Below are 57,671 nucleotides of genomic sequence, written 5' to 3' on the forward strand. Positions count from 1 at the left end.
TCGCTTTCGCTTACCTTCAATTCGCTCTGCGGTGATGTTCAGGCCAGAAACGGTTACCTCATCTTTGAATTTAGGCAATCTGCCCAAGGCCTTGGCCAGAAGTCCGCCGATGCTATCAACGTCCTCATCTTCGAGTTCAAGCTCAAGATTCTCGCCCAGATCGCTGAGCGGAAAGCGCGCATTCACTCGGTAGCGGCCGTCACCAAGATCTACAAAGTCCAAGTCGTCGCGGTCGTATTCATCGCTGATTTCGCCGACGATTTCCTCGATCACATCCTCCATGGTTGCCAGACCGGCAACTCCCCCGTACTCGTCAATTACAACGGCGATGTGGGTTGAGGAGAGTTGCATTTCGCGCAGTAGATCATCTACCTGTTTTGATTCAGGTACAAAGATGACTGGCCGGGCAACGGTGCTTGCCTTTCGTTTGGCCATCACGCTCGGGCTTTCATGCAGCAGTCGAGCCACATCTTTCATGTACAAAATGCCGCTAATGTCATCGATGTTCTTGCCAACTACAGGCAACCGCGAGTAACCGCGTTTTAGAAAAACACCCATTGCATCTCGAAGCTCAACGTCGGCGGCTACCGTTGCCATGTCGACTCGCGGAACCATAATCTCGCGAACGATGGTCTCGCTGAACTCTTCCACTGAATCTAGGAGTTCCTGCTCAAACTCTTCTGGCTCTTCACTCTTCGGCAAAGAAATCGGGGTGAAGACCAGGTGAATCGAACGAATTAGTGGCGCGGCAGACTGAGCAAGCGATTTGATTATCTCTGCCTGACCAAGGCGCTTGGCAGCAAACTGACTGCCGATTAGCAGTGCAAACATCCAGAAGCTGGCAATTAGGGCACCCTGCCACCAACTCCAACCCAACGGGCTAACGCTTTGGCCAACCACCACACCAAATATTCCGGTGAGGCTCAGTCGCACAAAACCTAGTGATTCAGCTTGCGGGTCTTCATTGGCTTCTAAAGCCGCCTTGAGAACGGCCGTCACAGTCGTCAAGACGGCCAGAATGACCGCTATCCAGATTGCGAGAATGATCAACGACTAGCACCTTCAGACGCATAGAAACTTTCGAGAATTTCACGCTGAAGTCCAAACATTTCTTTTTCTTCATCTGGTTCGGCGTGGTCATACCCAAGCAGGTGGAGTATTCCGTGGGTGGTCAGAAGCAAGACCTCGTTTATTGTCTCGTGCCCGGCAGCAAGGGCTTGCTTGGCTGCCACCTGCGGGCAAATGACGATGTCGCCGAGGAGCCCGGCTGGAGTTGGCTCGAGTTCCGTCCCAGGTCGAAGCTCATCCATCGGGAAACTGAGGACATCAGTTGGGCCTGGCTCATCCATCCACTCAATGTGGAGTGTCTCCATAGCGGGCTCATCAACAAACACAATTGCTAGGTCAGCTTTGGGATGAATGTAGAGAACGTCAAGTGCATGGGTTGCCAGGCTTAGTACTCGAGCCTCATCGACCTCAATCTCAGTCTCGTTATTGATTTCGATACTCATTATTTCTTGGCTCCAGGCTTCAGTTTGGACTCGTCATACTTCGAATAGGCATCGACAATTTTTGAAACGAGGGTGTGACGAACCACATCCTCAGAGGTTAGGGTTGCAAAGTACATGTCCTCGAGATCGCTTAAAACCTCCACGGCTGTCCGCAGACCAGAGGCTCCGGTTGGCAGGTCAATCTGGGTGATGTCACCGGTCACGACCATTTTGGAATTGAATCCCAATCGGGTCAGGAACATCTTCATTTGCTCTGGTGTGGTGTTTTGCGCTTCATCGAGGATGATGAACGAATCGTTTAGAGTACGGCCACGCATGTAGGCCAACGGCGCAACTTCGATGGTTCCTGCTGCCATTAGCTTTGGAACAGCTTCTGAATCAAGCATCTCGTGAAGTGCATCGAAAAGTGGCCTTAGATAAGGATCAATCTTGTCGTTGAGGGTTCCAGGCAGAAATCCAAGTCGCTCACCGGCTTCAACCGCCGGCCTAGTCAAAATAATGCGACTGACTTCTTTGCGTTGCAGCGCCTGAACCGCTTTGGCCATGGCCAGGTAGGTCTTTCCAGTTCCAGCCGGACCAATTCCAAAAACCACTGTGTGATCATCAATGGCGTCCACATAGTTCTTTTGCCCAAGAGTTTTTGGCCTAATGCTCTTACCCCGCGAGCTCAGAATGCTCTGGCTCAGAACATCGGCGGGTTTGATGTCGGTACTCAGCATCTTGGCAGAACGGGTCAGGTCTTGAGGAACCAATTCTTTACCCGCGATGATCATGGCAATCATTTCCTCAATGAGGCTCTTCGCTGCGGCAACTTGGCTGGCTGGACCATTGATGGCTATCGAATTTCCGCGGGCGTGCACATCAACATCTGGATAGGTTAGCTCCAGCGTCTTTAGGAGCCTGTCCTCGGTTCCAAAAAGCGCCACCATCGGCACTCCCTGTACCTCAAGGATCTCGGTGCGTGATTTATCGGCCGAAGAATTAGGCAACCTGCTCCTTAGGTGTTGTGCTGGTTATGTGACCGTGTGCGTGGAATACCGTTTGACCGGCCTCGACTCCGGTGTTGAAAGTGAGGCGGAACGAGCCGGTGGATACATCTGAGGCGATGCGAGACCCCAACTGCACCAAATCAACCAGGTAGTCTGTGGCCTCGGCGGCCAACTCGGCAACATTTTCATGATGCTGCTTTGGGATCACCAAGATGTGAATTGGCTGCTTGGGAGCAATGTCCCAAAAGGCCAAAGAGAGCTCGGTTTCAGCAACAATCTTTGCTGGAATCTCTTTTGCGGCAATTTTGCAAAAAATGCAGTCAATCATGGTGTCAGTCTACTTCTGCGGTCAGGACCAGAGCCCAAGCTTGGCTTGGATAACGGCTATCGCAGCAACACCCGCCGTTGAGGTGCGCAAAATGGGCGCACCGAGGTTCACTCGCGTTGCGCCGGCCTCTTCAAAAAGTGCCAATTCAGAATCACTGATGCCACCCTCTGGGCCAACCACAATTGCCACGTTCTCCCCGGATAAATCAACATTGCCAAGGCCCACTTTGGCCGTTGGATCTAGAACTAACACGAGATCGAAGGAACCTATCATTGTCGCCAGTTGCTTTGATGACACTGGCTGAGCAACCACCGGTTCAAATACCCGCAGGGATTGTTTGGCCGCTTCGGCAACAATCGTCTGCCAGCGCTCTACGCCTTTGGATACTTTTGCACCTTCCCACCGCGAGATAGAACGCTCTGATTGCCAAGGAACGATGCCCCAGGCGCCCAATTCGGTGGCTGCCTGGATTGCAAGTTCATCGCGGTCACCTTTGGCAAGTGCCTGAATCAGGGTCAACTTTGCTTCCGGTTCAGACTCAAGAATCACCTCTGAGATTCGAACGGTCAGGCTATTTTGAGCCAATGAGTCCACCAAACCGCGAACTCGAGTTCCTCGCCCATCAGTCAGCTGAATTCCCTCGCCAACTCGCATCCTGCGGACCGAAACGGCGTGCTTTCCCTCTGAACCTGAAAGAGTAATGATGCCATCAACAACCGGGCTACCCAAGGTTGTTTTAAACAGCGGTTCAACCATGATTAGTTCTTCCGTCGTCCGGCAAAGAAACCGTGAGTCTGTTCGACCAACTTGATCGAATCAGACTTGCGCATGGCCGCAAGCTTTCGAATCAGTTCCTTCTGTTTGGAGTCAAGCTTGGTTGGTGTCGAAACTTGAACCCGAATTTTCAAATCACCGCGTCCAGAAGCCCGAAGTCGCTGAACACCCTTGCCCTTGACGGTAATAATGTCGCCAGTCTGCTGCCCCGGCTCAATCTCGATTGATTGAGGACCATCAAAAGTCTCAATTTTGGTCAATGCACCCAAGATGGCATCCTGCATCGGCACCACCAGGACACAGGTGAGGTCATCACCCTGTCGACCGAAAATGTCGTGCTCACGAACCGAGATGTCAACGTACAGGTCTCCGTTTGGACCGCCTGCGAAACCCACCTCGCCCTGGCTAGCAAGTTGAAGACGCAAACCGTCCTCAACTCCAGCGGGAATGTTTAGGTCAAGCGAACGGCGGGCTCTAACTCTTCCTTGTCCGCGACAGTCAAGACAAGGCTCCGGGATTACCTGACCGTACCCGCGGCATGTTCCACAGGGCTGAGAGGTAACAACATTGCCAAGAAGTGATCGAACCTGTCGCTGGATTTGTCCGGTTCCTCGACAAATATCACAAACCGCCATAGAGGTACCTGGTCGGCAGCAACTTCCTGAGCAGGTTTCACAAATTACGGCGGTGTCAACCTCGATTTCTTTGGCCACACCAAAAGTGACCTCTTCAAGAGTTAGCTCCACTCGGATAAGCGCATCCTGCCCACGCTCGGCACGCGACTTTGGCCCGCGTTGGCTTGAACCGCCGAAGAAGGTGTCAAAAATGTCGCCAAATCCGAATCCACCCGAACCACCGAATGGATCCTGTCCGCCCATGTCGTATTGACGTCGAGAATTGGCATCGCTCAACACCTCATAGGCGTGGGTCACCGACTTAAATCGCTCCTGCGCCTCAGGTGCCGGGTTGACATCCGGGTGCAGTTCACGAGCTAACTTTCGGTAAGCCTTCTTGATTTGGTCCTCGGATGCATCGCGTGCGACACCCAAAACCTCGTAGTGATCAGCCAAAAGTTCCTCAGTTTCCTAGTGCTTTGGTCAAGTAACGTGCCACGGCTCGCACTGACGCAATGTTTGATGAATAGTCCATTCGAGTCGGCCCAATGACGCCCAACTTGGCAATCTCACTGCCCTGATTTTCATATCCGCTGACAACAACCGAGGCACCAGCAAGTCCCTCGAAGGAGTTTTCTCGGCCAATTCGCACGCTCACTCCATGCTGCTCTGCCTGCATTTCCGAAATCAACTTGAGCAGAACCACCTGCTCCTCAATAGCTTCAAGTACCGGAGAAATACTTCCCGGGAAGTCCTGCTCGCGCCTAGCAAGATTTGCGGCCCCGGCCAAAATAATCTTCTCTTGACGGTTTGCATCGACTTGTTCAATCAGGCTGGCGCAAATTGAACCAACTTGCTGGGCAAAGCGTGGCTCAAAAAACTTGTCCAAACCACTGAGCTTCTCGGCTACAGCGCTCAGAGCTAAACCGGTCAAAAGGGTGTTGAGTCTTGCCCTCAGTTCACCCACGAATCCTTCATCGATGGTTTGCCCCAATTCAACAACGTGCTGTTGAATACGGCCGCTGTCAGTGATCAGCACCATAAGAATGCGGGTGTCAGAGGCGGGAATGAGCTCGATGTGCCGAACGGTTGCCTTGCCAAGTGTTGGGTACTGAACCATAGCGACCTGATTGGTCAGCTGTGAGAGCAACCGGACAGTCCTACCGAGAGTTTCATCCAAGTCTGCACTGCCGGTCATGAAACTTTTGATAGCCAGGCGCTCAGCAGTGTTGAGCGGTTTTACCTCGTTAAGGCGATCAACAAAGACTCGATAGCCTTTATCGGTTGGAACACGACCGGCCGAAGTGTGCGGCGCATGAATCAGGTTCTCTTCTTCTAGAAACGCCATATCATTGCGAATCGTGGCTGCCGAGACGCCAAATGAGTGCCGCTCAACAAGAGATTTTGAACCCACCGGCTCCTTGGTTGCGATGTAGTCCTGAACAATCGCTCGCAAAACCTCGAGGCTTCTATCCGGTATCAAGATGGCCTCTCTTTCGCTAGCACTCGATGTCCTTGAGTGCCAATATTAGCCTGTGGTGGGCCGATTCCATAGACTGAAACGGCTAGGTAAAGGGGTAGAAATCATGTCAGACACAAACGAGTACAAATCTGCGGGTAATCAATTCTCTAAAGAGGAAGAGAAACTTTGGTCGGTCCTGGTACATGCTGTTGCAATTGTGTTTGAGTTCTTTGCCCCAGTACTTGGATTTCTGCTTTTCAGAGACAAGGGGCCTTTCATTCGTCACCACGTGACCGAGTCACTCAACTTTGGCCTAACGATGGTGGTCTTTGCTATCGGCCTAGCGATTTCAGTTATCGGTTGGTTGGTAATTTGGGCGTTGCCAATCTACTGGACAATTTTTAGGATTGTCGCTTCCTATCGAGCCAGCCAGGGAGACTTCTATCGCTACCCGCTGACTATCCGATTCGTCAAGAACTAGTCCAGTAGTTTTCTAACCAGAGAATCGGCTAATAATCGTCCCTTGAGCGTCAGCCGGATTTGACCATTAATCGCCGCTCCCGGCTCGATTAAGCCGTCGGCAATGAATCCAGCGATCAACTCCACTGCGTGCTTGCTAACTGTTTTGGCCAGGTCGACAGAAAGACCTTCGTAAATTCTGACCTCGAGGAGAATTCTCTCCTCAAGGCGTGTCCTCTCCGACAAGACTTCCCGACCAGCAGCCGGCGAGTTTCCGGACGTCAGAGATGCCGAATAGGCACTCGGATGCTTCTGATTCCACCAACGCACCCCCCCGAAATGACTGTGAGCACCGGGGCCGTAACCCCACCAGTCCTGCCCCTGCCAGTAGGCCAGATTATGCCTCGAGGCGTTTTCGACGCCAGCTGCTTCCTTTGCCCAATTACTAACCTCGTACCACTTGAATCCAGCATCTTTTAGCAACTGATCGGCCAGCTCGTACTTATCTGCCTGCAAATCTTCATCGGGCTCATCGAGCTCACCGCTTCGAATCTGCCGCGCCAATTTAGTGCCCGGTTCTACGATCAGGGCGTATGCAGAAACGTGATCGGGTTCCATGCTCAGTGCGGCCATGATGCTTTCGCGCCACTGCTCTAGGGTCTCGCCCGGTGCTCCGTAAATTAGGTCTACAGAGGTCGCCAGCCCAGCAGCTTTAGCGGCCTCGATGGCGGCCGGGACGTTTGCCGGATTATGTGTGCGCTCCAAAGTGGCCAGGACCGATGGAACAGCCGACTGCATGCCGAAGGATACTCGGGTGAATCCGCCCGCCTTGAGAGCCTGAAGGTATTCGAGGTCAACGGTATCGGGGTTGGCCTCAGTGGTTATTTCTGCGGCGTCGGAAATACCGAACGCAGAGTCGAGTGAACCGAGAATCTTGACTAGATCTGAGGCCGGCAATTGCGTAGGAGTTCCGCCACCAAAAAATACCGTGGAAAGTACTCGTTTCTGGATGCCGGTTCGAGCTAGAACACCCTGGCTAAAAGTAATCTCAGAAATTAAGACGTCTGCATACTCAGATTGGCTCGCGCCATCGAGCTCGGAAGCTGTATAGGTATTGAAATCGCAGTAACCGCAACGGACACGACAAAAGGGAATGTGCACATAGGCATGGAGACTTCTGTGTTCAGCACCCTCGCCTGCTTGTGCCGGCAAACTGCCGTCACTTGGGGCGGGTTCGCCAATTGGCAGTGGTCCGGCCACTACTTCTTCTTCTCGCCCTTTTTCTCGCCATCGGTCGATAGCGCGGCAATGAATGCCTCTTGCGGCACTTCAACGCGACCAATGGTCTTCATGCGCTTCTTACCCTCTTTTTGCTTCTCAAGAAGTTTGCGCTTACGGCTGATGTCACCGCCGTAACACTTGGCAAGAACATCTTTACGCATAGCCCTGATTGACTCGCGGGCAATAATTCTGGCACCGATGGCAGCCTGAATTGGGACTTCGAACTGCTGGCGCGGGATCAACTCGCGTAGCTTGCCGGTGATCATGACACCGTAGGCATAAGCCTTTTCTCGGTGCACGATTGCGCTAAAGGCATCAACCTGTTCACCCTGAAGAAGCAGGTCAACCTTGACTAGATCTCCTTCTTCAAGACCGATTTCCTCGTAGTCGAGAGATCCGTAACCGGCGGTCTTGCTCTTCAGCTGGTCAAAGAAGTCAAAAACAATCTCGGCCAGCGGAAGGGTGTATCGAAGTTGAACGCGGTCTTCACCCAGATACTGCATGTCGATCATGGTGCCACGGCGACTCTGGCAGAGCTCCATGATGGTACCGACGTAGTCTTTCGGGCTCAGAATTGTGGCACGCACAATCGGCTCGAGGATCTTCTTAATTTTTCCGCCAGGGAATTCACTCGGGTTGGTGACGGTAATCTCGTCGCCGTTCTCAAGGGTTACCTCGTAGACCACCGATGGAGCCGTGGCAATCAGGTCCAGCCCAAACTCGCGCTCAAGACGTTCGGTGACGATCTCTAGGTGCAATAGGCCCAGGAATCCAATTCGGAATCCGAAACCGAGAGCTACCGAGGTTTCTGGCTCGTAGACCAGTGCGGCGTCTGAAAGCTTGAGCTTGTCCAACGCTTCGCGCAAGACTGGGTAGTCGGATCCATCAATCGGATACACGCCCGAGAAAACCATTGGCTTTGGGTCCGCATAACCCTTTAGCGGCTCAGTTGCCGGGTTTAGCTTGGTGGTAACCGTGTCACCGACCTTGGACTGACGAACGTCCTTCACACCGGTGATCAAGTAACCGACCTCACCGACTCCAAGGCCCTTGGTAGGTTCTGGTTCTGGTGAAGAAACACCGATCTCCAGCGCTTCGTGGACCGCTTTAGTAGACATCATGGTGATTTGCTCACGTGGCTTGAGCTGCCCGTCAATCATGCGGATGTAAGTAACTACGCCACGATAACTGTCATAAACCGAGTCAAAGATCATCGCGCGAGCCGGCGCATTCGGGTCACCAACTGGCGCAGGCACCTCGTTGACAATCAGGTCAAGCAGCGAGTCAACACCCATACCGGTTTTTCCTGAGACGCGAAGGCAATCTTCAGGATTTCCACCGATTAGGTTGGCCAGCTCCTCCGCATACTTTTCTGGCTGTGCAGCTGGGAGGTCAATTTTGTTTAGGACTGGAATGATCTTGAGGTCATTTTCCATCGCCAAGTAAAGGTTGGCCAGGGTCTGGGCCTCGATACCCTGAGCAGCATCAACCAGAAGAACAGCTCCCTCACAGGCGGCCAATGAACGAGACACCTCGTAGGTGAAGTCAACGTGCCCAGGTGTGTCAATCATGTTGAGCGCGTAGGTTTTGCCATCCATCTCCCAAGGCATGCGAACAGCCTGGGACTTGATCGTGATTCCGCGCTCACGTTCGATGTCCATGCGGTCCAAGTACTGGGCACGCATAGAACGGTCGTCGACGACACCGGTTAGCTGAAGCATTCGGTCAGCCAAAGTTGACTTACCGTGATCAATGTGGGCGATGATGCAGAAATTGCGAATCATCGCTGGATCGGTCTTTGCCGGTTCTAGACGGGTGGTTGCGCGTGGCGACAAAAGAAACCTCTAATTAGATTGAAGAAAGGGACCGCTCAGCGGTTTCTCTATTCTCTCACATGCTCGACGGCACTCCGAGGGATTTACTTGCCGATTACCGCATACTGCTGGTAGCATTAGAGGTCGAGACGGATGAAGTAATCATCCAAATCCCACAAGTTTTGAATTTGTTCAGCATGCCTGCGACTGCAGGGTGCAAACCAAGAAAGTGAAACATGGCAAACATCAAGTCACAGATTAAGCGAATTGGCACCAACCTAAAGGCTGCTGAGCGCAACAAGGCTGTTCGCAGCGAGGTCAAGACCGCTGTTCGCGCATCTCGCGAAGCGACTGCAAGCGGCGACAAGGTAGCAGCAGCAGCAGCTCTTGCACTAGCTGGCAAGAAGCTAGACAAGGCAGTTTCAAAGGGTGTTCTACACAAGAACAACGCTGCAAACCGCAAGTCAGCACTTGCCAAGAAGGTTGCAGCTCTCTAAACCGAAGCTTTAGAAAAACCCCGGGTCATTTGACTCGGGGTTTTTTATTGTCCTGAACCACACCTGGCTTACCTGCAATGTAGCCGCAGACCATCTGCAACACAGTCAGAACTGTTAGCAGCCAAAGGCTGACCGCCCAAGAGCCAGTTGCGGTGGCCAGAACACCAACTACGAAGGTGCCCAAGGCAGAGATTAAATAGCCAATCCCCTGGGTCATCGCTGACAACTGAGTCGTTGCAGCGCTGCTCGATGCGCGAATGCTCACTAGCGAGAGGGAAATAGGAAAGGTGGAGGCCTGCCCAATTCCAATCAAGATTGAGCTGAGCAGAAGAATCACTTCATCGGCGTTACTTGAGGCCAGCGATGTGGCCAACCCAGCAAACCCTGCAGCTGAAACCGCACTCGAGCCGGAAGCCCACCAGGCGAGTGATTTAAACCTGCCCAGGATCGACGACATTGCTAGCCCGAACGGGATTCCAATCGATGTTGCGATACCCAAATAAAAACTAACGTCGCCGTCGGTAAACCCTTTCGACAGCAGTGCCGTCGGAAGCCAACCAAGGATTGCGTAGAAACCAAGTGACTGAATTCCGAAAAACAGCACCAGGAGCCAAGCTAAGCCCGAATGGAGTGGAAGGGAACTTACCTGACCTAAGTGGGCAATCGGCGCAATCGAGTCGTTACGACCGCGAGTAAATTTTGGTGCCCAAAGCACAATTGCCAGCAATCCAGGTGCAGCCCAAATAGCTGATGCCGCTTGCCAACCACCTAGTGCGCCACTTACGGATACAGCCGAAGAGGCAGCAAAGCTGGCCGAAATTGCTAGCACCGTGGTGTACATGCCGGTGACCAGCGGAACCGACTTTGGAAAGTCTCGGCGCACCACCGAAGGCAACAGGACGTTGGCTGCAGCAATCGACAGCCCAGCCGCGACAGTGCCGACTAGAAGACCTGGGAACCCCAGGAACCCTCGAAGCGCCATCGCGATTGCAAGGACTAAGAGAACCAGCATCATGGCTCGGTCGACACCGAATCGGGATACCAACCAGGGACTAAAAAAAGCACCTAGGCCAAAACATAGAACTGGCGCTGCGGTCAACACGCTCGCATCGGTTGGAGAGAGCGCTAGCGAATCGGTTATTTCGGCTAGCAGAGGGCCAATAACCGCCACTGCGGGTCTGAGGACAAGGGAAATAGCAATTAGAGCTAGAAGCCCGAGAACCTTAGTTCGACGATTCACTTAGTCCCTTATTCGAGATGAGGTGAATGACCCTTTCAAGTGCATAGATAGGGTCTCGCTCCGCACCTTTGGCGGCGGCATCCGCAATCGCCATAGCTGAAACGGCGTTTGCCAGACCGTCGTCGGTCCAGCCAACGAGGTCTTTACGCGCTCGGTCAACCTGCCAAGGCGCCATGCCTAACGACTGCGGTGACGCCGAGCGGTTGCCGAAGATTTTGGCCAGCTGGCGAATCTTCATAGAGATGGCGGCAACTAGCGGTACTGGATCCGCGCCGGTAGCAATTGCATGACGGAGAAGCGACAGGGCCTCCCCCGACTTTCCGGCAAGAGCAGCATCTGCAACTTTGAATGCATTTGTTTCGACTCTGCCGCCGTAATAGCGATCGACAACACTTTCGGAGATGGTCTCAGAACTATCCATCAGCAATTGATTACAAGCCGAAGCCAGCTCTGCAATGTCATCAGCAAATGCGTCAAGCAAAGCTCTAACGGCTGCTGGAGCGATTTTCCTATCGGCGTGGGCAAATTCTGCTTGAACAAAAGACACGCGATCAGCATCTTTTTTTATCTCAGCGCAATTGATTTCTGTTGCGTGGCTGCTGACACGAATGGCATCAACGAGTTTCTTGCCTCGAACGCTCGAACCGTTGTGCCGGAGAACTACGGTGGTGTCTGCAGTGGGGTGTTCGAGGTACGCAATGCCATCGGCAATTAGGTCATCAGAGCACCGCTCGAGCCCACGAATGATCAACAATCGAGGTTCGGCAAATAGCGACGGACTGGTCAGGTTTAGGAGAGTTCCGGCTGAGTAGTGCGATGCCTCGATTTCGTGAATCTCAAGCGCATCATCTTGCCCCTTTAGGGTTTCACGAATCATACGAATTGCTCGACCGGCCAAAAATTCTTCTGGACCTGAGACAAAAACCACGGAATCCGGTGCCGCATGGCGCCAGTCAATGATCTTTGCTTTACTCACCCCATAAGCCTAACCGCGACCGCTGACTCCAAGCTTCAAGTCATTCTGGTTGATCTGGAGCGAGATCGACCCCAGATTGTCTGTTCTCAGCGTTTCACAATTCAAGCTTTCCAAAAGATCCAGCGTTCTTCTGGTCGGATGCCCGTAACTGTTGCCCTCTCCAGAGGAAATCAGACACACATCTGGGCGAACTGCCTCATACAGTTCGGAGAATTGGTCCCGTGATCCGTGATGGGCAACTTTGAGAATCATGGGTACGTTGTCGAGGCCTTGCCCAAGCCAGGTTGAAGATGCCGCGCCAAGACGCATCTGGCCCCTTTCACCTAGATCTGCGAATGCGAGGAAATTAAGCTCGGCGCCCTTCCAAAGCATCGCAAGACTAGCGTCATTTGAGTCCTCAACCAGGTTTAGGTTCCTTGGTGGATTCAGCACCGTCCAGGTGAACGCCCCTAGCTTCCCGCTATCGCCCTCAAATGGCCGATAGATGCGTGACCCCGTCGCCTGCAGTGTCTCTTGAACATTGCTAGCAGCCCAACGTTCATCCGGAAACGGAGAAAGTAATACCTCGCCGATGCGACGACCAGCAAGCGCACCACCGAGCCCACCCACATGGTCTAGGTCGTAGTGGGTAAGCACCAGCAGGTCGATGGTCTGCACCCCAAGTCGATCCAAGCATTCTTTTGTGGGCGCATTCTCGCGACCAACATCGATTACAGCAGTTAGCCCCTCAGAACGAAGGACAAACGCATCCCCTTGTCCAACATCGCAGGCAACTACCTGCCATGCCTGGTTAGGCCAGGTTCCGTATCTCTTTGCAGCCGAACCAGCTGACCCGATGGTCACGCCCAAAATTATTAGCAGAGCAAAAGCCGCCCAGTTCTTTGATTTCTGAGCAGATGCCAGCAGAAAAACTACCAGCGCGATAATTACGGCCACGGCCGAAATCGCACCAAGAAATCCGTTTGGCCATGGAATTACTCCGCCAGCCAGACTGCTCAACAATTGGGTGGTCACGACTATCCACTGCGCTGCGACGGATGCGAGCCAACTTAGAGCGGCAGCCAGCCCAGGTAGCGGAAGGGCAACCAAGCAACTAAGAATACCCAGGACAGTAATTGGGGCGACCATTGGTTCGACCAGAAGATTGGCCAGCAATGAATAAGTGGCTAAACCCTCTTGGAGCTGCAAAAGAACGGGCAAACACATAACCTGAGCACCCGCCGAAACAGCGAGTGGCAGCGCAATCCATGCAGGCATAAGGGACTTGAACTTCTCATACAGTGGCCTGGTGAGCAGAAGTATCCCTGCGGTTGCGGCCACCGACAGCATGAAACCGTAATCTGTTGCCAACCATGGGTCGATGCAAAGCAGCACCAACACGGCAAGCGCAAGAGCTGGCGAACCAGCAGCGGGCCGACCTAGAGAGGCAGCGACTAAAACTACACCAGCCATAAAGGCAGATCTGATTACGCTTGGCTCGGGACCGACCAGCCCGACATAAAGCACCAGTGCTACAACACCAATAACTGTGCGAACAATCCTGCGCCGCGAGATGCGCATCGAAACTAAATACACCAGCCCGACCACGATTGCACAGTTTGCCCCAGAGACCGCAGTCAGGTGCGTCAAACCAACCGCCTTCATCTGAACGGAAAACTCATCACTAAGTAGCCGCTTCTCTCCGATGGCCAATCCAGCCACCAGCCCCTTAGCCTCAGCCGAAATACCGGCCAGATTAACCAGGAAAGAATCTCTGAACCGCTTTGAGGCATTTGCTCCTGGGTGAGCTGGCATTAACAATTCGAAGCCAGAAATGCAGCTCGCGCGAAAGATTTGTCGATTGACCGATTGAATGGGCGCAAAATTCATAAAACACCGATACTTTGCTCCAACCGCAAGCGACTCACTCGGATCTTTTCCGTTCAAAACCCCAAATGCGCGAACTTTGGCAACTTCGTTATCAATGTGAATCGACTCAAGCAAAATCTCGAAACGCGATCCGGAGAAGGCTGAATTGGTCGCAGGCAGTTCTCGAATAACTGAGAATTCAGCTTGGCCGCCTTCATAGTTTTCGATTACTTTTACTAAATTTGTCGGCTTTGAGTTGCCGAGTTGAATCCCATAGGAGGTCAATCCCACAGTTAGAGCTAAGAAAGTTGGCACCAGCCAGCGCAGAAGTTGCCTCATGTCCCCAAGCCTTGAATTAGGGCCACCAATGAAATCCAAAGAACTCCGGCAGCAATCCAAATTCTCAAATGGTCACCTCGTTCATCAGGCCCGCAAATAATTTGTCGCCAATACCACCCACGTTCTTCAAGTCTTCTATGGCTTGGAAACCGCCATTCTGTTCGCGATAATCAATAATTCGACCAGCTAAGGCTGGGCCTACTCCGGGCAAAGACTCGAGTTCAACCTGAGATGACCGATTGAGATTTATTTTTGCCGTCTGACCTTCTCCGTTATTGCCATTTATCGGTGCTTCACCAATTGCACCGATGTGGATTTGCTCTCCATCGGTAAGCGATCTCGCAAGGTTTACGGTGGCTTGTTCAGCATCTTCGGTAAGCCCACCCGCCGCAAAAACAGCATCGAAAACTCTAGATCCAGCCTCAAGTTCATAAATACCGGGCTTCTTAACCTCGCCGATTACGTGTACGAAAATGATTGCTTGGTTGACTGAAACGCTCGCAGCCGAAGGCTCGATGGTTTGATTTTCTCCAGGTCCACTCAGGGAAATCTGGGAATCACCAGTGGCCCCGGTAAGACTATTGACTGCAATTAGAGCAACGGCAACGACTCCCAGCAACAGAAAAGCGAGTTTTTTACTGATGGGTTGCGTACCCGACAGCGCCTCTGAAAACCTGGACTTTATCCAACCCATTACCAAAAGGTAAAGCGCCCAGTGATTGCACTGAGCGCCTTAGGTAGTTCTGTGAGTAACTGTTTACTTGGTTGCTATGTTCACAAGTTTTGGAACGCGAACAATGGTGTTTGCAATTGACTTATCCCCAATTGCACGCTTGACCGGTTCTGATTGCATAGCCAAAGCGAGGAGTTCATCCTCGGAAATGTTTACGTCAACTTCAAATTTGTCCCGTAGCTTGCCGTCGACCTGCACGACAGCAACCACTGAACTTTCAACCAGCAAAGTTAGGTCGGCTTCAGGCAGCTGTGCAAGCGCAACTCCAGGCTGGTGACCAAGCTGTGCCCACATGTCCTCGGCCGTATACGGAGCAAAAAGCGAGAGTGCCTTTGCCACGACTTCGGCTGCCTCGCGCACTGCTGGATCAGCAGGACCGGCAGCGCCGTCAATAGCCTTACGAAGCGCATTGACTAGCTCCATAATTTTGGCAACACCGACATTGAACTTGAAGCCTTCAATTACTGGGCCAAAGTCACGCAAGAAAGTGTGGGTCGCCTTACGCAACTCCTTGTTTCCAAGTGCAGCATCTGACCCAACTGGGCTAACGACATCATTGGCTGCTCGCCAAGCACGCGCAAGGAACTTGGCCGCACCCGACGGAGAAACATCAGCCCAGTCGATGTCATCCTCTGGAGGACCGGCAAATGACATAGTCAAACGAACAGCATCTACACCGTGCTCGTCCAGCTGCTCGCTCAAAGCAACGATGTTTCCACGAGACTTTGACATCGCAGAACCGTTCATAAGAACCATGCCCTGGTTAAGTAAGCGCGTAAACGGCTCTTCAAAATCTAGCTTTCCTAGATCGTGCAGAACCTTGGTAATAAACCTTGCGTAGAGCAGGTGAAGGATTGCGTGCGTTACGCCACCAACATACTGATCAACCGGAGCCCAAGCCTTGGCTTCATCCTCTGGAAAAGCAACCTCAGTTGAGTTTGGAGACAAGAAACGAAGGAAATACCAGGATGAATCCACGAAGGTATCCATGGTGTCGGTGTCGCGAAGAGCCGGTCCAGCACACTTTGGGCAGTTTACGTTCACCCAGTCGGTTGCTCCGCCAAGTGGCGAAGTTCCCTTTGGCTTGAGGTCTAGGCCTTCGGCCGATGGAAGCTCGACTGGCAACTGATCCTGCGGAACAGGCACCTCACCACACTTTTCGCAGTGAATGATAGGAATTGGTGTTCCCCAGTATCGTTGGCGCGAAATTAGCCAGTCACGAAGTCGGAAGTTCTTGGTCTTCTTACCTTTACCTTCGGACTCAAGCAGTTCAGCAATTTTCTGGATTGCGTCTGCTTTAGAAAGCCCATTGAGCGGACCCGAGTTAATCAGGGTTCCTTCTCCAGTAGTGGCTACACCGCTGGTATTTGGGTCCTCTTCGCCGGTCTCAAGCACCACCTGAACCGACAGCCCCATAGCCTTGGCAAAATCCAAGTCGCGCTGGTCATGGGCAGGAACAGCCATAATCGCACCATGACCGTAGTCGGCAAGGACATAGTCAGACGCAAAGATTGGTAGCTTGGCTCCGTTTACCGGATTGATTGCAAAACGCTTTAGGTCAACACCCGTCTTCGGGCGGTCGGTAGCGAGTCGTTCAATGTCATTGGACTGCTTGACCTTTTCAAGGTAGGCATCAAACTGCGACTGAACATCAGCGTCGGCGCCTGCCGCAAGTTCCGCTGCCAAAGCACTGTCTGCGGCGACAACCATGAAAGTCGCACCAAACAGGGTGTCTGGGCGAGTGGTAAATACGGTTACCGGCTCTTCGCGGCCTTCAATCACAAAATTGACGTCGGCTCCGTGGGAACGCCCAATCCAGTTTCTCTGCATAGAGAGAACCTTTGACGGCCAATTGCCTTCGAGGGTGTCCAAATCATCGAGCAGGCGGTCAGCGTAATCGGTGACTTTGAAGTACCACTGGGTTAGAGCCTTCTTGGTCACTAGGCTGTCGCAACGCTCACACAGCCCTTGGACAACCTGCTCGTTTGCCAGCACGGTTTGACAGCTTGGGCACCAGTTGACGTTTGAGTTTTTGCGGTAAGCCAAGCCCTTGTTGTAGAACTCAAGGAATAACCACTGGTTCCAGCGGTAGTAAATCGGGTCTGAAGTAATCAGTACGCGGTCCCAGTCAAATGAGCAGGCATATCTACGCATCGATGACCGCTGTTGCGCGATGTTGTCGTAGGTCCAACCCTTAGGGTCCAGTCCGCGCTTAATTGCAGCGTTCTCGGCAGGGAGACCGAATGAGTCCCAACCGATTGGATGCATGACGTTGTATCCCTTTTGCACCCAGTATCGAGAAATAACATCGCCTAGCGCGTATGCCTCAGCGTGCCCCATGTGTAGGTCGCCCGATGGGTAAGGAAACATATCCAAGACGTATTTCTTAGGGCGAGGATCTCCGGCATTTCCCGACGCAAATGGACGCAGTTCATCCCATACCGGAAGCCATTTTTCCTGGATGTTGAATACGTTGTATTCGTTCTCAACCGGCGCGTTTTGCTGGGTCATGTGCTCACTTCTCAGGGGTGCGATTCAATAATCAGTACTAAAGAACAAGGTTACCAATTAGATGGTGACAAACTCGGAGCTAACTCCACGGATTAGGCGCGTTTAGCACTTTCAGCAAGGCCTGGGCTTTGAGCTCAGTCTCAGCAAGTTCGGCATCCGGGTCTGAGTCAGAGGTAATGCCACCACCCACACCAAGACTTACCTGTCCAGACTCAAAAATAAGCGTCCTAATAGTCATTCCAAATTCTGCAGAACCATCAACCCCGATGTATCCAAGCGCCCCCGAATAAACTCCGCGAGGCCCAGCCTCTAGGTCTGAAATGATTTCCATGGCACGGATTTTAGGAGCACCCGTCATCGACCCACCAGGAAATGCTGATGCTAGGACTGCTGAGATGTCCAGGTCGTCCTTCAACTGAGCAGTGACGGTTGAGACCAACTGATGAACGGTCGCGTAGGTTTCGACCTCGAAAAGTGCGGGAACCTGGACACTGTCAATTTCGGCCACCCTTGAGAGATCATTGCGCATCAGATCTACGATCATTAGGTTCTCGGCGCGTTCCTTAACGTTTGATTTGAGTTCGGCTGCGATTGTCGCATCGGTCAATTCATCAGCTCCCCGCCCTCGGGTGCCCTTGATTGGCTTGGTTGAGAGGTGCCCAGATGAGTCGAGCTTGAGGAACTGCTCAGGTGAACTGCTCACCACCGCTTTGTCGCCGAATCGAAGATATGCGGAATATGGCGCTGGGTTTTGTTCTCGCAAAGCCAGGAACGTAAAAAGCGGATCCGCGTTGGTACTTAGGGTGACCTGATTGGTTAGGCAAATTTGATAGACATCCCCGGCCTCGATGTGGCGCTGGGCCGATTCGATCATCCCGAGATATTGACTTGGGCTGTGCCTCAATTGAGCAGAAAAAGTAACCTGATCTGCCCTGAATCGATTTCGGTAAATAGACTGCTGCCCGCCAACCAAAGTCAGGCGTAGCAAGGCGGCTCGATGCCAAGCACTAAAAGCCCGCTGGCTCTCAAACAACCCAACAAAGTACATCGACTTGTCGAGGTGATCAAAAATAATCGCTCGATCCACACTGATGAACGCGTGCGAACTATCAAGCTCATAGTTGAGGCAACCAACCAACCCAGGGCGCCACGAAAAAGGAAGGTTTTGATTACCCGCGGCATCCACCGCAACATCGATTTGGGGATTGCCAACCGCCCTACCGATTGACGCAACACCGTCAACAGAGAATATTTCTGGAGTTCCTGCACCCATGACGCTGAACGGTTCATCGATGTGGTGTTCGCGATCGAGCCAGAAAGCGTAGGGTTCTGAGCTGTAAAACTGAGCAAATACGTCAGCTGGCGCAGCCCAACCGGCAAGGTGCGCAGAGTACAGCTGCATTTGTCTCCCGGTTCACTTTGGCTTTCGATGGTTTCGTAATCTAGATTAGACGCACTACAGCGGGTATTAGCCGGAGGTGAAAAGATGTCTGACGCAGCACAGTTCTTTTGCTTTAAAGACGGCTCATTGCAGTTAGTCACCTCACCACCAGAATCCGAAGTCGAACTTTCCGTCGCCGACTCCTGGCTGGTCGATGAGGGGCGGGTTAGAAATCTGCAGGCTCACTTCTCTCGTTTCGGCGACTGGGTTCAGCAGATAACCGATGTGTGCGACGAACAATTGGAACCATTCTTCGATGCTGTTCGAGAAGCAATTCCTAATCAGGGTCGCTGGTTTCCACGTATTGAATTTCACGGAGAGGCCACCGCGCCAAATCACCTCTTCTTGAGACTGCGCGAGGCGCCCGAGCAGCTGGGGCCCATTACCCTATGGACTTATCCAGAAACCGACCCGCGACACCATCCAACCGTCAAGGGCCCAGATTTGAGCCTCTGCCTGCAAGTGAGAAGAGCCGCTCAGATGCACGGCGCCGACGAGGCAGTCTTTTTGGATGAGCGCGGAAACCTTATTGAAGGCGCCCTGAGTTCAATTGTTTGGTGGCGTGGGGATGTCCTGTGTGCACCAGACCACCAAACCAAATGGCTTCCGAGCATTACTCGACAAGAAGTTTTTGCGATAGCAGAGCAAATGGGCATCCGCACCCGCACCGAAAATGCTCGACCAGCTGACTTAGTTGAACTTGAAATCTGGGCCCTTAGCTCTTTACAGGGCATCAGATTGGTTCGAGACTGGATTGATCTCGGCGGCCCAGTCGGCCCAGCTAAACATCTAGAGTCATTTCAGAAGCGATTGAGACTCCAGCTGACCGCTATCGATTAAGCCAGGGATTGAATCGCAAGTTCATAACTAATCGAGGCGGCTGGTTAATTGCACTTTGCGACTGGTGAATTCGGCTATCGCATCGTCATGGGTAATCAGGAGCACGGTTCGATGCGACCCTGCTGCAGCAAGCAAATCACGGATAAGTGGCACCGCCGTGGCATGGTCGACATTGGCTGTGGGCTCATCGAGGATAAGGACCTGAAAATCGGCCAGCAGCGCTCGGGCAAGCCCCAAACGCTGCGCTTCACCACCACTGATAAGCACTCCGCGCTCCCCCAACTCGGTATTCAAGCTTTCCCGGGTTTCAAAAGTCGCGCGAAGCCCAACTCGATCAAGCACCGCGAGTAGTTCATCATCCGATGCCGTTGGCTTTGCGATCAGCAAGTTATCACGCACTGAACCAACGAAGATTGTTGGTTGCTGTTCAACCAAGCCGATTACTCTCCGCAAACTACTTGGATCGAAGTCACTGATTGACTTACCGTTTATCGTGAGTGAGCCAGCCCTGGTGTTTAAGAAACCCAAAAGCAGATTTGCCACCGTGGTTTTACCGGAGCCGCTGGCGCCAACGAGCGATACCCGGTCACCGAACCTAATCGACATCGTGAAATCCTGAAGGCCAGCTTCTGAGTTTGGATAGGTCGCGGATGCCCTGTTGAAACTAATCTCATCTACCTGAGTTAGTCCGATTTGGCCTCTGGACTCTTCGATTTCCGATGGAATCGAAGTATCGAGAAAGTCCTGTATTCGTGAAGCGGATGCTTGGTATTTTTGCCAGACTGAAACCAAGGACTGAGCCGAAGAAACAACCTCGAAAACGGCCATCGGCAACAAAACCAAAACAGCAAGCAAAACTCCATCGATCTGACCGGCCACAACGGCCTGAGCCCCGATAAACGACAAGCTGAATGTTGCCATCGATGAAAAAACCAGGATGAGCGCCTGGCCCAGACCAGCCGCGCTAGCGGATTTGACTGACTTTTTGAGCAGACCATCCGTATTCTTGCCAAGTTCATCGAGGACAACCGAGGCCCAGCCAAAAGCCTTCAAAACATCGAGGTTTTCCAGCAACTCCAAGCTGCCGCTGGATAACTCTGCCTTGGCGTTCAAGGTCGACTCATCACTAGATTTGCTGACCAAACCTGAGATTGGCAAAGCGATTAGAAACGCACCGAGTAAGCAAAGCCCCAAAGCGCCAGCGGCACTTGGAACGAGAAGGCCTACACCGATGACTGCCAGCACACTGACCACGACCGCCTGCAATAGTGGCGCTACGACCCTAACCGGAAGATTTTGGAGTTCGTCTACATCGTTTATGAGTCGCGAAATGGTTGCGCCTCTGTCGGGCAAACCGGCAGGTGCGAATGGAATGAGTTTTTGCAGCAATTTTGGCCGTTGCAAGCTGAGCATCCGAAACGTGGCATTGTGAAGAATGACTCGTTCGGCATAACGGCCGGCTGCCCGACCCAGCGCAAAGCCTCTGACCCCAACAACGGCAACCATTAGGTACATCACCGGTGGCTGCTCAGCAGCCCTCGAGATAAGCCAAGCAGAGGTTGCCAGCAGGGCGACGGCAGAGAGAGCCTGAATTATGCTCACGAAAAGCCCGACGCGATACTCGCCAGTTCTGGGTAGGCCAATCCTCATCAATTTACGCACCGGCGACCTCAACTATCTCATCGGCTGCCGCAATCAGGGCTGGTTGGTGTGTGGCTGCGATAACCGTGAACCCACGGCCTGCAAACCAACGCAAAGAATCGATAACTCTGGTTGCTCGCGAGCTGTCGATAGCCGAAATTGGTTCATCCAGCACCAGCATCGGGGTTTGTTGGTTGAGCGCACGATAAAAGGCTCTAGCCAGCGAAATTCGCTGAGCCTGACCGCCAGACACTCCCTGTCCATTTGGTCCAACCACCGAGTGCATATCAAGGTCATCTAGGGCCGCGAGCATTAGTGACTGAACCAGAGCCGGATGATTGACATATTGCGAATCCTTGGAATTTGGACCAAGAATGTTGGTTTCAACTGTTCCCTCAAGAAGCATGGTTCGCTGGGGTACCCAGCTAGAGCGGGACAAAGCGGTGGATTCCCCAGAATCATCGATGCCAATTATCGAGCGCAGCAAAGTGCTCTTGCCCGAACCAGACGGACCGACAATGACTGCCAATTGCCCTGGTGCAAAGGTTCTTGGCTGCCTAGCTGAACCCTCTCGAACTTCTTTTGAAGCCTCAATCGCATCGAGGACCACCCCAGATGCTGTGACGCCCTCAGCGGCAGCGTGAAAGTTCACTCCGACCTGCCTTATTGGCAGATACGCCTCCGGTGCAAGAATCAGAACGAAAAGCCCGATGAGCAGAGTCACCTCGCCGTTCACAAGCCGAAGACCTATCGAAACTGCAATCAGAGCTACCGAAAGACTCGCCAGGAGCTCTAAGGCAAAACCGGATAGGAATGAAACCCGCAAGACCTTCATGGTGCGCTCTCGGTATTCCTCGCTAACTTCAGCTATTTTGGTCACTTGCATTTGCGCCCGACCAAAAACTCTCAAGGTTCCGAGGCCTCTCATCACCTCTAGAAAGTGCCCGGTCAGCTTAGAAAGCGCCTCAAACTGCTTTTGCTGAACCGACCTGGTGGCCCAGCCAATTAGAACCATAAACAACGGGATAAGCGGAATGGTTAACATCACGACAAGTCCGCTAGCAAAATCGGCTAGTGAAATAATCACGATGAGAATCGGGGTGATTAGAGCGGTGTAGACCAGCTGAGGCAGGTACTTGGCAAAGTATGCATCCAGCGCGTCCAGCCCTGAAGTAGCTGAAGTATTTACCGTTGCTATTCTTTGCTTGGCAAGCCATGCTGGCCCAAGTTTCACGACGGCAGAAAAGTATTTTTTGCGTAGCTCTTGCTTGACCAAATTCGCAGCCCGCTGAGCGAGAAACTCTTGAAACCAGACAACTAACGCTCGGACTAGCCCTGCCCCGAGAGCAAACCAGAGGTTGCCCGTAACCGCAGAAACTGGCACCGATTCAACAAATATCTGACTTACAAACCAAGCTAAATTCCAGGCTGCAACGACTGTCGACAGGCTGGAAAGCATGGCAAGAGCGACCACGCTGGCTATAAACCAGCGGGCCGCTCCTGCCTCGCGAAGTAATCGCGGATCTAAAGGCTTGATTTGAAAACCTAACCGATCGATTTAGTGCGCGTGTGCCGGAATTGACTTGCGACTAACCCGCTTGCGGAAAACCCAGTAGGTCCAGGTCTGGTAGGCAAGCACCAAAGGAATCATGAACACAGCCACCCAAGTCATAACCGTTAAGGTGTATTGGCTTGAAGAGGCATTCTCGATGGTGAGGCTAAATGCAGGATCAATTGATGAGGGGAACACATTCGGAAACAGAGCAGCAAACAGACTGCCAACCGCCGTGATGATAGTTACCACCAGCAACGTGAACGAAATTCCCTCACGTTTGAACAGGTTTGCAACTAGCCCAGCGATAAGGCTTACAGCTGCCAGTGCCGAAAGGATGAATCCCAAGACACTGAAGTGCGCGACCAAGGTCCAAACCAAAAAGGTAGCAGCCAAGAGTGTTGCGGCTGATCCGACTTTGGTGGCCAGTGCACGAGCCCGCTCCTTGATATCTCCATCTGTTTTTAGAGTGATAAAAACCAGACCATGAGTCCAGAACAAGGTCAGAGTCACTAACCCGCCAAGTAGACCGTATGGATTTAGAAGAGTGAAAATCGTACCGGTGTAAACGTGGTCCTGGTTCAATGGAACTCCCTGCACGATGTTTGCGAAGGCAACTCCCCAAAGCAGTGCCGGAACAGCTGATCCGATCACAATCATCCAGTCAAAGTTGGCTTTCCAACGTTCTTCGTTTGCACCAATCGTGTGCCCCTTGCCGCGGTATTCAAACGCCACACCGCGCATAATTAGGGCAACGAGGATAATCAGTAGTGGCAAATAGAACCCGCTGAACAGCGATGCGTACCACTCTGGAAAAGCCGCGAAAAGGCTTGCACCCGCCACAATCACCCAGGTTTCGTTTAGATCCCAAACTGGACCAATGGTGTTGATAAGCACCCTTCTATCGGTGTCATCTTTGCCAAGAAACGGCAGCGACATACCAACGCCAAAGTCAAACCCGTCGAGCACAAAGTACCCAATGAACAAGAAACCGACGATTAGGAACCAAATTTCATTCAATTGCATTTTCTTTTGTCCTATCGATTTCTAGTAGGCAACAGCCAGTTGTTCAGCATCGGAATCTTTTTTAACATCGACTTCTTCGATGCCTTTTTGAGCTGCAGCAAGCAAAAGCTTCATCTCGACAACCGCGAGAATTCCATAAACAGCTGTGAAGACAATTAGTGAGATCAAGACATCAACACCATTGATGCCTGGAGAAACTCCATCGGCAGTCTTCATTAGTTTGAACACCAGCCAAGGTTGGCGACCCATCTCGGTGAAAAGCCAACCGATTGAGATGCCAAGTACCGGAAGTGGTGCTGCCCAAATGGCAACATTCCAAGTCCAGGTTGGCAGGGTGAAGTTGCCCTTTCGGGTCAGAAACAAGCCAACTGCAGCGATCAGGAATGACAGTGCACCGAGTGCGATCATCCAACGGAAGGCCCAGTAGGTAATCCAGATAGTAGGCATGTAGTCCCCAGGCCCGTAGGCCGCAACGTACTGTGCCTGCAGGTCGTTCAGACCTTCAACCTCACCATCGAGAGTGTGGGTTGAAAGAAACGAAAGCAGGTTCGGAATACGAATAGACCAAAGTTCACTCTTGCCGTCTGGTGTTCCCAGGGTGAATATCGAAAATGACGCTGGCGCTGAGGTGTTGTAGAGCGCCTCGGCAGCTGCCATTTTCATTGGCTGGGTCTCAACCATGGCAAGGCCTAGGCCGTCACCGCTAACCGCAGTTCCCACGCCACCCACGATTACAGACCAAAGGCCAAACCGCAGCGATGTGCCCATGGTGTCTACCTGCTGGTTGCGCTTCAGGTGGTACGCAGCCACGGATGCAATTACGGCACCGGCAAACATTAGCGATGCGGTGATGGTGTGAGGAAACTGGTTGAGCGCAACAATGTTGGTCAAGACAGCACCGATGTCGACTAGTTCGGCTCGATTTTTTGCTTCGTTTATCTCAAAACCAACTGGGTTTTGCATGAACGCATTTGCAGCCAGGATGAAATATGCAGAGAGCAAGACACCAAAAGCGGTCATCCAAATGGTGGCGAGGTGAACCTTCTTTGAAAGCCGGTCCCAACCAAAAATCCACAACCCGATGAATGTCGCTTCGAAGAAGAAGGCCAATAGACCTTCCATAGCCAATGGGGCTCCGAACACATCTCCGACAAATCGAGAGTAGTCAGACCAGTTCATACCGAATTGGAACTCTTGAACGATTCCGGTGACAACACCCATCGCAAAGTTGATCAAAAAGATCTTTCCGTACAGCTTGGTCATTTTTAGGTACTTCTCTTTGCCGGTGCGCACCCATGCGGTTTGCATGATGGCCACCAGCAAAACCATGCCGATAGTCAGTGGCACGAACAGGAAGTGGTAAACGGTGGTTAGACCAAACTGCCAACGCGATAAATCTAAGGCGCTGAGTTCGGTTAGCACTGCAGGAATTGCGTGCATTGCGTTCTCGCTTTCTGAAGAGATTTCGGTCTCTCCAATTCCGGTTTACTCCCCTTTATAACGTTTTGGCAACAAAGGTTAGGCATACCTAAATTACTAGAAGACTTTTCCAAAAAGCGAGTGTGACTCGCGTCTGTCATGATTAAACCGTGAATGAGATTCTTGACTGGATTCTGAACATGGTTCAGAGCGTTGACCCGGCAACTCGCAACCTTTTGGCCGGCCTCGCAATCATGCTCGAGACCTCGCTTTTCATCGGTTTGATTATGCCCGGTGACACCGTAGTTCTAGTTGCCTCAACGGGCGTACTTGACCTCGGCGACTTTTTCTTTTTGCTCGGAGCAGTCCTGCTAGGTTCACTTATCGGTGAGTCGGTCGGCTTCCTGATCGGCAGGTTCTTCGGAGAGCGCATCCGTGCCAGCCGGTTGGGTCAAAAAATTGGTGAAAAAAACTGGCAGATGGCTGATGTGTTTGTTGAAACCCGCGGCGGTTTGGCGGTAGCGATTTCTAGATTTCTGCCAGTACTGCACTCTTTGGTTCCGGTTGTGTCTGGCATGACCAGGATGAAGTACCGAGTATTCATCCGCTGGACTGTAGCTGCTTGTGCGGTGTGGGCCAGCGCCTATGTCGGTGTCGGCTATCTGGCGCGCGCCAGCTATGAAGAGGTTTCCAAGAACCTCAAGTTCGGCGGATTAGTTTTCGTGGTGATTATCATCGCGTTTGTGGTTCTGGTTCACTTTGGTAAAAAGCGGCTAGAGAAATCTGCCGAACGCATGATTGCCGAGGGTGAGGCTGCAATGGCAGCAATTGCCGGCGCCGAGCAAATCGAACGCGGCGAAGAAAACAACTTCGATCAAAGCGAGAAAAACTAATGTGTGGTCGGTTTGTAGTTGCTCGCGCAGTTGGTGAAATCCAAACCATTTTCGAGGCTGACGAAATCGTCGGGAGCGTTCCAGGGGTCAGCTACAACGTTGCTCCCACCCAGCCAATCGCAATCATTGTCGACCGTGCTTTTGAAAAAGCTGAAGACGGATCCCCAATCGGCGAACTGAGTCGTGAAATTCATTCGGCTCGCTGGGGCCTGGTGCCACGTTGGGCCAAAAGCCCAGACGAACACGGCCCGCTCATCAATGGCAGAATCGAGTCAATTCTCGAAAAGCCTTCTTTCAAAGATTCAGTAATCCGCCGTCGCTGCGTTATTCCGGCTTCTGGTTATTACGAATGGCAAGTCGCCGCAGATGGCACCAAGCAGCCGTTTTACATCTCTGCTGGCACCGATGGAATGTTTGCATTAGCGGGCTTGTACGAATGGTGGGCAGATCCGAGCAAAAACGCTTCAGACCCAGCTCGTTGGCTACTTTCGGCAACCACTCTGACCAAGGACTCCGCCCCCGAGTTAGCCCACATCCACGACCGCAATCCAGTTCTACTATCGCCGGACACCTTTGAAGCATGGCTTGACCCGCACATTATTGGTGATCAAGAGCTACTAGAGGCAGTTGCCATTGACTCTGACATGGTTGCGGCAGAGGCAGAATTTTTTAAAGTCAGCACCGATGTTGGGCAGGTTCGCAACAACTCCCCCGAACTCATCAGAGCTTTGAGTTAACGCAGTGGCCAATCGCAAGAACGACGAACGCGAGTCAGGCAGGAATGCCCCGCGCGATAAAAATGGCAAACTCAAGCGAAAACTGAGCGAGATGCCGGCCGATGTCAAACTCTCACTTGAAGAGACTGGCCTGCGCGCTGATTTTGATGCTCGACCGGCCTATCAACGCAATGACTACCTGGCCTGGATTATTCGATCGAAGTTTCCGGCTACTCGCACCAAGCGGCTAAATCAAATGTTGGCCGAGCTCGAATTGGGTGGCGTCTATATGCGCATGGACCATCCAGCCTCTAGAAAATAAAGATTTAATCAAAACCAATTACTTTTGTCAGCGGTTCCCTCTACACTCTTAACATTCGAACAAGTGTTCGAATAACTTAGTTTTCGAGAGGGGCCAGCTGTGCTGCGCGTAGATGAGAGCGTGTCGGTTTCTACTAACCGAGGAGGTGAGCCGATCGGCTTTTGGTGGCGAGGCGGTAGCTACCTGGTTAATTCAAAGCCCGTGCGCTGGTTTGCCCGCAGAGAATGGTGGAATGAGTCAGCAAGAGTCCAGCGAGGAATCGGTGCCGGAGTACTTGAAGTAGAAATGTGGCGTATTTGCGCATCTAGCGAAGACAGCAAAACAGCTCAGTACGAACTAGTACACACGCTCGATACGCACGGCAACGACCGCAATACTTGGCGACTAGCCCGGGTCTACGCCTAGAGAGCCTCAGGTTACTCATGGAGAGATTCACTCATCTCAACGTGGCATCTGCCTTCTCGGGGCACTACGGAGTCACCAGACCCGAACAGTTAGCCGAGGCGGCAGTCAGCCTGGGCTTTGACGCACTCGCAATCACCGACCGAGACGGCCTATACGGAGCAGTAAAACACATCGGGGCTTGTCTAAAAGTTGGGCTATCCCCGATAGTTGGGGTAAATCTACTGGTCTTCGATGATTCAGGCGCAGACCTAGCTCGCTGCATAATTTTGTGCCACGGCCACACCCAAGGCGCCGGCTGGTCTCAGCTATGTCAAATAGTTTCAGGCGCCCACTCGGGCCGCATCTTTGGCAGCAGCAAAAAGAGCATCGGAATCAAACGCAGCCAACTGTCAAAGTTGATCGGCGACCAGGCTAATTGCACGGTACTAATCACCCCAGACAGCGATGTAGGCAGAGAGGCTATTGCCGGAAACCGCATCCGGGCCAAGCAAGCGCTGGATGCCTGGAAGCAACTGTTTCGAGCACCGGGTTCTCTTGGGCTAGAGATCGCCAGCCACATCACTGAACCTGGTACCGAATACTCAGTAGACCAGAACCGCCGGCTACTGCAGCTTGCCGACGCACTATCGGTGCCTACGGTACTAACCAATTCGGTCAGATACCTCGACCCAGATGGTGCCCTGACTGCAGACATTCTGGATTCCGCGAGGCATTTGGAACCATTGGGTTACTTTAGGCCTCAACCCAACGCCCAGGCTTGGCTAAAACCCGGCGGGCTGATGCATGCGCTTGCTTTAGAAATAACTCAGGACCAAGCACGAGCCGGGCAACTGATTGAAACCACCAACAAATTGGCTGAACGATGCCGGCTTGATCCGGTAGCTGATTGCAGCTGGGGAAAGCCCAAAACTCCAGAGAAATCTGCCTTAGGAATAGACGGCAGCCCATTTGAGGTGCTTTGGCAAAAAGCACATGCCGGAATATCGCGCTACTACCCCACCGCGAGCCAAGCTGAGCTTCAGCAAATTCAGCATCGACTCGGGCAAGAGTTGATCACAATCAACAAACTGGGTTTTGCGACCTACTTTCTGACAGTCGCTGATGTTGCCCAGATGATTCGCGACATGAACATCCGCAGTCAAGCTAGAGGTTCGGGAGCTGGCTCGCTAACCAATTACCTACTAGGCATAAGTGGCGTAGATCCAATCGAACACGACTTACTGTTTGAACGCTTTCTCAGCACCGAAAGATCATCTCTGCCAGACATCGACATCGATGTAGAGTCAGCTCGAAGACACGACATCTATCGAGCAGTTTTCAAACGCTACGGCTCTAATCGCGTGACTCTGCTATCGATGCAAAGCAAATACCAAGGGCGCGGTGCAATGCGCGACTCTGGCCTGGCACTGGGGCTCAATGATGACCAAATTGATGAAATCGCCAAGAGCATGTGGCGTTTCAGCGCCAGAAATTTTAGAGGCGCACTGGCTACTAAACCAGAGCTAGCAAAATTTGCTGAAGAGGTAGAACAAGATCGGCAAATGAACCTGCTGGTAGACATAACCGAAAGGCTAGACCGGCTACCGAGGCACATATCGATGCACCCGTGCGGGGTAATCCTCGGAGACCTCAATCTGTTGCAGGTTACGCCGATCGAGCCGAGTGGCATGGGTCTACCAATGAGTCAGTTCGACAAAGACGACATGGACCCTATGGGTCTACTAAAACTCGACATCCTTGGCGTGCGCATGCAAAGCGCAATGGCCTATGCCGTTCGTGAGATAGAACGGGTTAGGGGCCAAAAGCTTGATCTAGATGCCATCCCTCGAGACGATCCGGATACTTTCAAACTAATCAGAACTACCAACACCCTAGGGATCTTCCAGATTGAAAGCCCCGGCCAGAGGGAACTAACCGGAAAACATCAACCAACCGAGTTCAACGACCTAACTATTCAGATTTCTCTCTTTAGACCAGGGCCGATGAAGGGCAATATGATTGCGCCCTATCTTGATGGCAGACATGGCTTTGCTAAGGCCGACTTCATTCACTCGGATCTAGAGCCGATCTTGCGAGAGACCTGGGGTGTGGTGATATTCCACGAGCACGTAATTCGAATCCTGAGCAAGATGACTGGGTGCAGTCTGGCCAAAGGCGATGAGATGAGGAGATCACTTGAGAACCCGCGACTAAAACCAGAAATTGAAAAATTCTTCAGATCTGAATCTGCTAATCGGGGCTATTCTCAGCCGGTTATTGAACGGGTTTGGTCAATTATCGAGGGCTTCAGCAGTTTCGGATTCTGCAAGGCACACGGAGCGGCCTTTGCCGTGCCTACCTATCAAAGTGCGTGGCTGAAGACCCATCACCCCACCGAATTTATGGCGGGGCTTTTCACCCATGACCCGGGCATGTACCCAAAGCGTCTTTTGCTCTCTGAGGCCCGGCGGCTAGGCGTGAAGTTGTTGCCGGTTGATGTAAATAAATCCACCGATGAATACCTCGTCGAAGAAGACGGGATCAGAATGGCAATCCACGAGATTCAGGGAATCAGTGAGGCTGAGGTGAAGCGAATACTGGAACACCGGCCGTATACAGACATTGGGGATTTTTATCTGCGCGCTAGACCGAGTAGAAGAACGCTCGAAAATCTGGCCCTAATCGGAGCACTGGACTCTCTGGCTAAAACAGAAAGCGGAAGCAATCGAGGAGACATACTGGCCAGGGTCAGGCAACTCAACGCGATTAAGAATCGGCCACTTCCCGAGTCCCAACAGCCAACCTTAGATTTCAATTTGATTGAGCAACTTCCACAGGGCAACCCAAACCCAAGTTCAGCGGAGCAAGTGGCTAGCGAACTAAGCATTTTGAAACTTGACGTTACCGAACATGTGCTTGAGCTCTATCGCCCAATGCTTGACGAAATGGGGGTTGTCAGGGCCGATGAACTGGTTGAGTTGCGCAGTAAAACCGAGGTTTTAGTGGCTGGAGTAAGGGTTGCAACCCAGACGCCACCTATGAAGTCGGGCAAACGCGTGGTTTTTGTTACCTTGGATGACGGTTCGGGATGCAGTGATAGTACATTTTTTGATGAAGCTCAAAAACGCTGCAGCCATATCCTGTTCAACACTCGACTAATTGTGATTGCCGGACAGACCAGGCGGACCGGCGTTAGGGGTGTTTCGATCATGGCTGAAAACGCCTGGGACATCAGAGAGCTTTGGAATCAGTGGCTAGCTAAACAAGCTGCAAGTTAGAAAGGCAAGTATGAACCGGCGCGACCAATTCTTCATTATGACCGCGGTCGGTTTGGCTACTCTGGCACCTTGCATTTGGCTATCCGGCGCAGCCGTCGACTACCCAGATACCAAAGCCCTAAACGATCAAATTGCAGCCTTGGGCGATGAAGAAGTAGTCATTGGCGAAATCTTTCCGGGCGCCTGGAAATCAATCGACGTTACCTGCGCTGAAGACTCGACCCAGACACTGAAATTCGTCACAAACTCGGAGTCTCAAAATCTAAATACTCCGCGTTTCAAACTTCCCCTAGAAACACTAAATCTGTGTGCCGAAGGCTCAAAGTCCTTAGAACACACAGATTCAGTAGCGCTAAAAAACTAATTCAAATTAGTCGCGATTAAAGATTGCGAGCAACCGCAGAATCTCTAGGTAAAGCCAGATCATCGACGCGGTCAAACCAAATGCCGCACGCCACTCATTCTCAACCGGCATACCGCGACGGGAACCGTCAACGATCGCCTCAAAGTCAAGGTTTAGGGTGAATGCTGCAAGCACTACGCCCGCGAGCCCAGCCAACCAAGCAAAGCCTGAAGAGTAAACGCCAGCGTTGCCAGCAATCATTCCAACGATGAGGTTGATGATCGCAAAGCCCATGTAACCCATCAGAGCAAAAGTCATTACTCGAGTGAATCGGGCGTTCACCTTGATCCAACCAAAACGGTAAGCGGCGAACATGGCACCCGCGGTAGCAAAAGTACCAAGTACAGCATTTTGAACAATGCCCGGATACTGAGCCTCATAAATCGCCGAGATTCCACCGATGACTACACCTTCTACAGCGGCGTACGCGATGATTACTGCCGGACGAACCTGCTTTGAAAAGGTTGCCCAAAGACCGAGGCCAAGGCCAACAAAGAGCGCAGGCATGAACAGAGCCTGTAGCGCAGGAATCACCCAGGTTGCCGCAGCAGTTGCCACCAAAATAAGGAACAAGCCAAACACCTTGCCGGCAGTACCCTCTACGGTCATCTTTGGGGTCGAGGTAATTTTTGCGAACTCAGCGTCAACTGCGGCCTGATCAATTCGGGCAGCTTCGACACCGGTCTGCATTGCACGATTAAAAAGTGGGTTGTGTGAAATAGACATGGCTAAATTTTATGAGAGTTGTCTGGCAATTTGCTGAACATGTTCACCAGCAATTGTGTGCCCACCCGGATGCATCAATAGCTCAACCTTGGCGCCCAAACCCACAAACTCCTGAATCATTGCTTCAGTTCGTTCCGGCGGCGAATAGTGATCTTGCTCTCCGTTCGCAATCCAAACGCGCTTACCGACCAGACTTGGCAATTTCTTGAAAGGTGTTTTCTCAAACGACTTGGTCGTACCGAAGGCCACGATTCCTTTGAGCGCGTCCGGCTGTAACAGCAACATGGCACCGGCTGCGTTAGCGCCATTAGAAAAACCAACCGCGTAGACATTCTCTGAGTCGAACCCATATTCCCCCGAGGCCACCCATAGAAACTCGGCTAGCTCAGCCGAGTTGCGGACAATACCAGCCTCGTCAAAACTGCCATCTTCGTAACGCATGAAGAAACGGTTAGCGCCCTCAGCACGCACAAGACCTCGGGGCGACAACAAGTTCGCGTTTGGATCAAGAGCCTTACCAAGCGGAAGGAGGTCGAACTCATCAGCGCCCGAACCATGCAGTAACAGCAGGGTTCTAGACCCTGCAACGTCATTTGCTGGGCGCCATACGTGCGGCCGAGTTAAGTCAGATGCTGAGATAGCCATTGCGAATTACTGCTTGATACCTAAACAGCCTTGGAGTCGAACTCAGCCAGGATCTCAGCAGCAATCGAGGTGCCACAGCGAGAAGCACCCGCTTCAATAAAATCGACCACCTGATCAAGAGTCCTGACACCACCTGATGCCTTGACCTTTAATCTGTCTCCTACACAGCTCTTCATCAGGGCAACGTGCTCTAGCGTCGCTCCCGCGGCAGCAAAGCCAGTAGAGGTCTTTACGTAGTCGGCACCGCCTGCCTCGGTGAGTTTGCAGGCTGTGGCAATTTGCTCATTGGTTAGCAAGGCGGTTTCAAAAATAACCTTGACGATGATTGATTCGCGCGACTCTCTGGCAGCCGAAACTACGGCCGCAATATCAGCCTCAACGAAATCTAGGTCACCTGAAATCAGCGCAGAAACATTCAGCACCATGTCGATTTCGGTAGCACCCAGAGATATTGCCTCCTGAGTCTCAAAAACCTTGGTGGCGGTTGTAGTTGATCCGTGTGGAAACCCAATCACGGTGCACACTGGCACTTCGGACTGCTTCAAAACCTCGTGAGCCACAGCAACATCCATCGGACGAATGCAGTAAGAAGCAACATCCTCATCGAGGGCAACTTTGGCACCAACGGTTACATCGGTGTAGCTTGCATTCGGCTTCAAAACCGAGTGGTCAAGCGTCTTGGCAATTTGGGTTCGGGTGAGTCCGCGGTAAGTCTTTGACATGCCTTCAGTTTACGCTTGACTCATGCGCATCACGGTTCAAGTCAAACCGGGCTCAAAAAAGGGGCCACTGATTGAGAATTCCCCCGATGGAACCCTAGTGGTCTTTCTTCAACAGCGGGCCGTCGATGGCGCGGCTAACGAGGGGCTTATCGCCCTGTTGGCTAAACACTTCGGCGTTTCAAAGTCGAGAGTGTTCATAGAAGCTGGGCATGCATCACGCATTAAACGAGTCTCAATCGACAACTAGAAAAGGACAGCTATGAAGATTGCAATGGCAAACGATCACGCAGGGCGTGGACTAAAAAATGAAATCAAGACATTGCTAGAGAGCTGGGGCCACGAGGTAGTCGATTTCGGCACCCACACCGATGACCCAGCTGATCTTCCAGACTTTGTCTATCCGGCAGCGATGGCGGTAGCTCGCGGAGAGGTAGACCGCGGCATTTTCGTCGACGGTGTTGGTTACGGTAGCGCCATGATAGCTAATAAGGTGTCGGGAGTTTATGCGGCAGTTTGCCAGGATTCATTCTGCGCTGAGTTGGCCCGGTCCCACTCTGACACCAACGTTTTGTGCCTCGGCGGAAAAATCATCGGTTCGGCTATTGCCCTCGAAATCGTTCGAGTCTGGATGGAGACCGAATGGCTTGGACGCGACGAACCGAAGTACGCCCGCAGAGTACAAAAAGTTGTGGACATCAATAATGCCCAGTTGGTAGCCGTAAAGTAGCTTGTTTCGGCTGACCCGGTTAAACGAAATTCCCACCAAATGTATGGTGGGAATTTTCGTTTGTGGACCCGACGGGATTTGAACCCGTGACCCCCTGCATGCCATGCAGGTGCGCTACCAGCTGCGCCACGGGCCCGATCGTTGCCGAGGCAACTTTGATAGTTTACAACAAGTTTTCAGCTGCCGGAACTATGTCCAACTTAACCACTGGCTGGTCGCTGTAAAGACGCTCTAGTGAATAGAACATGCGGTCTTCTTCATGCATGACGTGGCAAACAACATCGCCAAAGTCAAGAAGAATCCAACGCCCTAGTTCTTTACCTTCGCGGTGTAGCAACTTGAAGCCGTTCTCAAGCATGACTTCTTCGATGTTGTCAGAGATTGCCGATACCTGACGTTCGTTTCGGCCAGAAGCCAATACGTAGATGTCGGTGAGCGGCATTACCGCTGTGATGTCGAGAGCAATGATGTTTTCGGCCAATTTATCTGCGGCGGCATTGGCTGCTAGATTGGCGGTTTTGATTGCTTGAGCGGTTGCGGTCACGATGTCCTTAGATTACTTGAAGATACCAAGCATATACGCTCCGAGCACTAATCCGCCCATAGTGACCATAAGCACAGAGATTGTAGTAACCAGATAAACCTGATTTTGCCCCTTGGCCAGCTTGACCGGAACAACGTTAACCTTGGCTGAGCGACCCACTACCCCAGCGGCACTAAGTGGCTCAACGTTCGAGACCGAGCCGCTAATACTGTCAATAGCTAATGCTTCATCGGTGTAATTGGCGTCCTGAATCGCCTCGAACTCACCGGTGTTGGTGGTTAGTTGTGGCAGTTCAATTGCTCCGGTGCGCAACCACTCACCTGTCTCACCAATCGCCCCAGATAGGTCATCGATGCTGGCAACCTTATCCAACACAATTGTTGCCGAAGCCGTATCGGTGGTCAGATTTGGTGAAACATCAAACAGTGGTGCGGATTCCTCTTGGTCAGCCTCAACTTCTTCTGGCACAACCGCTTCTAGCTCAATTTCTTCTGACTCAACCGTCTCGAGATCAACGATGGCAGGAGCGTCGACCGCTGGTGAGGCAATGATCTCGACGGCCTGGGTTGGAGTCTTCTCAAAGCCGGGTAGCGGCTTGCCTAAGCGCGCCGCCTCGCTCAGCTGCTCGCGAGTAATGAACTGACCGTCGGTCACTTGTTCCCCTCATAAAGTTGGTGCTCAGTAATGTAATCAAGAACCGCATCCGGTAGCAGATACCTGGTTGGCTTACCCTGAAGAACTCTCTCGCGAATGTCGGTTGAAGAGATAGCCAAGGCAGAAATTTCAACCAAGGTCACTGCGTCCTCTGCACCCCGAGGTACGGAAAGCTCATGACCTGGCCTCGAAACACCGATGAATTTTGCCAGTTTCAGGAGTCGTTCCGGATCCTTCCAGCTAAAGATATCAGCTAGCGCGTCTGCACCGGTAATGAAGAAAAGTTCAGCTTCTGGGTTTTCGGCGGCAATGTCTGCCACGGTGTCGACGGCATAAGTTGCTCCGCTCCGGTCAACGTCAACCCGACTAACTGAGAAATCGGGATTTCCCTCGATCGCCAACCGGGTCATTTCGAAGCGGTGAGCAGCATCAGAAACTGAGTTTTTTTGCCAAGGCTGCCCGGTCGGAACGAAAACAACGTGATCCAGATTCAGCGCGAATGCGACCTCGTTGGCCGCAACCAAGTGGCCGTAGTGAATTGGGTCAAAGGTGCCACCCATCACTCCCAATCGAGCGTGGCTCATTCGGCTAACCCGTCGAAGTGTTTAGTGGTGTGAGTTAGAGTCAGTTGACTTGTGGTCGTGACGGTTTGCAACGTCGCGGTATGACCAGGTGATCAGACCCAAAAGCACGAACACACCCATCGCAATTACACCAAAGTAAACGGCTGGGAATGGAAGAGTCACAAAAGCTTCGTGCTCACCCTCAACTGCTGCTGCAAGAATCGCGTTCAATTTTTCTCCTAAGAACTTATTCCAGAATAACCTAGCCAGAGACCTTTAGGCTCTAACCTGACCAGTTCCGCGGACTAGCCACTTGGTTGAGGTCAGCTCAGGCAGGCCCATTGGTCCACGTGCGTGAAGCTTTTGGGTCGAAATACCAACTTCGGCGCCGAAACCAAACTCTCCGCCATCGGTGAATCGAGTCGATGCGTTGACCATGACGGTCGAGGCGTCAACTTCGTTCAGAAAACGCTCTGCGTTGGTCACATTTTCGGTAATAATCGCTTCGGTGTGCTTGGTCGAATACTGGGCGATGTGCACCAAGGCCTCATCTAGGTCTTTCACCACGCGAACCGCAATGTCTAGGTCGTGATACTCGGCAGACCAGTCGTCTTCTGTTGCCGGAATCGCCGCAAAAAAGGCATCCTGAGTTGCCTCATCACCGTGAATTCGAACACCAGACTCAGCCAGGCGATCAAGAACAGCCGGAAGAATCCGCTCCACAGCATTCTCGTGAATCAATAGGGTTTCGGCGGCATTACACACTGATGGGCGCTGCACCTTGGCATTGTGCACAATCTCAACAGCCCAGTCCAACCGTGCGGTTTCGTCGATGTAGATGTGCACGACTCCATCGCCAGTTTGAATTACCGGAACCTTGGCCTCATCAACGACCTGACGAATCAGACCGGCACCGCCGCGTGGAATCAAGACATCGATCAAACCCACCGCGCGCATCATCTCAACGCCGCCATCTCGACCAAACTCGTCGACAGTCTGGATCGCGGCACTGTCGAGACCGGCAAGAGCAAGGGCATCCTGCAGGAGCGCGACTAGCACAGCATTGGTGTTTTCGGCAGCGCGGCCACCTCTAAGCACAGTTGCATTCCCGCTCTTGATTGCCAGAACCGCAATGTCAATGGTCACATTCGGGCGGGCCTCGTAAATTACCCCGATAACGCCAAGTGGAACTCGAACCTGAGTGAGTTTTAGAGCATTTGGTAGAGACATGCCACGGATTACATCGCCAATCGGGTCCGGTAGCGCGATGATGTCTCGAACGGCGTCTGCAATGGCCTGAATTCGACCGTGATCTAACCTCAAACGGTCTTGGAGGCTATCGGTCATACCCTCAGCCTGGCCTTTGGCAAGGTCTTTGGCATTAGCTGCGATGATTTCATCCGCGCGAACCGGAAGCAGTTCAGCAATCTGACGCAGTGCCTCATTTTTTGTGGCAGTTGATGCCTGACCCAAAGAAGCCGAAGCTCCCTTCGCGAGGCGAATTTTCTCAATTGCAGTAACCATGGAATTAGCCTATTCGGGTTAGTTATTGATTGAAGGGTCAGACTCAAACCAGGTGCCAACCTCGGCACCAAGTAAGGCCTCTGAGACAAGGTCGGTGCTGGTCAGCAACACGGATACGCCTGAATCGGTGGCAATGCGTGCCGCAGAAACCTTGGTAACTGCACCCCCGGTGCCAACGACAGAACTGCTTCCGCCGATTTCAATACCTGAAAGATCCTCGTCAAAGCCGACATAATCGATGCGCTTGGCACCAGGCTTTGCCGGTGGCATGTCGTAGAGCGCATCAACATCGCTGAGCAGAATCAAGGCATCAGCCTTAACCAAAGCAGCGACCAGTGCCGCGAGCCGATCGTTGTCGCCAAAACGAATCTCTTGGGTGGCAACGGTGTCATTTTCGTTGACAATCGGCAAGACGCGAAGAGAAACGAGTCTGTCCATGGCGTGCCGTGCATTCTCGCGGGTTTCTTGAGCTTCAAGGTCACCAGAAGTTAGCAGGACCTGACCAGCAACAATTCCGTACTTCTCGAGGCTCTGCTGGTAACGAGAGATCAGTCGGCTTTGCCCCACTGAGGCCAAGGCTTGCGAGGTAGGTAGATCTTCAGGCTTAGTTTCAAAGCCCAGCAAAGGCATTCCGGTCGCGATTGCACCAGAAGACACCAGGATTACCTCAGTGCCGCGCTGGTGAGCAGCAGCCAGTGCGTCTACTAGCAGCTCAAGTTTGCCTTCGTTGGCACCACTGATTGAAGATGATCCAACTTTGACAACAACTCGCTTAGCCGCAGCCAGTTCGCTTCTGTCCTGAAGTCCCAATTAGTCTTCCTTTTCGAAGTCCTCAGGTGCTGACCAAATTCCGGCCACACCCTCTTTGCGCATTTCCTCACGCAATTCTGCCTTAGCATCCATGCGTTCTTTGTAGGTTGCGCGGCGTTCCTTGGTGGTACGGCGTTCGCGCATGTCAAAACGGGCGTCAGTTCCGCGTGGACCAGCAATTAGTTCTGCATTCGAGGCAATCGCAGGCTCCCAGTCAAAGACGATGCCCTTGTCTGGACCGATCACAACGGTAGAACCGGCGACAGCACCAGCCTTGAAAAGCTCTTGCTCGAGGCCAATCTTGCCCAAGCGGTCAGCCAAGTAACCAATCGCTTCTTCGTTGGCAAAGTTGGTTTGGTGAACCCAACGCTCTGGCTTCGGACCTAGGACTCGGAAGATTTCCTCTCCTCCGATTTCCTCGCGACGAATCTCAAACTTTGATTCATCGCGCTTTGCCTGCATCAGGTGGATGCGTGGCTTAACAGGTTCGGCTTCTTTTTCACGACGGGCATCTTCAACCAGCTTGGCCAAGGCAAAGTTAAGCTCACGAAGACCCTCTTTGCTTACTGCCGAGATGATGAAGACCTTGTACCCGCGGGCCTCTAGATCTGGTCGAACGAATTCAGCTAGTTCCTTGGCGTCAGGAACATCGGCCTTATTGAGTGCAATTAGTTGAGGGCGCTTGGTAAGCGGAATCTCACCCTCAGGCACCTCATAGGCATCAAGCTCCTTGAGAATTTTGTCCAAATCGGTGATTGGGTCACGGTTTGGCTCGAGGGTTGCACAGTCAATTACGTGAAGCAAGGCTGCACAACGCTCGACGTGGCGAAGGAACTGTAGACCAAGCCCCTTACCCTCGCTGGCACCTTCGATTAGACCTGGAACATCGGCGATAGTGAATCGAGTGTCACCGGCCTGAACCACACCTAGGTTTGGGTGCAAAGTTGTGAACGGGTAGTCGGCAATCTTTGGGCGGGCTGCAGACAGCGCCGCGATCAGCGATGACTTGCCGGCGCTTGGATAACCAACCAGAGCAACATCCGCAACGCTCTTGAGCTCGAGGATGATGTCCCCGCGCCATCCTGGTACACCAAACAGTGCAAAACCAGGCGCCTTACGCTTTGAGCTGGATAGTGCGGCATTTCCAAGGCCACCGATTCCGCCCTCAGCGATGATTAGCTCAACGCCAGGCTCATCAAGGTCGGCGATGACTCTTCCGCGGGCGTCCTTCACTACGGTTCCTACTGGAACCGAAAGCTGGAGGCTTTCACCATGGTGACCATTTCTGAAATCGCCGGCGCCGTCGCCGCCGTCACCAGCAGCGCGGTGAGGGTGAAAGTGGAAATCCAAAAGCGTGGTGACGTTTGGATCGGAAATCAGGCTGATGCTGCCGCCCTTGCCACCGTCGGCACCATCTGGGCCAGCAAGTGGCTTGAACTTTTCACGCTTTACAGAAACACAGCCGTCTCCGCCATCGCCGGCGCGCACGTGAAGGGTCACTTGGTCGACAAATGAAACCAAGATGTCCTCCTAAGGTCTAAATAATTTGTTTCAAGAAACAGGAAAGGCGAGCCAAAGGCTCGCCTCCCGATAAAACTAATAAAACTAAGCGGCCTCAACCACGTTTACAACGCGACGGCCACCCTTGGTACCGAATGCAACTGAGCCAGCTGAAAGAGCGAACAGAGTGTCGTCCTTACCCTTGCCAACGTTTGCACCTGGGTGGAAGTGGGTTCCGCGCTGACGAACTAGGATCTCGCCTGCGTTTACTTCTTGACCTGCGTAGCGCTTAACACCAAGACGCTGAGCGTTTGAGTCGCGGCCGTTTCGGGTCGAGCTAACACCTTTTTTGGAAGCCATTTTGTGTCAGTCCTTTACTTAATCTCAGTGACCTGGACGCGAGTAAGGTCTGCACGGAAACCCTGACGCTTCTTGTAACCGGTCTTGTTCTTGTACTTCTGGATGATGATCTTTGGACCACGTAGGTCGTTTAGGACCTCAGCGGTTACCTTTACCTTGGCAAGTGCCTTGGCATCGGTTGTGACCTTGTCGCCATCAACTAGAAGAAGAGCTGCTAGCTCAATCTTGCCGTTGGCGTCAGCCTTGATACGGTCGAGAGTCACGATGGTGCCTACTGACACCTTCTCTTGACGGCCGCCTGCGCGGACTACTGCGTAAACCACAGATCTACCCTTTGTTCGAAAGTCTTATGTTGTTGCATATGCGAATACTCAGCAAGGCAACGAGGATTTAGTCTACCCTGCCAAACGGCTGGGGTCAAACCTATTTACTCGGCAGTTTGCTGATTTGCTGAATTTTCAGCGGGTGCCGCGGCACCGGCGCTAGTTGCACGACGCGGCTTGCGTCGGCCCTGGCCCGGAGCTTTAGGCTCTGGAAGCGCCTCAAGGACTGCCTCCAGAAGTTTTTCGGTCTCAACCTTTGGCTGCGCGTCTGAAACGACCTTGGCTGTAGGCAATGAAATAGGCGACTCTTCGCCGGCAGCCTCATGTGCTGCCACCGTAGAAGCAGCAATCTTGGTAATCACGCTGTTCAACTCAACCGCTCGCTCAGGAGTCACGACCTTGGCGACCTCTTGCTTTTGGTTTGAACCGCGGTTGCGCTTTTTACCCTGGCCCTGCTGGTTCTGCTGAGGCTTGGAATCATCGAGTACGTGGTTCTTGGAGCGCATAATTGGCTCGTGGTGCACAATCACACCGCGACTTGCACATGCTTCACATGGCTCGCTGAAGGCCTCAAGAAGTCCGATGCCGAGCTTCTTTCGAGTCATCTGAACCAGACCCAGTGAGGTTACCTCGGCAACCTGGTGCTTGGTGCGGTCACGACTTAGGCATTCCATCAGACGGCGCTGTACTAGATCACGGTTGGACTCTAGGACCATGTCGATGAAGTCGACAACGATGATTCCACCAATGTCGCGGAGGCGCAGCTGACGCACAATTTCTTCAGCAGCTTCAAGGTTGTTCTTGGTTACCGTCTCTTCAAGGTTTCCGCCTGAGCCAACAAACTTTCCGGTGTTGACGTCAACAACGGTCATCGCCTCGGTGCGGTCAATAACCAATGAACCACCCGAAGGCAAATAAACCTTGCGATCAAGAGCTTTGGCAATCTGCTCGCCAACCCGGTACTCATCAAATACGTCGCGGGTACCTTCATACTTTTCGACACGCTCGAGCAGATCTGGCGCAACCGACTTTAGGTACTCTTCGATGACCTCGCGGGCATCATCACCAGCGATAACCATCTTCTGGAAGTCTTCGTTGAAGACATCACGAACGATTTTGACCAGCAAGTCCGGCTCGCTGTGCAGAAGAACCGGGGCCTGACCCTTTTCGACCTTCTTGCTAATGGCTTCCCACTGGGCCTGCAAACGCTGAACGTCAAGAGTTAGCTGCTCTTCGGTCGCACCCTCGGCGGCAGTTCTCACGATTACGCCGGCATCCTCAGGCAAGATTTCCTTCAAAATCTTCTTCAGACGGGCACGCTCAGAATCTGGCAACTTACGTGAGATTCCATTCATTGATCCGTTAGGAACGTAGACCAAATAACGGCCAGGTAGCGAAACCTGGCTGGTTAGGCGTGCACCCTTTTGACCAACAGGGTCCTTGGTTACCTGCACCAAAACTGTGTCGCCTGACTTCAGAGCCAGCTCGATACGACGCGGCTGGTTTCCAGTCTCGGCAAGTTCCCAGTCGACCTCGCCAGAGTAAAGCACGGCGTTACGTCCGCGACCCACGTCAACGAAGGCAGCCTCCATCGAAGGAAGCACATTCTGAATCTTGCCTAGGTAAACATTGCCGATCAGCGAGGCCTCAGAGGCCTTGGCTACGTAGTGCTCAACCAAAATTCCATCTTCAAGCACACCGATTTGGATTTTGCCGTCTTTAGAACGGACAACCATGGTGCGGTCGACTGCCTCGCGACGGGCCAAAAATTCTGACTCGGTGATGATTGTGCGACGGCGACCGGCATCGCGTCCATCGCGACGGCGCTGCTTTTTGGCTTCAAGTCTGGTTGAGCCCTTAACACGGGTTGGCTCATTGCTTGGTTCTTTTGGCTCGCGTGGGGTTCGAACCTTAACCACGGCATTCGGAGCTACCGCAGCTACATCGCCCTCTTCACCAGCGCGGCGGCGGGTTCGTGTGCGTCGGTGGCTCTCGCCGTTGTCGCTCTCGTCCAGAATTGGTCGACCGCGTTTTGCATCGATGACCGGAGTCGGGAGATCTGGAGCCATGAACATAAGTGAGGTTGCCGAGATCGGAGCCAGTGGCGCAACCGGCGCGGCTACTTCTGCCTCGATAGATGCTTCAGAGGCTGGTGCAGCAACCTTTTTAGCGGAAGCTCGTTTGGCTGGGGCACGCTTTGCCGGAGCCTTAGCTGCCTCGACTACCTCTTCAATGGAAGCAGGCTGTGCGTCTTGGGTTTTCTTGCCCGCGGCGCGACGCGCTGGGGTCTTTTTAGCTGGGGTTTCAAGCTGAAGGATGTCTAGTGCCTCAACTGCCGCCTCGACCACTTTTTTGGTGCGGCGAGCACGTGCTGGCTTTTCATCGGTAGCAGGTACGTCTAAGTTTTGTTTATTCACCATTTCTGGTGCACTCCAAGCTGCCTTTACCTGGGCCACACTCACCAAGCACTAAGGCGTAAATCGTTGCTGACCCCTTTTGAGGCCAACCAAATCTGTGTTCAAGCAACCTGTGTCTGCGGTTACCGCTGCCCGATGGGACTTACGCGATTTCAACGCTTTGGTTCTTGAGAAATCTGCGTCGATTCAGGTGTGGCCTGAAACAACTCCTCTAAGTATGACACCACGGAGGCGAAAAGTCATCCAAGCGCCGTGTAATACTGGAAAGGTGAGCCTAGGAATTAGCAACGAACCGATTGCGTCAACACCCAATAAGAGCTTTGCTTGGACGTTGATCCTGACCGGTATTTTGGGTTGGATTGCCGCTTTCACCCTCACACTCGAGCGCATCCATGTGGCAACAAACCCAGATGCAACCTTGAGCTGTGACATCAGTCCGTTTATTTCCTGCAAATCGGTGATGCTAACCGCACAGGCTTCCCTGTTTGGCTTTCCAAACCCGCTGATCGGGTTGAGCGCTTTTATAGTTCCGGTTGTAGTCGGCGCTGCAATCTTGAGCGGTGCAAAGTTTGCAGCATGGTTCTGGCGGCTTTTCAGCCTGGGCGTGACTTTGGGCTTCTTATTCGTTCTTTGGCTTTTTATTCAAAGCTCGTTTGTAATCAATGTCTTGTGCCCATACTGCATGGTGGCCTGGGCGGCTATGGTTCCGATGTTCTGGAAAGTAATCCTGTTCGGAACCAAAGACGGATTCATCGACACACCACTTAGGTTTGTAGATTTCTTTGACCGCGCTTACGACAAGGCCTGGCTGTTCACTCTGATCACTGAGCTGGTAATTGTCCTAGTTATCGTGCTCCGCTTTTGGCAGTGGTGGCCGACCCTCTTCTAGAGGTATTTAGTTTCTAGCTACTGAGAATTTGGAAGCTTAGAACCAGAGAGCAAGTTCGCGGGCAGCAGATTCCTCTGAGTCAGAACCGTGGACTAGGTTTTGCTGGACCTTCAGACCCCAGTCGCGACCCAAATCTCCACGAATTGTGCCAGGAGCCGCCACGGTTGGGTCGGTGGCGCCGGCTAGTGAACGGAACCCCTCGATTACTCGGTGCCCTTCAAGCTTGATGGCAACAACATCTCCTGAACCCATGAACTCAACAAGTGGTTCGTAAAAAGGCTTACCCTCATGCTCGGCGTAGTGCATCGCCAGCAAATCACGGCTAGGGGTCAACTTCTTGAGATCGGCAACAACATATCCCTTGGCCTCACATCGAGCGATGATCTCACCGATGAGGTTGCGCTTAACACCGTCAGGCTTTACCAAGACTAGAGTTTGCTGAATTTCTGACATTTACTGTTCCTCCGACTGAATATCGCCCAGTCCGCGTTCATAAGCGGCTCTTGCCTTGTCAATAGTGCTACCTGCGATCATCGCCCATGCCCAAAGACAGACGAAAATACCGCCGATTACGTACATGAGTGGAACCCAGATACCGGTGCTGACGACCACAATCTGAAGGAACCAGCCCCAAGCGTACGAAAACTTTTTACCCAGAACAGCCGGTGTGAGGATGAGCAGGAAGGAGATTGACAACCCCACGGCCCAGACAGTCGGTCCGTCGGCAACCTTGAGACCAAAAGCCACGAGCATGGCAAAAAATACGACAAATGACTCGAAAGCCATGAGCATGGAGCCCAGAGTTCGTTGGGTAGAACGGTTACGCATCTTGTTCGGCCTCTATCTGTTTTAGTTTTAGAACCTCGCCGACTAGGGTTATCGAGCCGGTTGCAACGATTGCCCCGGCTTGACCTGCCGGCAGCAGCAGGATGGCTTCAGCCATGGCCCACTGCGGATTTGACTGAACCCGAACCCGATCCTCGCCGAAAATTTCACGGGCCAAAACGGCCAGTTCCTCAGCAGGTATCGCCCGCGGAGACGCGGACTGAGTGATGACAAATTCTACGAAAGAATCATCAAGCTCTTCGAGGAGAGCCCGAGCATCTTTTTCGGCCAAGATAGAAACCACACCAATTGCGTAAGGCGAGCCGAAATCGTCTTTCAGTGCCTTAGCAAGCGATTTCGCGCCCTCTGGGTTATGCGCGGCATCAAGAATGGTTAGTGGCTCACGCCCAACCACCTGCAAACGGCCTGGCGAGGAAAAGTCAGCGAAAGCAGCACGCACGACATCGTCCATAATTCTCTGGTCTCCGCCACCGAGAAACGCCTCAACTGCGGCCACCGCAAGGGCGGCATTCTGAGCCTGATAGAAGCCGTGAACCGCAAGGTTCAAGTCGTGATACTCGCCGGCAAGAGTTCGAATAGAAACAGTCTGGCCAAGGATGTTCGGCTCAGACGAAAGCACTTCGAAACCAACTCCGTAGGCAGTCATTTTTTCGGCAACTTCGGCAGCACGAACCTCAAGCTGCTCGAAGGCCTCGGCCGACTGAGTTGAGCTCAGCACGATTGCGCCGGGTTTGATAATTCCAGCCTTGGTTTTGGCGATTGCAGCAAGGGTGTCACCCAAGCGGTCGGCGTGATCGATGGAAATCGGTGTAAACACAGCCACATCACCATCAGCGACGTTGGTTGAATCCCACTCGCCACCCATACCAACTTCTAGCACCAGAACATCTACAGGAGCATCGGCAAATATTGAGAATCCCAAAACGGCAAGCGCTTCAAAGAAAGTCAACGGCTCGTCGCCGGAAGCAGCTAATTCTTCGTCAACTAGGCCAAGGATCGGCTCGATTTCAGTCCAGACCGAATAAAGTCGCTCGTCGCTGACTGGCTCTCCGTCGAGTGACATACGCTCGTTGAGTTTGACTAGGTGCGGGCTTGTGAAACGTCCGGTTCGAAGTCCGTGTTCCCGCAAAAGCCTCTCGGTGAAACGAGCGGTGCTGGTTTTGCCATTGGTGCCGGTGATGTGAATAACGCGGTAGGCCTTTTGAGGGTCACCCAACAGTTGGGTTGCCCGCAGTGTTGGCTCTAATCTTGGCCTGATCTGATTCTCTGGAACGCGCTTCAACAGCGCGGCCTCAACCTCTAAGGCTTTGTTCTCCCAGTACTGGTCGGTTTCGCTAAATTCGCTCAAAGTTTTTCCACCAAAACAGCAACCTGCTGACCTTCACCTACGGCAACTGTCGCCTCAGTGACCGCCGCGGTAACTGAATCAAGCTCAAGGGTCAAGGTTTCTGACTTGACCAATTCAGCATGCGCATTTACGGCTGCAAGAACATCGGCATCAGCAGTTAACGTGAGTTTGATTCGGTCGCTTACGTCCAAGCCAGCCTCTTTACGGGCGTTCTGAACCGCACGGATAACATCGCGAGCCAAGCCCTCTGCTGCCAACTTCGGCGAAACAGCGCCGTCGAGAATCAAGAATCCGGTCGGCAAGATTCCAATGTGATCGGTAGATTCCTCGCCAGAATCAGCTTTGGCAACCAAGTCGATGGCATACTCGCCCTCAATTAGCTCTACCCCACCGACCACGACCTTGCCGTCGGCGTCTGACCAATCACCAGATTTAGAGGCCTGAATAACTGCCTGAACGCTCTTGCCGATTCGAGGGCCGGCTGCGCGAGAGTTAACCGTCAAGCGCTTTACTACGCCAAACTCATCGGCCGAGTCCAGTGACATTTCGACCAGCTTGACCGACTTTACGTTCAACTCCTCAGCAATGATGCCGCTGAACTGCTCGAGATCAGCTGCTTGCTTAGTAACGACCGTGAGGGTGGCTAGCGGAAGACGCACTCTTAGACCAGCTGTCTTTCGAAGGCTGTTGGCCACAGAACTAACGGTTCGCACCTGGTCCATCGCTGATACCAACGCGGCATCGTGCGGCAGGCCGGTTGCATCTGGCCAGTTTTCAAGGTGAACACTTCGTCCACCAGTCAGGCCACGCCAAATTTCTTCGGCCACCATCGGAAGCAATGGCGCTGCAACACGGCAGACAATCTCAAGAATCGTGTAGAGGGTGTCGAAGGCCTCTGCAGAGCCCTCCCAGAAGCGGTCACGAGAGCGACGAACGTACCAGTTCGTCAAAACATCGGCGAAGTCGCGCAGTGCACCGGTCGCAGAATATGAGTCAAAGCGATTCAGGTGTTGCTCAACCTCGATAACCAAATCGTGGGCTTTAGACAACAGGTAACGGTCAAGGACATCGGTGCTGTCTACTGACCACTTGGCTTCATAGTTTGCTGCGTTTGCATACAGCGAGAAGAAGTAATAGGTGTTCCACAAAGGCAAAAGCACCTGACGAACACCCTCACGGATTCCCTGCTCAGTGACGATTAGATTGCCGCCACGAAGGATTGGGCTGGACAGCAGGAACCAACGCATTGCATCGGCGCCATCGCGGTCAAAAACCTCGTTGACATCTGGATAGTTGCGCAAAGACTTCGACATCTTTTGCCCATCATTACCCAAAATGATTCCGTGAGAAACCGCTGACTTGAACGCTGGGCGATCAAATAGTGCGGTTGAAAGTACGTGCAGGGTATAGAACCAACCGCGGGTTTGACCCACATACTCAACGATGTAGTCACCCGGGTTGTGCGAGTCAAACCAATCACGGTTCTCAAACGGATAGTGAGCCTGCGCGAAAGGCATGGAACCTGACTCGAACCAGCAATCCAGAACCTCAGGAACTCGACGCATTGTTGACTTGCCGGTCGGGTCATCTGGGTTTGGTCGGGTCAACTCATCAATAACCGGGCGGTGGAAGTCCTCAGGGCGGACACCAAAGTCACGTTCCATCTCATCCAGAGAACCGTAGACATCGATGCGTGGGTAATTTGGATCGTCCGACTTCCAAACCGGAATCGGAGCGCCCCAGAATCGGTTTCGGCTGATGGCCCAATCGCGAACGTTTTCCAACCACTTTCCAAAGGAACCATCCTTGGTGTGGTCAGGAGTCCAATCGATCTGCTGATTTAGCTCAAGCATGCGATCGCGCAACTTTGTGGTCTCCACAAACCAAGACGAAACAGCCTTGTAGATGAGCGGGTTCTTGCAGCGGTAACAGTGTGGATATGAGTGCTCGTAGCTTGCCTGACGCAGCACCCGCCCATTGGTCTTCAGTAGCTGAGAAATCGGCTTGTTGGCTTCGAAAACGTGCTGACCCTCGAAGTCAGTGATCAGGGAGTTGAACTCGCCACGTTCGTTGATCGAGACATAGGTTGGGATACCCGCAGCATTACAAACGTTTTGGTCGTCCTCACCGTAGGCCGGAGCCTGGTGGACGATGCCGGTGCCGTCAGAATCGGCTACGTAATCTGCCACGACTACCTGCCAGGCATTTTCAATCTCAAATTTTTCTGAATCTGCGTAGTAGTCGAACAGGCGCTCGTAGCGCAGACCCGCCAACTCTTCACCGAGGTGTACCTCTGAGACAGCAGCCAGGGCATCCTCTGCAGACTCATAGCCCAAGTCCTTGGCGTAACCACCGAGCAGCGATTTGGCGATTACGTACTGAGTGCCAGGTTGACCGCCGTCAACTGCACCGTCAGCACCAGCCGGAACAACGGCGTACTCGATTTTTGGACCAACGGCCAACGCAAAGTTAGTCGGCAGGGTCCACGGTGTGGTGGTCCATGCCAAAAGTCTCGCTCCGGCCAACTTCTGCCCCGCAGAGATCGGGAACGTGACGGTTAGGGTCTGATCCTGGCGGTTCTTGTAAACCTCGTCATCCATGCGCAACTCATGGTTGGACAATGGGGTTTCACAGCGCCAGCAGTAAGCCAAAACCTTGAAGCCCTCGTAGATGAGGCCCTTTTTGTGAAGCTCACTAAAGGCCCACAGCACCGATTCGGTGTAATCCTTGTCCAAGGTCTTGTAGTCATTATCAAAGTCAACCCAGCGTGCCTGGCGGGTTACGTAGCTGCGCCACTCTTCGGTGTACTTCAACACCGATGTTTTGCAGTAAGCGTTGAACTTATCGATTCCAAACTTCTCGATCTCTGGGCGACCGGAGATTTTGAGCTGGCGCTCGGCTTCAACTTCGGCTGGCAAACCATGGGTATCCCAGCCGAAACGACGTTCTACTCGGTATCCCTGCATGGTCTTGAACCTTGGAACCATGTCCTTGGCGTATCCAGTTAGAAGGTGGCCGTAGTGCGGCAATCCATTCGCAAATGGAGGACCATCGTAGAAAACAAATTCCTCAGCATCAGCAGCTTTTCTCTGATCGATTGAAGCTTGAAAAGTGCCGTCCTGCTCCCAATAGGCCAGAATCTTCTCTTCAACGCCAGGGAAGCTAGGGCTTGGGTTTACACCCTCGCGCGCGGCGTTAGAGAGGTCATTGTTCTTGGGATACATGCAAGGCTTTCTTAGCTGTAATCAGAAGGATTTCTACTATCAATGTTAACCTGTAACAAACCCTTTTTTTGGAGACTTACAGCGTGAATACTGCCTCATCTGGCTCATTGAGCAACATCCTTGCCCCTGCTACCACCCCAGAAAAGGTGGGCGTCGAAGGCCTGGAAGACAAATGGGCTCTGCGCTGGGAAGAAGACGGCACCTACCACTTCCGCCGTGAAGCTACCCGCGAGCAGATTTATTCAATTGATACCCCTCCTCCAACCGTTTCAGGCTCACTTCACGTTGGACACGTCTTTAGCTACACCCACACCGATGTGGTTGCGCGTTTCAAGCGCATGTCAGGCTACGAGGTCTACTACCCGATGGGTTGGGATGACAACGGACTTCCGACCGAACGTAGGGTCCAGAATTTCTTCGGTGTTCGCTGCGACCCGTCACTGCCTTACGTAGAAGGCTTTGTTCCACCATTCGAGGGCGGAGACAACAAGTCTTCGAAGGCTGCAGACCAGGTCCCAATTTCACGCCGCAACTTCATCGAATTGTGCGAAAAGCTAACTACTGAGGACGAGAAGCAGTTTGAAGCGCTCTGGCGCCGTCTTGGCCTTTCAGTTGACTGGAACCAGACCTACCAAACCATTTCGCCTGCGGCCATCGCGGTTTCACAAAAGGCTTTCTTGAACAACCTCGAACGCGGCGAGGCCTACCAGTCGATGGCACCTACCCTGTGGGACATCACCTTCCGCACCGCTGTGGCTCAGGCAGAACTTGAAGATCGTGAACAACCTGGCGCTTACCACCGTCTAGGTTTTGACGGTCCTGAGGGCAAGATTTTCATTGAGACCACCCGACCTGAGCTTTTGCCAGCTTGTGTTGCCCTCGTAGCGCACCCAGATGACGAGCGCTACCAGTCCCTCTTCGGTAAGACGGTCACCACTCCCCTATTCGGTGTCGAAGTTCCAGTCGTCGCCCACCGCTTGGCTCAAATTGACAAGGGCTCAGGCATTGCCATGATCTGTACCTTTGGTGACGTAACCGACGTAATTTGGTGGCGCGAGCTAGACCTACCTAACCGAGCAATCCTTGGCTGGGATGGTCGAATCATCGAGGAAATGCCTGAGGCAATTACCTCTGAAAAGGGCAGGGCAGCTTATGCCGAGTTGGTTGGCAAAACCGTATTCTCGGCTAAACAGCGAGTCGTAGAGCTACTCAAAGAGTCCGGTGACATGGTTGGCGACCCAAAGCCGATTACCCACGACGTTAAGTTTTTCGAAAAGGGTGACAAGCCTCTCGAGATTGTTTCTACTCGCCAGTGGTACATCCGTAATGGCGGTCGCGATGCAGCACTTCGCGAACGACTAATCGAGCTGGGCAAAGACCTTAACTTTGTGCCTGATTTCATGCGCGTCAGATTCGAGAACTGGGTAAATGGCCTCACCGGTGACTGGCTAATTTCTCGTCAACGATTCTTCGGTGTGCCAATTCCAGTTTGGTACCCAATTGACGCAAACGGTGAAACCAACTTCGATTCGCCTCTGGTACCGGCAGCGAATCAGCTTCCTATCGACCCTTCAACCGATGTTCCAGACGGATACATTGCAGCACAGCGCGGAGTTGCTGGCGGCTTTGTCGGCGAAATGGACATCATGGACACCTGGGCCACATCTTCTTTGACGCCTCAGCTTGCTGGCGGATGGATTGAGGATCCGGAGAAGTTTGCCAAGGTCTTCCCATACGATTTGCGCCCACAGGGCCAAGACATCATCCGCACCTGGCTGTTCTCAACCCTCCTGCGTGCCGAGCAGGAGCATGGCGAGCTTCCGTGGACTAACGCGGCAATCTCAGGTTGGATTCTGGACCCTGACCGCAAGAAGATGTCGAAGTCAAAGGGCAACGTGGTTGTTCCTGCTGAGCCAATTGACAACCATGGTGCGGACGCAGTCCGCTACTGGGCAGCTTCGGCCCGCTTGGGCACCGATGCTGCCTTTGACGAAGGTCAGATGAAGGTTGGTCGCAGACTTGCAGTGAAGCTGCTGAATGCTGCCAAGTTTGCACTGTCGTTTGAAGTGCCTGCGGGTTCAACCGAGGTTACCGAACCAGTAGACCAGGCCATGCTTTTGAGCCTTGCCGACGTAATTACTGCTGCAACCGATGCCTTCGAAGCATACGACCACACCAAGGCACTCGAACTTACCGAGAAGTTCTTCTGGGGCTTCACCGATAACTACCTCGAGCTCGTCAAGGACCGCGCCTACAACGCAGATGGTTCGGTTTCGCCAGCACAGCAGGCTTCGGCGGCAATCGCTCTTCGTAAAGCACTTCACACAATGTTGCGCCTTTTCGCTCCATTCTTGCCATTTGCAACTGATGAGGTGTGGGGTTGGTGGCAAAAGGATGCGGGTTCAATCCACCGCGCGGCCTGGCCAACCACGGATGACCTCATCGCTGGACTAGACGCCTCAAACCACGGCTTACTTGAGTTAGCAGCAACCGCCTTGGTTGGCGTACGCAAAGCAAAGTCTGATGCCAAAGTCTCTATGAAAGCAGCGGTCGAATCTGCTGTCATCGAGGCCCCGGCAACCGTTCTAACCAGCCTGCGCCTACTTGAAGCTGACCTCAAATCAGTGGGCCGAATCGCAACTTTGGGTTACGCCGAGGGCGAGGAACTCGCTATGGTTGACGTCATCCTGGCCGAGGTTCCTGAAGCCTAGAGCTCAAAGAAAATCCCGCCCGAGAAAACCTCAGGCGGGATTTTTTTTAATTAAATTCGGTCAAGACCTAGACAACTAGGCTGACTTCGACTGTCGAGTTGACTTGAAAGGTTCGACTGCCGGTTGGGCACCTGTGGTCACCACAGACTCGGTAATACGCACAACACCCTGAACTTCACTGCCCGGGATCTCGAACATCACTGGGCCAAGAATCTCTTCCATGATTGCGCGCAAACCACGCGCTCCAGTTTCGCGGGCAACGGCTAGATCGGCAATTGCAACCAGAGCCTCGTGATCAAACTCCAGTTCAAAACCGTCAAGCTCGAACATCCTCTGATACTGCTTCACGAGAGCGTTCTTTGGTTCGGTGAGAATTTGCATCAGGGCACTTCGGTCAAGTGGGGTCACCGTTGCCAAAACTGGCAGGCGGCCTATGAACTCAGGAATTAGACCAAACTTACGAAGATCCTCTGGTTGAACCTCGGTGAAGATTTCAACGTTGTCGTTCTTACCCGCAATTGGCGAACCAAATCCAATGCCCTTTTTACCCGCTCGAGCAGAAATAATTTCTTCAAGCCCGGCAAAAGCACCGGCCACGATAAACAGAACGTTCGTCGTGTCTAGTTGGATAAATTCTTGCTGCGGGTGCTTGCGCCCACCCTGAGGAGGAACAGAGGCAACTGTGCCCTCCAGGATTTTCAACAGAGCCTGCTGGACACCCTCACCGGATACATCGCGGGTAATTGATGGGTTCTCAGCTTTTCTAGAGATTTTGTCGATCTCATCAATGTAGATGATTCCGGTTTCGGCGCGCTTGACGTCAAAATCGGCAGCCTGAAGAAGTTTGAGGAGAATGTTTTCAACGTCCTCACCAACGTAGCCGGCCTCGGTCAATGCAGTTGCGTCGGCAACAGCAAACGGAACGTTCAAACGCTTTGCCAGAGTCTGGGCCAAGTAAGTCTTGCCACAACCGGTTGGGCCAATCATCAAAATGTTTGATTTGGCAATTTCAATTGAGTCGTGTTCTTTACCAGCAGCAGTGAGTGTGCCGCGACTGCGAAGACGCTTGTAGTGGTTGTAAACGGCTACTGCCAGGGCCTTTTTGGCTTGATCCTGGCCAATCACGTATTCGTCAAGGAAGCCCTTGATTTCGCGAGGTTTTGGAAGGTCGATTTCTTCGACACCTTCAGCAACCGCAGCGCCAAGTTCCTCTTCAATAATTTCGTTGCACAGCTCGATGCACTCGTCACAGATGTACACACCTGGACCGGCGATGAGTTTGCGAACTTGCTTTTGGCTCTTTCCGCAAAAAGAGCACTTGAGCATATCGCTTGATTCGCTGAGCTGAGTCATAGAAAAACCTTATTGCCTAGAAGCGACAATGCGGATGAGCCTCGCCCATCCGCATTATTCGAGTTTTACGCGTTTTTGCGCGAAGTAAGCACCTGATCGATAAGCCCATAGTCCAGGGCCTCTGGAGCAGTCAGGATCTTGTCACGATCGATGTCTTTATTGACCTCAGCAACGCTGCGCTTGGAGTGCTTTGACAGCGTGCTCTCTAACCACTCACGAAGGCGCATGATCTCTTTGGCCTGAATTTCGATGTCTGAAGCTTGGCCACGACCAGCATCACCGGTTGAAGGCTGGTGGATTAGAACACGCGCGTTAGGTAGAGCCAAACGCTTGCCCGGAGCACCGGCAGCCAACAGCACAGCTGCGGCCGAGGCCGCCTGGCCAAGGCAGACGGTCTGGATCTGTGGACGGATGTACTGCATGGTGTCGTAAATTGCAGTCATAGCGGTGAACGAACCACCTGGTGAGTTGATGTACATGGTGATGTCGCGGTCTGGGTCCTGGGACTCCAGCACCAAGAGTTGGGCCATGATGTCATCGGCAGACGCGTCGTCAACCTGAACACCTAGAAAGACAATTCGGTCTTCGAAGAGCTTGTTGTATGGGTCCTGACGCTTGAAACCATAGGAGGTGCGCTCCTCGAAGGTCGGAAGAATGTAGCGGGCCTCTGGGCTCTGGAAAATGTTCGAGTTCATGGTTTCTCCTAAACCGAAATCTAGTTAGCGCCTACGCCGGTTTCGCCGGCTGCGTACTTTTGGATGTGGTCGATGAAACCGTATTCGAGGGCCTGTTCAGCACTGAACCAGCGGTCACGGTCGCCGTCCAGCATGATTTGCTCGACGGTCTTTCCGGTCTGCTCAGCAGTAATTGAAGCCAATTGACGCTTCATGGACATGATGAGCTCGGCCTGGGTCTGAATGTCTGAAGCCGTTCCGCCGAATCCACCATGAGGCTGGTGTAGCAGTACTCGTGTGTTTGGAGTCGCATAGCGCTTGCCCTTGGTTCCCGATGAAAGCAGGAACTGCCCCATCGAAGCACACATGCCAATGCCAACTGTGACGATGTCATTTGGCACGTACTGCATGGTGTCGTAAATAGCCATACCCGCGGTGATTGAACCGCCAGGCGAGTTGATGTAAAGGTAAATGTCCTTTTGTGAGTCTTCCGCGGCTAGAAGCAAGATCTTGGCACAGATCTCATTTGCCATATCGTCTCTAACTTCGGTGCCAAGCCAAATGATTCGGTCTTTTAGTAGACGATCAAAAGTGCTGCTTGGGCCTTTTGGTGAGTCAGCCATTGAAGAACTCCTATTTCTTGAGGTTGCCTGACAAACATAACTGGCAAAACAGCAAAAAGAGGGGCTTGTTCGCCCGTGGCTAAAGCGTGGCTAATCCTCTGCTATCCGACCTGAGTGACCGTAAGAATCGTCGATGGTATTCCCGGTCTAACTAGCGGACTGGTTTGAGGGGCAACACCCTCTACCCGGACACTTCCCTCACTCGACGCCCAGAAAAGTTCGGCATACTTTCCGGTACCCGCTTCAATGTAAATCAAAAAGTTCCAAGCGGCCACGATGGCTCCTCCGGCCGCTGCGCTGGTTGGAACGATGAAGGTGGTGTTAGTCCAGGCGACGTCCGTGCCGTCTTTACGAGCCCAAATTTCTACGACATCGTCGCCGGTGTTTTTCTTATCAAAAACGCTAGAAAACTGGACGTTGTAAAAACCAGTCTTAGTCACTGTAATTTTTGAACCATCCACAATAGAAATGCCGTTAGCTAACGGCTCACCATTTTGATAGGTCGAATTGAGCTTGATTACATGTGGAACGTTGGCATTAGTAGTTGCTGTGCCACCCCAAGCAGAAGGCGGTAGATCGTCGACCGTGTTGTAGTGACTTGCAGTGTCGTAAAAGGCGCCAAACAACGGAACCAGTCCGGCTGCACCTGCCGCTCCGGTGGCACCAGCAGGCCCGGCAGGACCGGCAGGACCGGTTGGCCCTGTCGCACCGGTTGAGCCTGAACCGTCACGTCCCGCCGGTCCAACTAGAGTTTTGAGCCATTCGGAAACTGTTCCGGCAAACCCATTCTGCTGAGCTAGTTCAAAGTTTGAATAGCCGCGCTCTCCCTGAACGCCTGAAGTGTTGATCAGAACGCGTTTTTCTCCGGTGGCGCATTTTGTTCGCAAAAAAACCTGTCCGGTTTTGGCTTTGAAGCAGGCGTATGTTCCCGCAGAGGCAGCATTTGAGGCCGCCAAATTTGAATCGACGACAAGCCAAGCAGTTACCGACACTATCGCCGCAATGGTGGCTGCTATTCCACCGGTCAGAACATGATGCTTGTGCATGATTCCCCCCAGAATCTTTTACTACCGCAAGGCTACAGCCAAAAGAAAAGCCCCGTCAGAATGACGGGGCTTTTCAAAAAGCTATCTTTAGTCGTGGTCGTGACCCTCGTGGTCATCTGCAACCTGAACATCAGACTTGGTGAATTCAGATAGGTCAACAGCCTTACCCTTTGAATCGGTAACTGTTGCAGCCTCAAGAACCACGGTAAGCGCCTTGCGACGAGCAACCTCGGCTACGAACATCGGAACCTGGCCCTGCTCGCTGATTGCCTTGATGAAGTCATTCGGAGTCATTCCGTACTGCTGTGATGCCTGAACTAGGTACTGAAGCAGCTCCTGCTCAGATACCTTGAGCTCTTCCTTCTCAGCAATTGCGTCTAGCAACATCTGAACCTTGAATGAGCGTGTGCTCTGCTCAAGAACTTCGGCGCGGTGCTTGTCATCTTCTAGACGACCCTCGCCCTCAAGGTGGCGGTTGACGTCAGCCTGAACAAGTTCATCTGAAACAGGAACATCGATTAGTTCTAGCAACTTGTCGGTAACCAAGTCACGAGCCTGAATTCCCTGACCATAGGTCTTTGAGCGCTCGATCTGCTTTTCAAGGTCAGACTTTAGCTCTGCGATGGTGTCAAACTCGCTGGCTAGCTGAGCAAATGCGTCGTCAGCAGCTGGGAGCTCGCGCTCCTTGACAGCGGTAAGGGTTACTGAAATCTCAGCTTCGTTGCCAGCCTGGTCGCCACCAACCAACTTTGACTTGAAGGTGGTTGATTCGCCGGCGGTAAGCGTGTCAAGAGCCTCGTCGATTCCGTCAAGCAGGTTGCCTGAGCCAACCTCGTATGAGATGTTCTCTGCTGAGTCGATGGTCTTGCCATCAATCGCAGCAACTAGGTCGATGGTGGTGAAGTCACCCTTCTTGGCAGGGCGCTCTACAGTCTTCAAGGTGCCAAAGCGGGCGCGAAGAGCGTCGAGCTCCTCCTCAACTTCCTTAGCTTCAACCTTGATGTCGTCAACCTTAACGGCTAGACCCTTGTACTCCTTGAGCTCGAGCTCAGGACGAACCTCAACCTCGATCTCAACGATCAAGTTACCTTCGAAGGTGTTCTCGTCTGGGCTCTGCTTGATGTCTGCAGAAGGCTGGCCAAGAGGGCGCAGCTTGCTCTCTTCTAGGGCCTGGCGGTAGACCGAGTCAAGACCGTCGTTGATGGCGTGAGCCAATACAGCTGGGCGACCAACGCGCTGGTCAAGAATTGCAGCAGGAACCTTACCCTTGCGGAAGCCAGGAATGTTTACACTCTCTGCGATGTGCTCGTAGGCGTGGTCGATGCTTGGGCGGAACTCCTCTGGAGTCACCTCAATAGTCAGCTTCGCGCGAGTTGGCTTGATGTGTTCTACTGCAGTTTTCAAGGGTTTCTCCTGATTTTGAAAATGGCCCGCCTCCGTAGGAAGACGAGCCGGTTTTATTTCAATGGCCCATAAGTGGCGATGGACCTTTTGGTCGGGGTGACAGGACTCGAACCTGCGATATCCTGCTCCCAAAGCAGGCGCGCTAGCCACTACGCTACACCCCGGTGGTTTCTTCAGAAATTTCTCTCTGACTGAACAACCTCAGTAATACTATCCCATAGAATGGTCTTGTTGCGCCGATTTACGAAAATCGGTTCAGTACCCGCGGGCGTAGCTCAATGGTAGAGCCTCAGTCTTCCAAACTGATGGTGCGGGTTCGATTCCCGTCGCCCGCTCTGGCAAGTAATTGCTTGAGTTTCAAATAAAAAAAGACCTCCACCGAGAGGTCTTTTTTTGTTTGAACGAGGATGCCCTATTGACCAATTAGTCCTGGCATTTGGAGCAAAAGTAGAGCTTTCGAGTGGCCATTATTTCGATTGAAATGTTTGTTCCGCATACTCGGCAAGGCAGGCCTTCGCGCTTATAGACAAAATTGCGATCGGCCTTTTTCGGCTTCTTGGTTAGCAATTCATCTCGGGTAATCATGAATCCGGTTTTCACTCCAACCTTCATGAGATCAACCGAATCGCGCCACATGTTTTCAACCAATTCCGTCGGCAAGGAATAACCTGGAGTAAAGGGGCTTATTCCAGCTCTAAAGAGAAGCTCGGCCCGATAGACGTTTCCAATTCCGGCAATAACTTCCTG

55 protein-coding genes and 3 tRNA genes (2 of these 58 only partly in view) are annotated in these 57,671 nt (G+C 52.6%); 14 read left to right on the plus strand and 44 right to left on the minus strand.

All coding sequences use genetic code 11. The annotated features are described in order from the left end of the window. The 7 genes in view from OO731_RS03710 to hrcA are tightly spaced (at most 52 nt apart) and all read right to left on the minus strand, a layout consistent with a single transcriptional unit that may run on beyond the window. Positions 1 to 1,050: the 5' portion of a CBS domain-containing protein gene (locus tag OO731_RS03710; protein ID WP_264889705.1), read on the minus strand. Its footprint begins 81 nt before the window's first position; the window shows 1,050 of its 1,131 coding nt (coding positions 1-1,050); its start codon is at positions 1,048 to 1,050; its stop codon lies off the left edge, out of view. Continuing rightward, positions 1,047 to 1,511, minus strand: a complete 465-nt coding sequence (ybeY, locus tag OO731_RS03715) for an rRNA maturation RNase YbeY (RefSeq protein WP_138275458.1) — start codon at positions 1,509 to 1,511, stop codon at positions 1,047 to 1,049. The genes OO731_RS03710 and ybeY overlap by 4 nt, the downstream gene beginning before the upstream one ends. Beyond that, positions 1,511 to 2,440 carry a PhoH family protein gene (locus tag OO731_RS03720; RefSeq protein ID WP_264890663.1) on the minus strand — a complete coding sequence of 310 codons (930 nt, stop codon included), beginning with the start codon at positions 2,438 to 2,440 and terminating at the stop codon, positions 1,511 to 1,513. Before OO731_RS03720 ends, ybeY begins: the two co-directional genes overlap by 1 nt. Before the next feature lie 52 nt (positions 2,441 to 2,492). After that, entirely contained in the window at positions 2,493 to 2,828 is a 336-nt protein-coding gene (locus OO731_RS03725) for an HIT domain-containing protein (RefSeq protein WP_264889706.1), read from the minus strand. A 21-nt stretch (positions 2,829 to 2,849) separates the two neighbouring features. Then, positions 2,850 to 3,584 (minus strand): 16S rRNA (uracil(1498)-N(3))-methyltransferase, encoded by a 735-nt coding sequence (locus OO731_RS03730; RefSeq protein ID WP_264889707.1) that lies wholly within the window; start codon positions 3,582 to 3,584, stop codon positions 2,850 to 2,852. Positions 3,585 to 3,586: 2 nt separating this feature from the next. Further along, on the minus strand, positions 3,587 to 4,672 hold the full coding sequence (gene dnaJ, locus OO731_RS03735) for a molecular chaperone DnaJ (RefSeq protein ID WP_264889708.1): 1,086 nt from the start codon (positions 4,670 to 4,672) through the stop codon (positions 3,587 to 3,589). A gap of 7 nt (positions 4,673 to 4,679) precedes the next feature. Then, positions 4,680 to 5,699: a heat-inducible transcriptional repressor HrcA gene (gene hrcA / locus OO731_RS03740; protein ID WP_264889709.1), complete on the minus strand. Its 1,020-nt coding sequence runs from the start codon at positions 5,697 to 5,699 to the stop codon at positions 4,680 to 4,682. Between the two features lie 103 nt (positions 5,700 to 5,802). Between hrcA and OO731_RS03745 the strand changes: the two genes are divergently transcribed. After that, on the plus strand, positions 5,803 to 6,159 hold the full coding sequence (locus OO731_RS03745; protein ID WP_264889710.1) for a DUF4870 domain-containing protein: 357 nt from the start codon (positions 5,803 to 5,805) through the stop codon (positions 6,157 to 6,159). Here OO731_RS03745 and hemW read toward each other — a convergent pair. Both hemW and lepA read right to left on the minus strand, forming a co-directional pair. Then, positions 6,156 to 7,397 (minus strand): radical SAM family heme chaperone HemW, encoded by a 1,242-nt coding sequence (gene hemW / locus OO731_RS03750; RefSeq protein WP_264889711.1) that lies wholly within the window; start codon positions 7,395 to 7,397, stop codon positions 6,156 to 6,158. The two genes, OO731_RS03745 and hemW, sit on opposite strands and share 4 nt — an antisense overlap. Further along, a complete protein-coding gene (lepA, locus tag OO731_RS03755; protein WP_138275465.1) occupies positions 7,397 to 9,253 on the minus strand; it encodes a translation elongation factor 4 in 1,857 nt (618 codons plus the stop codon). The genes hemW and lepA overlap by 1 nt, the downstream gene beginning before the upstream one ends. Before the next feature lie 215 nt (positions 9,254 to 9,468). Here lepA and rpsT point away from each other — a divergent pair, with 215 nt between their 5' ends. Beyond that, a complete protein-coding gene (rpsT, locus tag OO731_RS03760; RefSeq protein WP_138275466.1) occupies positions 9,469 to 9,729 on the plus strand; it encodes a 30S ribosomal protein S20 in 261 nt (86 codons plus the stop codon). A 25-nt stretch (positions 9,730 to 9,754) separates the two neighbouring features. Here the strand turns inward: rpsT and OO731_RS03765 are convergent, their stop codons facing one another. The 6 genes from OO731_RS03765 to pabB form a co-directional block, all read right to left on the minus strand. After that, positions 9,755 to 10,969, minus strand: coding sequence for an MFS transporter (locus tag OO731_RS03765; RefSeq protein WP_264889712.1), 1,215 nt, complete (start codon positions 10,967 to 10,969; stop codon positions 9,755 to 9,757). Then, positions 10,953 to 11,945, minus strand: a complete 993-nt coding sequence (gene holA, locus OO731_RS03770; protein ID WP_264889713.1) for a DNA polymerase III subunit delta — start codon at positions 11,943 to 11,945, stop codon at positions 10,953 to 10,955. Before holA ends, OO731_RS03765 begins: the two co-directional genes overlap by 17 nt. A 9-nt stretch (positions 11,946 to 11,954) precedes the next feature. Beyond that, positions 11,955 to 14,132 (minus strand): ComEC/Rec2 family competence protein, encoded by a 2,178-nt coding sequence (locus tag OO731_RS03775; RefSeq protein WP_264889714.1) that lies wholly within the window; start codon positions 14,130 to 14,132, stop codon positions 11,955 to 11,957. Positions 14,133 to 14,196: 64 nt separating this feature from the next. Next, a complete protein-coding gene (locus tag OO731_RS03780) occupies positions 14,197 to 14,826 on the minus strand; it encodes a helix-hairpin-helix domain-containing protein (RefSeq protein WP_264889715.1) in 630 nt (209 codons plus the stop codon). Between the two features lie 63 nt (positions 14,827 to 14,889). Next, entirely contained in the window at positions 14,890 to 17,376 is a 2,487-nt protein-coding gene (leuS, locus tag OO731_RS03785; RefSeq protein ID WP_264889716.1) for a leucine--tRNA ligase, read from the minus strand. Between the two features lie 79 nt (positions 17,377 to 17,455). Next, positions 17,456 to 18,778, minus strand: a complete 1,323-nt coding sequence (pabB, locus tag OO731_RS03790; protein WP_264889717.1) for an aminodeoxychorismate synthase component I — start codon at positions 18,776 to 18,778, stop codon at positions 17,456 to 17,458. Between the two features lie 84 nt (positions 18,779 to 18,862). Between pabB and OO731_RS03795 the strand changes: the two genes are divergently transcribed. Beyond that, entirely contained in the window at positions 18,863 to 19,657 is a 795-nt protein-coding gene (locus OO731_RS03795) for an aminotransferase class IV (protein ID WP_264889718.1), read from the plus strand. Between the two features lie 27 nt (positions 19,658 to 19,684). Here the strand turns inward: OO731_RS03795 and cydC are convergent, their stop codons facing one another. The 4 genes from cydC to OO731_RS03815 form a co-directional block, all read right to left on the minus strand. Continuing rightward, positions 19,685 to 21,307, minus strand: coding sequence for a thiol reductant ABC exporter subunit CydC (cydC, locus tag OO731_RS03800; RefSeq protein WP_264890664.1), 1,623 nt, complete (start codon positions 21,305 to 21,307; stop codon positions 19,685 to 19,687). A gap of 4 nt (positions 21,308 to 21,311) precedes the next feature. After that, positions 21,312 to 22,757: an ABC transporter transmembrane domain-containing protein gene (locus OO731_RS03805; RefSeq protein WP_264889719.1), complete on the minus strand. Its 1,446-nt coding sequence runs from the start codon at positions 22,755 to 22,757 to the stop codon at positions 21,312 to 21,314. Positions 22,758 to 22,856: 99 nt separating this feature from the next. Beyond that, a complete protein-coding gene (gene cydB, locus OO731_RS03810; RefSeq protein WP_264889720.1) occupies positions 22,857 to 23,876 on the minus strand; it encodes a cytochrome d ubiquinol oxidase subunit II in 1,020 nt (339 codons plus the stop codon). Positions 23,877 to 23,897: 21 nt separating this feature from the next. Next, positions 23,898 to 25,316: a cytochrome ubiquinol oxidase subunit I gene (locus tag OO731_RS03815; protein ID WP_264889721.1), complete on the minus strand. Its 1,419-nt coding sequence runs from the start codon at positions 25,314 to 25,316 to the stop codon at positions 23,898 to 23,900. 149 nt (positions 25,317 to 25,465) lie between these two features. Between OO731_RS03815 and OO731_RS03820 the strand changes: the two genes are divergently transcribed. The 6 genes from OO731_RS03820 to OO731_RS03845 all read left to right on the plus strand — a co-directional run bounded on the left by OO731_RS03820 (position 25,466) and on the right by OO731_RS03845 (position 31,252). Further along, entirely contained in the window at positions 25,466 to 26,188 is a 723-nt protein-coding gene (locus OO731_RS03820; protein ID WP_264889722.1) for a DedA family protein, read from the plus strand. Then, a complete protein-coding gene (locus OO731_RS03825; protein WP_264889723.1) occupies positions 26,188 to 26,925 on the plus strand; it encodes an SOS response-associated peptidase in 738 nt (245 codons plus the stop codon). Before OO731_RS03820 ends, OO731_RS03825 begins: the two co-directional genes overlap by 1 nt. 4 nt (positions 26,926 to 26,929) lie before the next feature. Beyond that, on the plus strand, positions 26,930 to 27,226 hold the full coding sequence (locus OO731_RS03830; RefSeq protein ID WP_264889724.1) for a YdeI/OmpD-associated family protein: 297 nt from the start codon (positions 26,930 to 26,932) through the stop codon (positions 27,224 to 27,226). A 99-nt stretch (positions 27,227 to 27,325) separates the two neighbouring features. Next, a complete protein-coding gene (locus OO731_RS03835; protein ID WP_264889725.1) occupies positions 27,326 to 27,631 on the plus strand; it encodes a DUF6504 family protein in 306 nt (101 codons plus the stop codon). A gap of 17 nt (positions 27,632 to 27,648) precedes the next feature. Continuing rightward, entirely contained in the window at positions 27,649 to 30,888 is a 3,240-nt protein-coding gene (locus OO731_RS03840) for a DNA polymerase III subunit alpha (RefSeq protein WP_264889726.1), read from the plus strand. A gap of 10 nt (positions 30,889 to 30,898) precedes the next feature. After that, positions 30,899 to 31,252, plus strand: a complete 354-nt coding sequence (locus tag OO731_RS03845; protein WP_264889727.1) for a hypothetical protein — start codon at positions 30,899 to 30,901, stop codon at positions 31,250 to 31,252. Between the two features lie 6 nt (positions 31,253 to 31,258). On the opposite strand, the gene OO731_RS03850 is transcribed toward OO731_RS03845, so the two are convergent. The 3 genes from OO731_RS03850 to deoC are packed head-to-tail and all read right to left on the minus strand — an operon-like array spanning position 31,259 to position 33,384. Beyond that, positions 31,259 to 32,017, minus strand: coding sequence for a Bax inhibitor-1/YccA family protein (locus OO731_RS03850; protein WP_264889728.1), 759 nt, complete (start codon positions 32,015 to 32,017; stop codon positions 31,259 to 31,261). Between the two features lie 9 nt (positions 32,018 to 32,026). Further along, positions 32,027 to 32,662 (minus strand): alpha/beta hydrolase, encoded by a 636-nt coding sequence (locus OO731_RS03855; RefSeq protein ID WP_264889729.1) that lies wholly within the window; start codon positions 32,660 to 32,662, stop codon positions 32,027 to 32,029. Between the two features lie 20 nt (positions 32,663 to 32,682). Beyond that, positions 32,683 to 33,384, minus strand: coding sequence for a deoxyribose-phosphate aldolase (gene deoC / locus OO731_RS03860; RefSeq protein ID WP_264889730.1), 702 nt, complete (start codon positions 33,382 to 33,384; stop codon positions 32,683 to 32,685). A gap of 22 nt (positions 33,385 to 33,406) precedes the next feature. Between deoC and OO731_RS03865 the strand changes: the two genes are divergently transcribed. Next, positions 33,407 to 33,631, plus strand: a complete 225-nt coding sequence (locus tag OO731_RS03865; RefSeq protein WP_264889731.1) for a DUF167 domain-containing protein — start codon at positions 33,407 to 33,409, stop codon at positions 33,629 to 33,631. A 24-nt stretch (positions 33,632 to 33,655) separates the two neighbouring features. Continuing rightward, positions 33,656 to 34,111, plus strand: coding sequence for an RpiB/LacA/LacB family sugar-phosphate isomerase (locus OO731_RS03870; protein ID WP_264889732.1), 456 nt, complete (start codon positions 33,656 to 33,658; stop codon positions 34,109 to 34,111). A 63-nt stretch (positions 34,112 to 34,174) separates the two neighbouring features. Here the strand turns inward: OO731_RS03870 and OO731_RS03875 are convergent. The 11 genes from OO731_RS03875 to OO731_RS03925 all read right to left on the minus strand — a co-directional run bounded on the left by OO731_RS03875 (position 34,175) and on the right by OO731_RS03925 (position 42,809). Then, positions 34,175 to 34,247, minus strand: a tRNA-Ala gene (locus OO731_RS03875). Positions 34,248 to 34,274: 27 nt separating this feature from the next. Continuing rightward, positions 34,275 to 34,655, minus strand: a complete 381-nt coding sequence (gene rsfS, locus OO731_RS03880) for a ribosome silencing factor (RefSeq protein WP_138275488.1) — start codon at positions 34,653 to 34,655, stop codon at positions 34,275 to 34,277. Positions 34,656 to 34,667: 12 nt separating this feature from the next. Next, entirely contained in the window at positions 34,668 to 35,309 is a 642-nt protein-coding gene (locus tag OO731_RS03885; protein ID WP_264889733.1) for a hypothetical protein, read from the minus strand. Beyond that, positions 35,306 to 35,893, minus strand: coding sequence for a nicotinate-nucleotide adenylyltransferase (gene nadD, locus OO731_RS03890; RefSeq protein WP_264889734.1), 588 nt, complete (start codon positions 35,891 to 35,893; stop codon positions 35,306 to 35,308). Before nadD ends, OO731_RS03885 begins: the two co-directional genes overlap by 4 nt. 21 nt (positions 35,894 to 35,914) lie before the next feature. Then, the gene (locus OO731_RS03895; RefSeq protein ID WP_138315596.1) at positions 35,915 to 36,103 is read right to left on the minus strand and encodes a hypothetical protein; all 189 of its coding nucleotides are present in this window, start codon (positions 36,101 to 36,103) and stop codon (positions 35,915 to 35,917) included. Between the two features lie 45 nt (positions 36,104 to 36,148). After that, the gene (locus tag OO731_RS03900) at positions 36,149 to 37,396 is read right to left on the minus strand and encodes a glutamate-5-semialdehyde dehydrogenase (protein ID WP_264889735.1); all 1,248 of its coding nucleotides are present in this window, start codon (positions 37,394 to 37,396) and stop codon (positions 36,149 to 36,151) included. Positions 37,397 to 37,414: 18 nt separating this feature from the next. Then, positions 37,415 to 38,206 carry a glutamate 5-kinase gene (proB, locus tag OO731_RS03905; RefSeq protein WP_138315598.1) on the minus strand — a complete coding sequence of 264 codons (792 nt, stop codon included), beginning with the start codon at positions 38,204 to 38,206 and terminating at the stop codon, positions 37,415 to 37,417. Continuing rightward, positions 38,207 to 39,727, minus strand: a complete 1,521-nt coding sequence (obgE, locus tag OO731_RS03910; RefSeq protein ID WP_264889736.1) for a GTPase ObgE — start codon at positions 39,725 to 39,727, stop codon at positions 38,207 to 38,209. A gap of 84 nt (positions 39,728 to 39,811) precedes the next feature. Continuing rightward, positions 39,812 to 40,066, minus strand: a complete 255-nt coding sequence (gene rpmA / locus OO731_RS03915) for a 50S ribosomal protein L27 (RefSeq protein WP_138275495.1) — start codon at positions 40,064 to 40,066, stop codon at positions 39,812 to 39,814. A gap of 14 nt (positions 40,067 to 40,080) precedes the next feature. After that, the gene (rplU, locus tag OO731_RS03920) at positions 40,081 to 40,389 is read right to left on the minus strand and encodes a 50S ribosomal protein L21 (RefSeq protein ID WP_264889737.1); all 309 of its coding nucleotides are present in this window, start codon (positions 40,387 to 40,389) and stop codon (positions 40,081 to 40,083) included. A 104-nt stretch (positions 40,390 to 40,493) separates the two neighbouring features. Then, a complete protein-coding gene (locus tag OO731_RS03925; protein ID WP_264889738.1) occupies positions 40,494 to 42,809 on the minus strand; it encodes an Rne/Rng family ribonuclease in 2,316 nt (771 codons plus the stop codon). Between the two features lie 94 nt (positions 42,810 to 42,903). On the opposite strand from OO731_RS03925, the gene OO731_RS03930 reads away from it, so the two are divergent. Continuing rightward, positions 42,904 to 43,695 carry a vitamin K epoxide reductase family protein gene (locus OO731_RS03930; RefSeq protein ID WP_264889739.1) on the plus strand — a complete coding sequence of 264 codons (792 nt, stop codon included), beginning with the start codon at positions 42,904 to 42,906 and terminating at the stop codon, positions 43,693 to 43,695. A gap of 36 nt (positions 43,696 to 43,731) precedes the next feature. On the opposite strand, the gene ndk is transcribed toward OO731_RS03930, so the two are convergent. Genes ndk through ileS form a run of 4 tightly spaced genes read right to left on the minus strand, consistent with a single transcriptional unit; the run spans position 43,732 to position 49,113 of the window. Then, on the minus strand, positions 43,732 to 44,148 hold the full coding sequence (gene ndk, locus OO731_RS03935; RefSeq protein ID WP_138275498.1) for a nucleoside-diphosphate kinase: 417 nt from the start codon (positions 44,146 to 44,148) through the stop codon (positions 43,732 to 43,734). Continuing rightward, the gene (locus OO731_RS03940; RefSeq protein ID WP_138275499.1) at positions 44,149 to 44,523 is read right to left on the minus strand and encodes a DUF4233 domain-containing protein; all 375 of its coding nucleotides are present in this window, start codon (positions 44,521 to 44,523) and stop codon (positions 44,149 to 44,151) included. It lies immediately after the preceding gene. After that, the gene (locus tag OO731_RS03945; protein ID WP_264889740.1) at positions 44,516 to 45,889 is read right to left on the minus strand and encodes a folylpolyglutamate synthase/dihydrofolate synthase family protein; all 1,374 of its coding nucleotides are present in this window, start codon (positions 45,887 to 45,889) and stop codon (positions 44,516 to 44,518) included. Before OO731_RS03945 ends, OO731_RS03940 begins: the two co-directional genes overlap by 8 nt. Beyond that, positions 45,886 to 49,113: an isoleucine--tRNA ligase gene (ileS, locus tag OO731_RS03950; protein ID WP_264889741.1), complete on the minus strand. Its 3,228-nt coding sequence runs from the start codon at positions 49,111 to 49,113 to the stop codon at positions 45,886 to 45,888. Before ileS ends, OO731_RS03945 begins: the two co-directional genes overlap by 4 nt. 83 nt (positions 49,114 to 49,196) lie before the next feature. Between ileS and valS the strand changes: the two genes are divergently transcribed. Then, positions 49,197 to 51,824 carry a valine--tRNA ligase gene (gene valS / locus OO731_RS03955; protein ID WP_264889742.1) on the plus strand — a complete coding sequence of 876 codons (2,628 nt, stop codon included), beginning with the start codon at positions 49,197 to 49,199 and terminating at the stop codon, positions 51,822 to 51,824. Positions 51,825 to 51,899: 75 nt separating this feature from the next. On the opposite strand, the gene clpX is transcribed toward valS, so the two are convergent. The 6 genes from clpX to OO731_RS03985 form a co-directional block, all read right to left on the minus strand. Continuing rightward, the gene (gene clpX / locus OO731_RS03960) at positions 51,900 to 53,177 is read right to left on the minus strand and encodes an ATP-dependent Clp protease ATP-binding subunit ClpX (protein ID WP_264889743.1); all 1,278 of its coding nucleotides are present in this window, start codon (positions 53,175 to 53,177) and stop codon (positions 51,900 to 51,902) included. Between the two features lie 65 nt (positions 53,178 to 53,242). Continuing rightward, positions 53,243 to 53,872, minus strand: coding sequence for an ATP-dependent Clp protease proteolytic subunit (locus tag OO731_RS03965; protein WP_138275503.1), 630 nt, complete (start codon positions 53,870 to 53,872; stop codon positions 53,243 to 53,245). Positions 53,873 to 53,892: 20 nt separating this feature from the next. Beyond that, positions 53,893 to 54,474 carry an ATP-dependent Clp protease proteolytic subunit gene (locus tag OO731_RS03970; RefSeq protein ID WP_138275504.1) on the minus strand — a complete coding sequence of 194 codons (582 nt, stop codon included), beginning with the start codon at positions 54,472 to 54,474 and terminating at the stop codon, positions 53,893 to 53,895. Positions 54,475 to 54,575: 101 nt separating this feature from the next. Further along, the gene (locus tag OO731_RS03975; RefSeq protein ID WP_264889744.1) at positions 54,576 to 55,520 is read right to left on the minus strand and encodes a hypothetical protein; all 945 of its coding nucleotides are present in this window, start codon (positions 55,518 to 55,520) and stop codon (positions 54,576 to 54,578) included. Between the two features lie 87 nt (positions 55,521 to 55,607). After that, a complete protein-coding gene (tig, locus tag OO731_RS03980) occupies positions 55,608 to 56,924 on the minus strand; it encodes a trigger factor (RefSeq protein ID WP_264889745.1) in 1,317 nt (438 codons plus the stop codon). An 88-nt stretch (positions 56,925 to 57,012) separates the two neighbouring features. After that, positions 57,013 to 57,088 (minus strand) — tRNA-Pro (locus OO731_RS03985). 100 nt (positions 57,089 to 57,188) lie between these two features. Between OO731_RS03985 and OO731_RS03990 the strand changes: the two genes are divergently transcribed. After that, a tRNA-Gly gene (locus OO731_RS03990) sits at positions 57,189 to 57,259 on the plus strand. A gap of 88 nt (positions 57,260 to 57,347) precedes the next feature. Here OO731_RS03990 and OO731_RS03995 read toward each other — a convergent pair. Continuing rightward, a protein-coding gene (locus tag OO731_RS03995) for a DNA-formamidopyrimidine glycosylase family protein (protein ID WP_264889746.1) crosses the window boundary here: on the minus strand, positions 57,348 to 57,671 show its final stretch. The gene runs 477 nt beyond the window's last position; the window shows 324 of its 801 coding nt (coding positions 478-801); the start codon falls outside the window, past its right edge; it ends in the stop codon at positions 57,348 to 57,350.

Source organism: Rhodoluna sp. KAS3, from assembly GCF_026000575.1.
GTDB lineage: Bacteria > Actinomycetota > Actinomycetes > Actinomycetales > Microbacteriaceae > Rhodoluna.

Excerpts from the sequence above, each read along its gene's own strand:
- OO731_RS03780 (WP_264889715.1), bottom strand. The coding sequence starts at position 14,826 with ATGGGTTGGATAAAGTCCAGGTTTTCAGAGGCGCTGTCGGGTACGCAA.
- OO731_RS03865 (WP_264889731.1), top strand. The coding sequence starts at position 33,407 with ATGCGCATCACGGTTCAAGTCAAACCGGGCTCAAAAAAGGGGCCACTG.
- OO731_RS03870 (WP_264889732.1), top strand. The coding sequence starts at position 33,656 with ATGGCAAACGATCACGCAGGGCGTGGACTAAAAAATGAAATCAAGACA.
- OO731_RS03805 (WP_264889719.1), bottom strand. The coding sequence starts at position 22,757 with ATGCTTTCCAGCCTGTCGACAGTCGTTGCAGCCTGGAATTTAGCTTGG.
- OO731_RS03730 (WP_264889707.1), bottom strand. The coding sequence starts at position 3,584 with ATGGTTGAACCGCTGTTTAAAACAACCTTGGGTAGCCCGGTTGTTGAT.
- cydB (WP_264889720.1), bottom strand. The coding sequence starts at position 23,876 with ATGCAATTGAATGAAATTTGGTTCCTAATCGTCGGTTTCTTGTTCATT.
- OO731_RS03775 (WP_264889714.1), bottom strand. The coding sequence starts at position 14,132 with ATGAGGCAACTTCTGCGCTGGCTGGTGCCAACTTTCTTAGCTCTAACT.
- OO731_RS03825 (WP_264889723.1), top strand. The coding sequence starts at position 26,188 with ATGTGTGGTCGGTTTGTAGTTGCTCGCGCAGTTGGTGAAATCCAAACC.
- ybeY (WP_138275458.1), bottom strand. The coding sequence starts at position 1,511 with ATGAGTATCGAAATCAATAACGAGACTGAGATTGAGGTCGATGAGGCT.
- OO731_RS03795 (WP_264889718.1), top strand. The coding sequence starts at position 18,863 with ATGTCTGACGCAGCACAGTTCTTTTGCTTTAAAGACGGCTCATTGCAG.
- pabB (WP_264889717.1), bottom strand. The coding sequence starts at position 18,778 with ATGCAGCTGTACTCTGCGCACCTTGCCGGTTGGGCTGCGCCAGCTGAC.
- OO731_RS03925 (WP_264889738.1), bottom strand. The coding sequence starts at position 42,809 with ATGGTGAATAAACAAAACTTAGACGTACCTGCTACCGATGAAAAGCCA.
- clpX (WP_264889743.1), bottom strand. The coding sequence starts at position 53,177 with ATGACTCAGCTCAGCGAATCAAGCGATATGCTCAAGTGCTCTTTTTGC.
- ndk (WP_138275498.1), bottom strand. The coding sequence starts at position 44,148 with ATGTCAGAAATTCAGCAAACTCTAGTCTTGGTAAAGCCTGACGGTGTT.
- OO731_RS03850 (WP_264889728.1), bottom strand. The coding sequence starts at position 32,017 with ATGTCTATTTCACACAACCCACTTTTTAATCGTGCAATGCAGACCGGT.
- OO731_RS03940 (WP_138275499.1), bottom strand. The coding sequence starts at position 44,523 with ATGCGTAACCGTTCTACCCAACGAACTCTGGGCTCCATGCTCATGGCT.
- OO731_RS03965 (WP_138275503.1), bottom strand. The coding sequence starts at position 53,872 with ATGAACTCGAACATTTTCCAGAGCCCAGAGGCCCGCTACATTCTTCCG.
- rpsT (WP_138275466.1), top strand. The coding sequence starts at position 9,469 with ATGGCAAACATCAAGTCACAGATTAAGCGAATTGGCACCAACCTAAAG.
- deoC (WP_264889730.1), bottom strand. The coding sequence starts at position 33,384 with ATGTCAAAGACTTACCGCGGACTCACCCGAACCCAAATTGCCAAGACG.
- OO731_RS03725 (WP_264889706.1), bottom strand. The coding sequence starts at position 2,828 with ATGATTGACTGCATTTTTTGCAAAATTGCCGCAAAAGAGATTCCAGCA.
- cydC (WP_264890664.1), bottom strand. The coding sequence starts at position 21,307 with ATGAGGATTGGCCTACCCAGAACTGGCGAGTATCGCGTCGGGCTTTTC.
- leuS (WP_264889716.1), bottom strand. The coding sequence starts at position 17,376 with ATGACCCAGCAAAACGCGCCGGTTGAGAACGAATACAACGTATTCAAC.
- OO731_RS03745 (WP_264889710.1), top strand. The coding sequence starts at position 5,803 with ATGTCAGACACAAACGAGTACAAATCTGCGGGTAATCAATTCTCTAAA.
- OO731_RS03840 (WP_264889726.1), top strand. The coding sequence starts at position 27,649 with ATGGAGAGATTCACTCATCTCAACGTGGCATCTGCCTTCTCGGGGCAC.
- nadD (WP_264889734.1), bottom strand. The coding sequence starts at position 35,893 with ATGAGCCACGCTCGATTGGGAGTGATGGGTGGCACCTTTGACCCAATT.
- OO731_RS03970 (WP_138275504.1), bottom strand. The coding sequence starts at position 54,474 with ATGGCTGACTCACCAAAAGGCCCAAGCAGCACTTTTGATCGTCTACTA.
- OO731_RS03815 (WP_264889721.1), bottom strand. The coding sequence starts at position 25,316 with ATGCACGCAATTCCTGCAGTGCTAACCGAACTCAGCGCCTTAGATTTA.
- OO731_RS03720 (WP_264890663.1), bottom strand. The coding sequence starts at position 2,440 with ATGGTGGCGCTTTTTGGAACCGAGGACAGGCTCCTAAAGACGCTGGAG.
- OO731_RS03900 (WP_264889735.1), bottom strand. The coding sequence starts at position 37,396 with ATGGTTACTGCAATTGAGAAAATTCGCCTCGCGAAGGGAGCTTCGGCT.
- OO731_RS03845 (WP_264889727.1), top strand. The coding sequence starts at position 30,899 with ATGAACCGGCGCGACCAATTCTTCATTATGACCGCGGTCGGTTTGGCT.
- rpmA (WP_138275495.1), bottom strand. The coding sequence starts at position 40,066 with ATGGCTTCCAAAAAAGGTGTTAGCTCGACCCGAAACGGCCGCGACTCA.
- OO731_RS03855 (WP_264889729.1), bottom strand. The coding sequence starts at position 32,662 with ATGGCTATCTCAGCATCTGACTTAACTCGGCCGCACGTATGGCGCCCA.
- ileS (WP_264889741.1), bottom strand. The coding sequence starts at position 49,113 with ATGTATCCCAAGAACAATGACCTCTCTAACGCCGCGCGCGAGGGTGTA.
- OO731_RS03975 (WP_264889744.1), bottom strand. The coding sequence starts at position 55,520 with ATGCACAAGCATCATGTTCTGACCGGTGGAATAGCAGCCACCATTGCG.